47 protein-coding genes and 2 pseudogenes are annotated in these 55,229 nt (G+C 56.0%); 16 read left to right on the top strand and 33 right to left on the bottom strand.

The window, feature by feature from the left end; translation table 11 throughout:
• The 3 genes from ALO80_RS28500 to ALO80_RS28490 form a co-directional block, all read right to left on the bottom strand.
• On the bottom strand, positions 1-627 hold a 627-nt coding region (locus tag ALO80_RS28500), incomplete at its 3' end, for a GIY-YIG nuclease family protein (RefSeq protein ID WP_159420682.1).
• Positions 628-629: 2 nt separating this feature from the next.
• Positions 630-1,274 (bottom strand): response regulator transcription factor GacA, encoded by a 645-nt coding sequence (gene gacA / locus ALO80_RS28495; protein WP_002553344.1) that lies wholly within the window; start codon positions 1,272-1,274, stop codon positions 630-632.
• A 178-nt stretch (positions 1,275-1,452) separates the two neighbouring features.
• The gene (locus ALO80_RS28490) at positions 1,453-1,758 is read right to left on the bottom strand and encodes a helix-turn-helix domain-containing protein (protein WP_055011400.1); all 306 of its coding nucleotides are present in this window, start codon (positions 1,756-1,758) and stop codon (positions 1,453-1,455) included.
• A gap of 129 nt (positions 1,759-1,887) precedes the next feature.
• Between ALO80_RS28490 and ALO80_RS28485 the strand changes: the two genes are divergently transcribed.
• The 7 genes from ALO80_RS28485 to ALO80_RS28455 all read left to right on the top strand — a co-directional run bounded on the left by ALO80_RS28485 (position 1,888) and on the right by ALO80_RS28455 (position 10,096).
• Complete coding sequence (locus ALO80_RS28485; protein WP_055004972.1) at positions 1,888-2,124, top strand: DNA-binding protein; 237 nt, start codon at positions 1,888-1,890, stop codon at positions 2,122-2,124.
• Between the two features lie 768 nt (positions 2,125-2,892).
• A complete protein-coding gene (locus ALO80_RS28480; RefSeq protein WP_055011399.1) occupies positions 2,893-3,975 on the top strand; it encodes a 3-deoxy-7-phosphoheptulonate synthase in 1,083 nt (360 codons plus the stop codon).
• An 81-nt stretch (positions 3,976-4,056) separates the two neighbouring features.
• The gene (locus ALO80_RS28475; protein WP_002553340.1) at positions 4,057-4,338 is read left to right on the top strand and encodes a peptidylprolyl isomerase; all 282 of its coding nucleotides are present in this window, start codon (positions 4,057-4,059) and stop codon (positions 4,336-4,338) included.
• A 223-nt stretch (positions 4,339-4,561) separates the two neighbouring features.
• On the top strand, positions 4,562-6,430 hold the full coding sequence (locus ALO80_RS28470) for an extracellular solute-binding protein (RefSeq protein ID WP_055011398.1): 1,869 nt from the start codon (positions 4,562-4,564) through the stop codon (positions 6,428-6,430).
• Entirely contained in the window at positions 6,431-7,495 is a 1,065-nt protein-coding gene (locus ALO80_RS28465) for a microcin C ABC transporter permease YejB (protein ID WP_054987492.1), read from the top strand.
• The gene (locus ALO80_RS28460; protein WP_055011397.1) at positions 7,495-8,517 is read left to right on the top strand and encodes an ABC transporter permease; all 1,023 of its coding nucleotides are present in this window, start codon (positions 7,495-7,497) and stop codon (positions 8,515-8,517) included. The genes ALO80_RS28465 and ALO80_RS28460 overlap by 1 nt, the downstream gene beginning before the upstream one ends.
• A 1-nt stretch (position 8,518) precedes the next feature.
• Positions 8,519-10,096: an ABC transporter ATP-binding protein gene (locus ALO80_RS28455; protein WP_055011396.1), complete on the top strand. Its 1,578-nt coding sequence runs from the start codon at positions 8,519-8,521 to the stop codon at positions 10,094-10,096.
• Between the two features lie 108 nt (positions 10,097-10,204).
• Here ALO80_RS28455 and ALO80_RS28450 read toward each other — a convergent pair whose 3' ends face one another.
• Complete coding sequence (locus ALO80_RS28450; protein ID WP_055011395.1) at positions 10,205-11,374, bottom strand: PilT/PilU family type 4a pilus ATPase; 1,170 nt, start codon at positions 11,372-11,374, stop codon at positions 10,205-10,207.
• A gap of 145 nt (positions 11,375-11,519) precedes the next feature.
• On the opposite strand from ALO80_RS28450, the gene ALO80_RS28445 reads away from it, so the two are divergent.
• Positions 11,520-11,795 carry a peptidylprolyl isomerase gene (locus ALO80_RS28445; RefSeq protein ID WP_002553334.1) on the top strand — a complete coding sequence of 92 codons (276 nt, stop codon included), beginning with the start codon at positions 11,520-11,522 and terminating at the stop codon, positions 11,793-11,795.
• A gap of 74 nt (positions 11,796-11,869) precedes the next feature.
• Here ALO80_RS28445 and pgm read toward each other — a convergent pair whose 3' ends face one another.
• The 5 genes from pgm to ALO80_RS28420 form a co-directional block, all read right to left on the bottom strand.
• The gene (gene pgm, locus ALO80_RS28440; protein ID WP_055011394.1) at positions 11,870-13,516 is read right to left on the bottom strand and encodes a phosphoglucomutase (alpha-D-glucose-1,6-bisphosphate-dependent); all 1,647 of its coding nucleotides are present in this window, start codon (positions 13,514-13,516) and stop codon (positions 11,870-11,872) included.
• A gap of 114 nt (positions 13,517-13,630) precedes the next feature.
• Positions 13,631-15,958, bottom strand: a complete 2,328-nt coding sequence (locus tag ALO80_RS28435; protein WP_055011393.1) for an ATP-dependent DNA helicase — start codon at positions 15,956-15,958, stop codon at positions 13,631-13,633.
• Between the two features lie 93 nt (positions 15,959-16,051).
• On the bottom strand, positions 16,052-17,467 hold the full coding sequence (locus ALO80_RS28430) for an aminotransferase-like domain-containing protein (RefSeq protein WP_055011392.1): 1,416 nt from the start codon (positions 17,465-17,467) through the stop codon (positions 16,052-16,054).
• 90 nt (positions 17,468-17,557) lie between these two features.
• The gene (locus ALO80_RS28425; protein ID WP_055011391.1) at positions 17,558-19,060 is read right to left on the bottom strand and encodes a hypothetical protein; all 1,503 of its coding nucleotides are present in this window, start codon (positions 19,058-19,060) and stop codon (positions 17,558-17,560) included.
• A gap of 597 nt (positions 19,061-19,657) precedes the next feature.
• Positions 19,658-20,680, bottom strand: coding sequence for a zinc-dependent alcohol dehydrogenase family protein (locus ALO80_RS28420; RefSeq protein WP_055004962.1), 1,023 nt, complete (start codon positions 20,678-20,680; stop codon positions 19,658-19,660).
• A gap of 310 nt (positions 20,681-20,990) precedes the next feature.
• On the opposite strand from ALO80_RS28420, the gene ALO80_RS28415 reads away from it, so the two are divergent.
• Positions 20,991-21,905: a LysR substrate-binding domain-containing protein gene (locus ALO80_RS28415; RefSeq protein ID WP_055011390.1), complete on the top strand. Its 915-nt coding sequence runs from the start codon at positions 20,991-20,993 to the stop codon at positions 21,903-21,905.
• A gap of 147 nt (positions 21,906-22,052) precedes the next feature.
• Here ALO80_RS28415 and ALO80_RS28410 read toward each other — a convergent pair whose 3' ends face one another.
• Both ALO80_RS28410 and ALO80_RS28405 read right to left on the bottom strand, forming a co-directional pair.
• Positions 22,053-23,897, bottom strand: a complete 1,845-nt coding sequence (locus ALO80_RS28410; protein WP_083493448.1) for an AAA family ATPase — start codon at positions 23,895-23,897, stop codon at positions 22,053-22,055.
• The gene (locus ALO80_RS28405) at positions 23,845-24,429 is read right to left on the bottom strand and encodes a nuclease-related domain-containing protein (RefSeq protein ID WP_055011388.1); all 585 of its coding nucleotides are present in this window, start codon (positions 24,427-24,429) and stop codon (positions 23,845-23,847) included. Before ALO80_RS28405 ends, ALO80_RS28410 begins: the two co-directional genes overlap by 53 nt.
• Positions 24,430-24,752: 323 nt before the next feature.
• Between ALO80_RS28405 and ALO80_RS28400 the strand changes: the two genes are divergently transcribed.
• The 4 genes from ALO80_RS28400 (at position 24,753) to ALO80_RS28385 (ending at position 29,907) form a co-directional block, all read left to right on the top strand.
• Positions 24,753-25,514 (top strand): abortive infection family protein, encoded by a 762-nt coding sequence (locus ALO80_RS28400; RefSeq protein WP_055011387.1) that lies wholly within the window; start codon positions 24,753-24,755, stop codon positions 25,512-25,514.
• A 56-nt stretch (positions 25,515-25,570) separates the two neighbouring features.
• Positions 25,571-26,215 carry a DUF2026 family protein gene (locus ALO80_RS28395; protein ID WP_055011386.1) on the top strand — a complete coding sequence of 215 codons (645 nt, stop codon included), beginning with the start codon at positions 25,571-25,573 and terminating at the stop codon, positions 26,213-26,215.
• A gap of 301 nt (positions 26,216-26,516) precedes the next feature.
• Positions 26,517-27,194, top strand: coding sequence for a DUF5710 domain-containing protein (locus ALO80_RS28390; RefSeq protein ID WP_055011385.1), 678 nt, complete (start codon positions 26,517-26,519; stop codon positions 27,192-27,194).
• A gap of 91 nt (positions 27,195-27,285) precedes the next feature.
• On the top strand, positions 27,286-29,907 hold the full coding sequence (locus ALO80_RS28385) for an AAA family ATPase (RefSeq protein ID WP_055011384.1): 2,622 nt from the start codon (positions 27,286-27,288) through the stop codon (positions 29,905-29,907).
• Between the two features lie 368 nt (positions 29,908-30,275).
• Here the strand turns inward: ALO80_RS28385 and ALO80_RS28380 are convergent, their stop codons facing one another.
• The 3 genes from ALO80_RS28380 to ALO80_RS28370 form a co-directional block, all read right to left on the bottom strand.
• The gene (locus ALO80_RS28380) at positions 30,276-31,112 is read right to left on the bottom strand and encodes an alpha/beta fold hydrolase (RefSeq protein ID WP_235812515.1); all 837 of its coding nucleotides are present in this window, start codon (positions 31,110-31,112) and stop codon (positions 30,276-30,278) included.
• A 67-nt stretch (positions 31,113-31,179) separates the two neighbouring features.
• The gene (locus ALO80_RS28375) at positions 31,180-31,923 is read right to left on the bottom strand and encodes an alpha/beta fold hydrolase (protein WP_211372059.1); all 744 of its coding nucleotides are present in this window, start codon (positions 31,921-31,923) and stop codon (positions 31,180-31,182) included.
• A complete protein-coding gene (locus tag ALO80_RS28370; RefSeq protein WP_055011382.1) occupies positions 31,920-32,843 on the bottom strand; it encodes an alpha/beta fold hydrolase in 924 nt (307 codons plus the stop codon). The genes ALO80_RS28375 and ALO80_RS28370 overlap by 4 nt, the downstream gene beginning before the upstream one ends.
• Positions 32,844-32,955: 112 nt before the next feature.
• Between ALO80_RS28370 and ALO80_RS28365 the strand changes: the two genes are divergently transcribed.
• On the top strand, positions 32,956-33,912 hold the full coding sequence (locus ALO80_RS28365) for an AraC family transcriptional regulator (RefSeq protein WP_055011381.1): 957 nt from the start codon (positions 32,956-32,958) through the stop codon (positions 33,910-33,912).
• On the opposite strand, the gene tnpC is transcribed toward ALO80_RS28365, so the two are convergent.
• From tnpC to ALO80_RS28285, 16 genes and pseudogenes are all read right to left on the bottom strand, one after another.
• The gene (gene tnpC, locus ALO80_RS28360; protein WP_055011380.1) at positions 33,902-35,485 is read right to left on the bottom strand and encodes an IS66 family transposase; all 1,584 of its coding nucleotides are present in this window, start codon (positions 35,483-35,485) and stop codon (positions 33,902-33,904) included. The two genes, ALO80_RS28365 and tnpC, sit on opposite strands and share 11 nt — an antisense overlap.
• Before the next feature lie 61 nt (positions 35,486-35,546).
• Complete coding sequence (tnpB, locus tag ALO80_RS32165; protein WP_055011379.1) at positions 35,547-35,882, bottom strand: IS66 family insertion sequence element accessory protein TnpB; 336 nt, start codon at positions 35,880-35,882, stop codon at positions 35,547-35,549.
• A complete protein-coding gene (gene tnpA, locus ALO80_RS28350; RefSeq protein ID WP_055011378.1) occupies positions 35,879-36,202 on the bottom strand; it encodes an IS66-like element accessory protein TnpA in 324 nt (107 codons plus the stop codon). The genes tnpB and tnpA overlap by 4 nt, the downstream gene beginning before the upstream one ends.
• Positions 36,203-36,844: 642 nt before the next feature.
• Positions 36,845-38,167, bottom strand: a complete 1,323-nt coding sequence (locus tag ALO80_RS28340; RefSeq protein WP_055011376.1) for a hypothetical protein — start codon at positions 38,165-38,167, stop codon at positions 36,845-36,847.
• 99 nt (positions 38,168-38,266) lie between these two features.
• Positions 38,267-38,407 carry a DUF4113 domain-containing protein gene (locus ALO80_RS32160; RefSeq protein WP_235664483.1) on the bottom strand — a complete coding sequence of 47 codons (141 nt, stop codon included), beginning with the start codon at positions 38,405-38,407 and terminating at the stop codon, positions 38,267-38,269.
• Between the two features lie 637 nt (positions 38,408-39,044).
• Positions 39,045-39,310 (bottom strand): annotated as a pseudogene (locus ALO80_RS31485) (transposase); the annotation flags it as partial.
• An 87-nt stretch (positions 39,311-39,397) separates the two neighbouring features.
• Complete coding sequence (locus ALO80_RS28330) at positions 39,398-40,411, bottom strand: GlxA family transcriptional regulator (protein WP_055011374.1); 1,014 nt, start codon at positions 40,409-40,411, stop codon at positions 39,398-39,400.
• A gap of 87 nt (positions 40,412-40,498) precedes the next feature.
• The gene (locus tag ALO80_RS28325; protein ID WP_055011373.1) at positions 40,499-41,497 is read right to left on the bottom strand and encodes a 4-hydroxyproline epimerase; all 999 of its coding nucleotides are present in this window, start codon (positions 41,495-41,497) and stop codon (positions 40,499-40,501) included.
• A gap of 11 nt (positions 41,498-41,508) precedes the next feature.
• A complete protein-coding gene (locus ALO80_RS28320) occupies positions 41,509-42,360 on the bottom strand; it encodes an ABC transporter permease (RefSeq protein ID WP_055011372.1) in 852 nt (283 codons plus the stop codon).
• Positions 42,357-43,205, bottom strand: a complete 849-nt coding sequence (locus ALO80_RS28315; protein WP_055011371.1) for an ABC transporter permease — start codon at positions 43,203-43,205, stop codon at positions 42,357-42,359. Before ALO80_RS28315 ends, ALO80_RS28320 begins: the two co-directional genes overlap by 4 nt.
• Positions 43,202-44,320, bottom strand: coding sequence for a quaternary amine ABC transporter ATP-binding protein (locus ALO80_RS28310; RefSeq protein WP_055011370.1), 1,119 nt, complete (start codon positions 44,318-44,320; stop codon positions 43,202-43,204). The genes ALO80_RS28315 and ALO80_RS28310 overlap by 4 nt, the downstream gene beginning before the upstream one ends.
• A 79-nt stretch (positions 44,321-44,399) precedes the next feature.
• Positions 44,400-45,248 (bottom strand): glycine betaine ABC transporter substrate-binding protein, encoded by an 849-nt coding sequence (locus ALO80_RS28305; protein ID WP_055011369.1) that lies wholly within the window; start codon positions 45,246-45,248, stop codon positions 44,400-44,402.
• 67 nt (positions 45,249-45,315) lie between these two features.
• A complete protein-coding gene (locus ALO80_RS28300; RefSeq protein ID WP_055011368.1) occupies positions 45,316-46,662 on the bottom strand; it encodes an NAD(P)/FAD-dependent oxidoreductase in 1,347 nt (448 codons plus the stop codon).
• Positions 46,659-48,176: an aldehyde dehydrogenase gene (locus ALO80_RS28295; RefSeq protein WP_055011367.1), complete on the bottom strand. Its 1,518-nt coding sequence runs from the start codon at positions 48,174-48,176 to the stop codon at positions 46,659-46,661. Before ALO80_RS28295 ends, ALO80_RS28300 begins: the two co-directional genes overlap by 4 nt.
• Positions 48,169-49,080 (bottom strand): dihydrodipicolinate synthase family protein, encoded by a 912-nt coding sequence (locus ALO80_RS28290; RefSeq protein ID WP_055011366.1) that lies wholly within the window; start codon positions 49,078-49,080, stop codon positions 48,169-48,171. The genes ALO80_RS28295 and ALO80_RS28290 overlap by 8 nt, the downstream gene beginning before the upstream one ends.
• Before the next feature lie 687 nt (positions 49,081-49,767).
• Positions 49,768-50,720: pseudogene (locus ALO80_RS28285) on the bottom strand (LysR family transcriptional regulator).
• 252 nt (positions 50,721-50,972) lie between these two features.
• Here ALO80_RS28285 and ALO80_RS28280 point away from each other — a divergent pair.
• Entirely contained in the window at positions 50,973-51,359 is a 387-nt protein-coding gene (locus ALO80_RS28280) for a winged helix-turn-helix transcriptional regulator (RefSeq protein ID WP_055011365.1), read from the top strand.
• A 200-nt stretch (positions 51,360-51,559) separates the two neighbouring features.
• Here the strand turns inward: ALO80_RS28280 and ALO80_RS28275 are convergent, their stop codons facing one another.
• Together ALO80_RS28275 and ALO80_RS28270 are read right to left on the bottom strand one after the other, a co-directional pair.
• Positions 51,560-52,309, bottom strand: a complete 750-nt coding sequence (locus ALO80_RS28275; protein WP_055011364.1) for an SDR family oxidoreductase — start codon at positions 52,307-52,309, stop codon at positions 51,560-51,562.
• 402 nt (positions 52,310-52,711) lie between these two features.
• Positions 52,712-53,305, bottom strand: a complete 594-nt coding sequence (locus ALO80_RS28270; protein WP_055011363.1) for a TetR/AcrR family transcriptional regulator — start codon at positions 53,303-53,305, stop codon at positions 52,712-52,714.
• A gap of 261 nt (positions 53,306-53,566) precedes the next feature.
• Between ALO80_RS28270 and ALO80_RS30280 the strand changes: the two genes are divergently transcribed.
• The gene (locus ALO80_RS30280) at positions 53,567-53,881 is read left to right on the top strand and encodes an ArsR/SmtB family transcription factor (protein ID WP_083493445.1); all 315 of its coding nucleotides are present in this window, start codon (positions 53,567-53,569) and stop codon (positions 53,879-53,881) included.
• 118 nt (positions 53,882-53,999) lie between these two features.
• Here ALO80_RS30280 and ALO80_RS28265 read toward each other — a convergent pair whose 3' ends face one another.
• A complete protein-coding gene (locus tag ALO80_RS28265; protein WP_375232969.1) occupies positions 54,000-55,193 on the bottom strand; it encodes an MFS transporter in 1,194 nt (397 codons plus the stop codon).
• Positions 55,194-55,229: the final 36 nt, after the last annotated feature.

Genomic DNA, 55,229 nt, shown 5'->3' with positions numbered 1-55,229 from the left:
TGTATAAGAGACAGGCGCATTACTGCGCCCTTCGAGAAACATCACCGAGTGACGTACGTCCTCGGCATACACCTCAGGCTCGACCAGCCCGACACACGGCCCTTTGCAGCGTTTGATCTGATACTGCAGGCAAGGACGTGTGCGGTTCTTGAAGTAGCTGTCCTCGCACTGCCGCACCTGGAACGTCTTCTGCAGCAGGCTGAGGCTTTCGCGAATCGCGCCCGCGCTCGGGTAAGGCCCGAAGTATCGGCCCTTGGCCTTCTTGGTGCCGCGATGAATGCTCAGCCGCGGAAAGGCGTTATCGGACAGAAACACATAGGGGTAAGACTTATCGTCACGCAGGAGAATGTTGTACGGAGGCCGCCACTCCTTGATGAGGGTCTGCTCCAGCAACAGTGCTTCGGTTTCGTTGCCCGTGATGGTGGTTTCAATCTGCGCGATGCGCGACACCAGCGCTCCGGTCTTGGGCGCGTGTCCGGTCTTGCGAAAGTAACTGGCAAGACGCTTCTTGAGGTTCTTGGCCTTGCCGACATAAAGCAGAGTGGCTTCGGCGTCGAACATACGATAGACGCCGGGGCGACCGCTACAGGTCGCGAGAAATGCACTTGGATCGAATGTCTGGGTCATGTTCAGGCGCTGGCATCAACCATGCCGTGACGTACAGCAAGCAAAGCCAGTTCAACATCACTGCTGATCGAAAGCTTCTCAAAGATACGGTATCGGTAGGTATTGACGGTTTTCGGTGACAGGCAGAGCTTGTCAGAGATGGTCTGGACTTTCTGGCAGCCCACAATCATCAGGGCAATCTGGATTTCCCGCTCGGACAGCAGATCGAACGGCGAATTGTTCACCTGCGGTTGAAACGACTTCAACGCAAGCTGCTGGGCAATCTGCGGACTGATGTAACGTTGACCGGCGAAAACCAGGCGAATGGCCTGGACCATCTCGGCAAGCCCTGCGCCCTTGGTCATGTAACCGGCTGCACCCGCCTGCAGCAGGCGCGTCGGAAACGGGTCCTCTTCACAGACAGTGACAGCGACTACCTTGATATCCGGATGACTGCGCAACATCTTGCGGGTGGCTTCCAGCCCGCCGATGCCGGGCATCTTGACGTCCATGAGGACAACATCAGGCTTGAGCTCGCGCGCCTTCTTGAGGGATTCCTCGCCGGAATCGGCCTGCCCGACAACCTGCAGACCGTCTATGTCGGCCAGCATGCGTGTGATGCCTGTCCGGACAAGATCATGGTCATCGACAACTAGCACCTTAATCAAGCAGACACCTCGCGCAACGGTCATAACGAATGCCAATCACCATAACAAAAACAATGAGTCAGACCTAGCACTGCGAGCACCGAGGCTCGACAACATCATTGTAAGTGCGTCGATGATGGCACGACCCATCCGGATGTGACAGCACATCAGCATCGATATCTTTCTGCCATCGCCTGCCTTAAGGAAGCTTTTCAGTACGTGAAACCGGCCCTGAAAGCTCGGCGATGGTCGTCGTCAATCGCCGGATCGCATCCTGATCATCCTTGCCCAGTACCCGGTAGTTACACAGAATCTTTTCTTCAAGGACACTGAGATTGTCCACCGGCACCGGCGTACGCGTACCGGTCAACACATAGAGCACATCGACGCCTTTGGCCGCCACCGCAGCCAGGTAATCGGCTTTGGGCGCGCGATCGCCATTTTCATACTTTCCCTGCGCGTTAGCCTCGACCCCCCCTATTTCACCGAAGGTACGCTGAGACATGCTCAGACGTTCTCGTTCTTTTCTAAGTCGGCAACCGATTCCACTCATTTGAACCTATGATCCTGTCGAAACCATCCTAACGAATGTTAGAATCCCGCGGAATTGAATAGATTTGAACGGTTTTGAACTATGCCCGGAATACGCACTGCCGCACAAGCCAAGGCCTGGCTGGAACAACAGGGAAAATCTGTTCAGGAGTTCGCTAGAGAAAACAGTATTGATCCGGCAACTACCTACCAGGTGCTGTCAGGACGCAAGAAAGGCAGGCGCGGTGAAGCGCACAAGGTGGCCGTATTGCTGGGCATGAAGATCGGGACTATCCCGAACACTGAAGCCCTGCCGGAAGAAATAATGGATGGAGAGTAGTTTGTCTCGGTACATCGGTGGCTATAACGCATCCACTCCAGACACGCGCCCTGCCCTCGCCACCAATGTATACAGGCTTGCAGTCAAGATAGCCTGCCCGGTCCATACCTGTCATCAGCCGTTGAGCGGTTCGCTGTCAGTCTCTTTTTAGCTCCGCGAATCATCACCCCGACCGCCGCAGTCATTCATAATGCGTGTGATTGAATTTTCCAATTGAATCCGCGACTGCACCTGAAGTAAGCTCCGGATCATTCAACGGAGACCCACCATGCTGCAATCCACATCACCACTGCTTCGAGCTGCCAACGGCTTTTTTTGCCGTGCGTGCGCTATGGCCGTGCGGGTTGCCTCAGTGAGTGTTCCTGTCCAGCTCAACTCCTATTATGGGTATTGGTTTAGCCACTGGCGCGCCTGATACCTGTCCGGCGCCCACTTCAAGGGGACGCCAACCAGAGAAATTCTCTACCCCCGGTCGGCTTCCCGACCGGGGGTTTTGTTTTTCAGGGCCCGGTATTTCAAGGGTTTCGTAAAAGAAACCCATAAAAATCAGACTGCATCGAATCGAGGATTTACCCATGAACTACGCCACTTATTACCGCAACGATATCGACTTCGCGTGGCGATTTAGCCACCGCCGTTCGGGACAGCCTGCCGCCTCCGTTCGGTCACTGCCAGGTGGCAACCACGCACGCTCAGCCAATACGGCCCTTTGTCGAACACCCCAGTAGGTCTGCGCGGGAGCGTCCCGCCAGCCCAGGAAGCCAGAACATGAATTCGTCCGTTGCCGTAAAATCGCCCGACCTGTCCAGCCATGCCGTTACTCTGGCGGACAATAGCCCCGCCTCGAACCGCCTGCCCGGCACGCTTGAGCTGAAAATGCGTCTGCCACTGAATGTGGCGCTGACCGAACAGGTTGCGGCCCATCGCCGCGCCGTGCGCGCCATCCTTGACGGTGAGGACTCAAGACTGCTGGTCGTTGTCGGCCCCTGCTCGATTCATGACCCGCAATCTGCACGCGAATACGCCGAAAGACTGGCCAGCCTCGCGGCGCAAGTCAGTGACCAGATGCTGCTGGTGATGCGTGCCTACGTAGAAAAACCCCGCACCACAGTGGGCTGGAAAGGTCTGGCTTACGATCCCCGTCTGGACGGCAGTGACGACATGGCAGAGGGCCTGGCCCTGTCACGGCAATTGATGCGCGACATGCTGGGCATGGGCCTGCCGATCGCCACCGAAATCCTTCAGCCCATGGCTGCGGGCTATTTCGACGACCTGCTCAGTTGGGTCGCGATTGGCGCTCGCACTACCGAATCTCAGATCCATCGGGAAATGGCCAGCGGGTTGCCCATGGCGGTCGGCTTCAAGAACGGCACTGATGGCGGCGTGGCCGTGGCCAGCGACGCAATGCGTTCGGCAGCACACCCGCATCGCCACTTCGGCATGGACCGTCACGGCCATCCGGCAATTATCGAGACTCAAGGCAATCCGCATACGCATCTGGTGCTGCGCGGCGGTCACGGCGGCCCCAATTACGATCGCCAGAGCGTCGCCAGTGTGCAGGCCAGCCTGGGCAAAAACAGCGTCAAGTCGCGAATCATGGTCGATTGCAGCCACGCCAACAGCGGCAAGGACCCGTTGCGTCAACCACAGGTATTCGACGACGTGCTCGACCAGCGCCTGTCAGGCAATACCTCGCTGATTGGCATGATGATCGAGAGCCACCTTTTCGATGGCTGCCAGCCGCTGGGCGATACGCTGCAATACGGTGTGTCGGTCACCGATGGCTGCCTGGGATGGGAAGGCACCGAACGACTCCTGCGTCGTGCAGTTGACCGCCTGCGCTACAGATAAACAGGACGAAGGAACTTTGTCGGGAAATACCGCACTGAATCCGGTAGGCTGTTTCTTTTTTTTCACAGGAGATTGTTCCCCATGGCTAAAGCCACTGCCCGCCACATCCTTGTTTCGAGCGAAGAAAAATGCAACGAACTCAAGGCTCAGATCGAAGGCGGCGCTGATTTCGCTGAAATCGCCAAGGCCAATTCCAGCTGCCCATCCAGCCGTCAGGGCGGCGATCTGGGCTCGTTCGGTCCGGGCCAGATGGTCAAGGAATTCGATACCGTCGTATTCAGTGCTCCGGTCAACACCGTTCAGGGCCCGGTAAAGACCCAGTTCGGTTACCACCTGCTGGAAGTGACCAGCCGCCAGGACTGATCCTGCTGCGCTGAGTGCCAGACGGCTCATCTTCGGATGGGCCGTTTTTGTGTGTGGCCATTGTTACCGGCACCGGCTTGTAGTGGCTTGGCGAAGCGGCCATTTGTCTGTAGAAGATACCGCGACGCAGAGCATGAGTTTTGCGGGGATTTTCGCCATACCTCCAGGGCCAGTCGCCTTCAACCCTGACATTCGCTTGCGAACGTCAGTCAGGATTCGAGTCATGCGTTTTGTTTTTCCATCATTACTCGCCTTGACGCTGACATGTGTTGGTGCGTTTCAATCGCTGTCTGCAGCCCCGCAACACGCGCTGACCGTTTACGGCGAGGCGCCGCGCTATCCCGCCGATTTCAAACATTTCGACTATGTAAATCCCGACGCCCCGAAAGGCGGCAGCATGCGCCGCTCGGCGATTGAAATCGGTCAGTTCGATCACCTGATGCCGTTTACCGACAAAGGCATGGGTGTTTCACAGATCAACGGCATGCTGTATGCACCGCTGGCCGTGCGCTCGATGGATGAGCCCTATACCGTCTACGGACTGGTCGCGGAGAAAATGGAACGCGGTGCGGACGGCCTTTCCGTGCGCTTCTACCTGAACCCGAAGGCACGTTTCGCGGACGGCACACCGATCACTGCCAACGACGTGAAATACACCTACGAACTGCTGATGACTCAGGGCAATATGCAATACCGGACCCAGTTTGAGGCGGTCAAAGAGGTGGAAGTCGAATCGCCTGTGCAGGTTCGTTTCGACTTCAAGCATAACGACAGCCGCACCCTGCCCCTTGATCTTGCTTCGCTGCCGGTATTCCCCGAGCACTGGTGGAAATCACGAGACTTCGCCAGCGGTGCAGGGTTTGAAATACCACCGGGTAGCGGACCTTACAGCATCAGCCATGTCGATCCAGGGCGCACCATCACGTTTCAACGCGATCCAGACTGGTGGGGCAAGGACCTGCCGGTCAGCAAAGGCATGTACAACTTCGATACGTTCAGCATCGAGTATTTCGGCGACATCGACGTAGCTCGCACGGTACTCAAGGGCGGTGCGTATGATTACAACCGCGAGTTTTCGGCGACCGGCTATTCAATCCGCTATGACGGTCCGGCCCTCAGTGACGGGCGCTTGCAGAAGGCTCAACTGGCCAAAGGTGCGGTGCAAAGCTCGCAGGGGTTCGTATTCAATCTGAGCAGGCCGATGTTTCAGGACCGTCGCGTACGCCAGGCCCTGTCGCTGCTCTGGGACTTCGAATGGACCAACCGGCAGATGATGCGCAACATGTACATTCGTCAGGACAGCTTTTTCTCGAACTCGGAGCTTGCCGCCAGCGAACTGCCCACCCCCGCCGAGCTGAAAATCCTTGAGCCGCTGCGAGGTAAAGTCCCCGATCAGGTGTTCGACAGCGTGTTCAAGACGCCAAAAACCGATGGCACAGGCTTTATTCGCGATAAACAACTGCAGGCTCTGGCGCTTATGAAAGAAGCAGGCTGGACACCCCGGGGCGACGAGCTGGTGAATGCTCAGGGCGAACCGTTCAGTTTCACGTTTCTCAATGCACAGAACGGTTTCGAGCGGATGCTGCTGCCCTATAAACGTACGCTGGCGCAAATCGGCATCCATTTCGACATTCGCCGCATCGATTCTGCGCAATACCTCAACCGCGTGATGGCCCGCGATTACGACATGATTGTCACTGGCTACCCGGTGTCTACATCGCCCGGAGCCGAGCTGTACAACAGCTTCGGTGCCAAAGTGGCAATGGACCCAGGGTCAAGCAATTACATGGCGCTTCAGGATCCCGCTGTCGACACCCTCATTGCGGGCCTGCTGAAGGCCGACAACAAGCAGACCATGACCGACTATGCACACTGCCTGGATCGCGTCCTGCAATGGAATTACTACTGGATTCCCAACTATTACCCGCCAGGTTCTTCAACTGTCTGGTGGAACCGTTTCGGCATCCCGAGAATCCAGGCCAGCAACAATGAAGCCATCGAAACGTGGTGGGAAATCAGCCCGACACCGTTGACCAACGAGCAGTTTGCTGAAAAACGCGGTGCATCAGCCACCGTGTCGGAGATGCACTGAATGGCTGGATATATCTTGCGTCGGCTGCTGCTGATCATTCCGACCCTGCTGTGCATTCTGCTGGTCAATTTCTTCATCGTGCAGGCCGCACCGGGCGGGCCTGTCGAACAGGCCATCGCACGCCTGCAGGGGATCGGCGGTGCGACCGTGGGCGCAAGTGCCAGCGAATCGGCCGGTGCCGGACACTCCCGAGCGTCCCGAGGACTGGACCCGGTATTGATCAAGCAGATCGAACGGCAATACGGTTTCGACAAACCGCTGCATGAACGTCTGTGGCTGATGCTGAAGAGTTATGCACGCCTGGATTTCGGCAGCAGTTTCTTTCGCGGCGCGACGGTCACCGACCTCATTCTGCAAAAGATGCCGGTATCCATATCCCTGGGGCTATGGGCGACACTATTGACCTACCTTGTGTCCATCCCGCTGGGTATCCGCAAGGCAGTCAGGCATGGCAGCCAGTTCGATATCTGGAGCAGCACTGCGATTATCATCGGTTACGCCACCCCGGCATTCCTGTTCGCCATGCTGCTGGTGGTCGTGTTCTGCGGTGGCACATCACTGAACTGGTTTCCAGTGCGAGGGCTGGTCTCGGACAACTTCGAGCAACTGACTGCACTTGGCAAGATCGCCGATTATTTCTGGCACCTGGTGCTGCCTGTCTCGGCGCTGGTGATTGGCGGTTTTGCCACACTGACCCTGCTGACCAAACATTCCTTTCTCAACGAAATAACCCGCCAGTACGTGACCACCGCCCGCGCCAAGGGCATGAGCGAACGTCGCGTGCTCTATGGGCACGTGTTTCGCAATGCCATGCTGCTGGTCGTATCGGGCATTCCGCAGGCGTTCATCAGCGTGTTCTTTGCTGGTTCGCTGCTGATCGAAGTGATTTTCTCGCTGGATGGTCTGGGCCGCATGAGCTATGAAGCAGCGGTTTCACGGGATTATCCGGTGGTGTTCGGTTCACTGTTCATCTTCACGGTATTCGGACTGCTGATAAAGCTGATTGGTGACATCTGCTATACGCTGGTGGACCCCAGAATCGACTTCAGCGCGAGGAATGCCTGATGCGTAATCTCTCGCCGCTGGCACGTCGCCGTCTGGAGCGCTTTCGCAGCAATCGCCGGGGCTGGTGGTCGCTGTGGCTGTTGTGCGGACTGTTTGCCCTGACACTGGGTGGCGAATTGATTGCCAATGACAAACCGCTGCTGGTCAGCTATCAGCAGTCGCTCTACTTTCCGGTGTTCAAGCGCTACACCGAGCAGCAGTTTGGTGGCGAGCTGCCTTTCCAGCCGGATTACCGCAGCGATTACGTGCGCAAACTGATTGCCAAAGGCGACGGCTGGATGCTGTTTCCGCCCATTCCGTTCAGTGACGATACACCCAACTATGAATTGATCACCCCCGCACCCAGCCCGCCTTCTGCCACCAACTGGCTTGGCACTGACGATCAGGCTCGCGACGTCATGGCGCGGGTCATTTTCGGTGCGCGGGTGTCGATCCTGTTTGCATTGGTCCTGACCGCCATCAGTGCGTTGATAGGCATCACCGCTGGTGCCCTGCAGGGCTATTACGGCGGTTGGGTAGACTTGTTTGGCCAACGCCTGCTGGAGGTCTGGTCCGGCTTGCCGGTGCTCTACCTGCTGATCATCCTGTCAGGCTTCGTCGAGCCCGACTTCTGGTGGCTGCTGGGCATTATGGCGTTGTTTTCCTGGCTTACGCTGGTCGACGTCGTGCGCGCCGAGTTCCTGCGTGGCCGTAATCTGGAGTACGTCAAAGCTGCCCGTGCGCTGGGCCTGGGGGATCGCAAGGTCATCATGCGCCATATACTGCCCAACGCGATGAATGCGACATTGAGCTATTTGCCTTTCATCCTCACCGGTGCCATCTCTACCCTGACTGCGCTGGACTTTCTGGGCTTCGGCATGCCTGCTGGCAGCGCATCGCTGGGCGAGCTGATCGCTCAGGGCAAGCAGAACCTGCAAGCGCCCTGGCTGGGTCTGACGGCATTCTTTGCGCTCGCGTTGATCCTGACACTGCTGGTGTTCATAGGCGAGGCATTGCGTGATGCCTTCGACCCGAGGTCCTGACATGCCGGAAAATCTTATCGAAATCCGCGACCTGAGCGTTGCCTTCAACGGCCAGAGAGTGGTCAGCAACCTGAGCCTGGATGTGCGCCGCGGCGAATGCCTCGCACTGGTCGGCGAATCCGGCTCAGGCAAGTCCGTCACGGCCCATTCGATCCTGCAACTTCTGCCCTGCAATGGCACCCTGACCACTGGCAGCATCACCTACCGGGGGCAACAACTGGTGGGTGCCGACCAACGCGTTCTTCGCGAGCTGCGCGGCAACCGGATTGCCATGATTTTTCAAGAACCGATGACCTCGCTGAATCCGCTGCACAGCGTGGCCCGGCAAATTGGCGAAACATTGTTGCTGCACCGCGGCATCAGTGGCCGTGCAGCACACACGCGTATCGTCGAGCTGCTGGAGCTGGTAGGCATTCAGCATCCGGAAAAGCGCTTGAAAGCCTATCCGCACGAATTGTCCGGAGGCCAGCGCCAGCGGGTGATGATTGCCATGGCACTGGCCTGCGAGCCTGAACTGCTGATTGCCGATGAGCCGACCACGGCGCTGGACGTCACTGTGCAACGCAAGATTCTCGTACTGCTCAAGGAACTGCAACAGCGCCTGAACATGTCGCTTTTGCTGATCAGTCACGATCTGAATCTGGTCCACAGCGTGGCGCAGCGCGTCTGCGTAATGCGTGCCGGCGAGATCGTCGAGCAATCCGACTGCAAGTTGCTGTTCAAATCACCGCAACATCCCTACAGCCGGCTGTTGCTGGACGCCGAACCGGCCGGCGAGCCGTTGCCCCGCGACACGCGAGAAACGGTTCTGCAGGTCGACAACCTGAAGGTCTGGTTCTCTCTCACCGGCGGCATCCTGAGGCGGCACAAGGAATACCTCAAAGCGGTGGATGACATCAGCCTGAGCATCGAACGCGGCAAGACCCTGGGCATCGTCGGCGAATCGGGTTCCGGCAAATCGACACTGGGGCAGGCGATTCTGCGTCTGCTGGAGTCAAGCGGCAGCATCCGTTTTCGCGGACAGGCTCTGGACGGCCTGAGCCAGAAACAGATGCGGCCGTGGCGTAAAGAAATGCAAGTGGTCTTTCAGGACCCTTACGGCAGCCTCAGCCCACGCATGTCAGTGGCGCAGATCATCAGTGAAGGGTTGGAGGTGCACAGCCAGTTCAATCCTGCGCAATGCGACGAAGAGGTCATTCGGGCGCTGGAAGAAGTCGGCATCGACCCGCAGAGTCGCCATCGCTATCCCCATGAATTTTCAGGCGGTCAACGCCAGCGCATCGCTATCGCGCGGGCGCTGGTACTGAAACCCGCATTGATTCTGCTCGATGAGCCGACATCGGCGCTCGACCGCACCGTGCAGAAACAGGTCGTCGCGCTGCTGCGTGAACTTCAGCAAAAGCATGGCCTGACGTACCTGTTCATCAGCCATGACCTGGCGGTGGTCAAAGCCCTGGCCCATGACGTAATCGTGGTAAAGGACGGCAAGGTTGTCGAGCGTGGTGCCAGCCACGATGTGTTCGATGCGCCGCAGCACCCGTACACACAGGAATTGCTGGCAGCTGCACACCCTCAATAACAAGGTGCCGAAAAGGCTGAGCATGCTGGTGCTCCGCGCTGGCATGCGGTTACGGACGCTCGACGTCCGGTATGGGCGACTGCCAGCCTTACGTAGAGTGCGCCGGCGTCAAGCCTGTGGGCCAGGCTCGTCGTCATCGACCAAACCCCACTCGACGGTGCTCGCCGTACTGCTGCCGGTGGGCGCCGGCGGCGGTGTCGTCAGGCTGGCCACTCCCTCTTCGCTGTGCAGTTTGAGGCGCAGGCGCACGTTATTCTGCGAATCGGCGTTTTTCAGAGCTTCCTCTTCACTGATGGCACCTTCGACGGCCAGATTGAACAACGCCGTGTCGAACGTCTGCATACCAAGGCTGCCGGACTTCTCCATGATGCCCTTGAGCTCGGTCAGTTCGTTGCGCTGAATCAGGTCGCGGATGGTCGGCGTGCCCATCATCACTTCCACCGCCGCACGACGTTTGCCGTCCGGGGTTCTGACCAGCCGCTGAGAGACGAACGCCTTGAGGTTGTTGCCCAGGTCATGCAGCAACTGCGCACGACGTTCCTCCGGGAAGAAGTTGATGATCCGGTCCAGCGCCTGGTTGGCGTTGTTTGCATGCAGGGTCGAAATCGCCAGATGACCGGTGTCGGCAAACGCCAGGGCGTGCTCCATGGTTTCGCGATCACGGATCTCGCCGATCAGAATGACATCTGGAGCCTGACGCAAGGTGTTCTTCAGTGCAGCGCGGAAGCTGCGGGTATCGACGCCCACCTCACGCTGGTTGACGATGGACTTCTTGTGGCGATGGATGAACTCCACCGGATCCTCGATGGTAATGATATGACCACTGGCGTTGCGGTTGCGATAGTCGATCAGCGCCGCCAGTGAAGTCGATTTGCCTGAGCCGGTGGCACCGACGAACAGCACCAGACCGTGTTTTTCCATAATCACGTCGAGCAGTACGGGCGGCAGGAACAAGTCCTCGAAACGCGGGATGTCCAGCTTGATATTCCGGGCGACGATGGAGACTTCGTTGCGCTGCATGAAGATATTGATCCGGAACCGGCCGATGCCTGCCAGCGAAACGGCAAGATTCATCTCCAGCTCACGCAGGAACTCAAGCTTCTGCTCTCCGTCCATCAGTCCCTGGGCAATCACCGCCACCTCGCCGGGCTTGAGGGTTTCACTGCCCAGCGGCTTCAGCACCCCATTGAACTTGGCGCACGGTGGCGCTCCGGTGGAAAGATACAGGTCCGATCCGTCCTGACTGGCCAGAATCTTCAACAGCGCCGGAAAATCCATAATCAATACCGTACAAAATGAAGTAAAAAGACGACGGCCGTCATGACGGCACACGCATACAGGACAGGCAGCTTACGGCCCGCACGGGCGTCGTTCAGCAAGTGCAGGCATAATGGCAGCCTTTTGCAGCAGGTGATATTGCGACATGAAAGCCCAAGCTCGCCATATTCTGGTGAAAACCGCCGAAGAGGCCGAACAGCTCAAGCTGCGCATCGCCAAGGGCGAGGCGTTTGACGTACTGGCTAAAAAACATTCTAGCTGCCCGTCCGGCAAACGCGGCGGTGATCTGGGCGAAGTCCGACCGGGACAAATGGTCGGTGCCATCGATCAGGTGATCTTCAAAAAGCCCCTACGCGTGGTGCATGGGCCGATCAAAAGCAAATTCGGCTATCACCTCGTGCAGGTCTTCTATCGCGACTGACCCACATGTCAAAAGCTGAAAAACCCCGAGCCGGTTGAGGTTCGAGGTTTTTCCGGCAGTGGCGAAAGCGGTGACTACTTCGGCGAAATCGCCCCATCCACCAATACTTGAGCCTCTGCCACCAGGCGCTTGAGGTGATCTTCGCTGACAAAACTCTCGGCGTAGATCTTGTAGATGTCCTCGGTACCTGAAGGGCGCGCCGCGAACCAGCCGTTTTCGGTCATGACTTTCACCCCGCCGAACGCCTGATCGTTGCCCGGTGCATGGCTGAGCACCTTTTGAATCGGCTCTCCCGCCAGTTCGGTGGAGGTCACCTGTTCCGGCGACAGCTTGCTCAGCAGGGCCTTCTGTTGCGGGTTGGCCTTGGCGTCGACGCGGGTCGAGAACGGCTGGCCAAGCTCTTCCGTCATGGTGGCGTAGATCTCGCTCGGATCACGTCCCGTACGGGCAGTCATTTCCGCAGCCAGCAAAGCCGGAATCAGACCGTCCTTGTCAGTGGTCCAGACCGTACCGTCACGGCGCAGGAACGACGCACCGGCGCTTTCTTCACCGCCGAAGCCCAGTGAACCCTCGAACAGGCCCTCTGCAAAATACTTGAAACCGACCGGCACTTCGTACAGACGCCGACCCAGGCGTGCAGCCACACGGTCTATCATGCCGCTGCTGACCACGGTCTTGCCGACTGCAGCGTCGGCACGCCACTCAGGACGATTGCGGAACAGATAGTCAATAGACACCGCAAGGTAGCTGTTGGGCGTCATCAACCCGCCGGTAGGGGTCACGATGCCATGACGGTCATGGTCCGGGTCGCAGGCGAATGCCACCTGATAGCGGTCTTTGAGGCCGATCAGGCTCTGCATGGCGTGGCTGGATGAAGGGTCCATACGAATCTGACCGTCCCAGTCGACCGTCATGAAACGGAACGTGGAATCGACAAACTTGTTGACCACATCCAGATTCAACCCGTAATGCTCGCCAATCGCTGACCAGTAGTTCACCCCGGCCCCGCCCAGCGGATCTACGCCCAGACGCAGGCCCGAGTCGCGAATGGCGTCCAGGTCAATCACATTCTTCAAGTCAGCCACGTAGGTGTTGAGGTAGTCATGGCGGTGAGTGGTATCGGCGCGCAGCGCTTTTTCGTGGCTGATGCGAGAAACGCCCGCAACGCTCTCGGCCAGCAATTCGTTGGCCTTGTTCTCGATCCACTTGGTCACGTCACTGTCGGCCGGGCCGCCATTGGGCGGGTTGTATTTGAAGCCGCCGCTTTGTGGCGGGTTGTGCGAAGGCGTGATGACAATGCCGTCAGCCAGACCTGAGGTTCGGCCACGGTTGTAGCAGATGATGGCGTGAGACACGGCAGGGGTCGGCGTGTACTCGTCACCCTGAGAAATCATCACCTGCACGCCATTGGCAGCCAGCACTTCAAGAGCCGTGGCGGCGGCCGGCGTGGACAGTGCGTGGGTATCGGCTCCCAGAAACAACGGACCGTCAATGCCATTGGCCTTGCGATACAGGTAGATCGCCTGGCTGATAGCCAGCACGTGCCATTCGTTGAAGCCCAGGTCAAACGAAGTACCGCGGTGTCCGGAAGTGCCAAACGCAACGCGTTGAGTGGGCACCGATGCATCTGGCTGTCCCGTGTAGTAAGCCGTGACCAGTCTCGGAATATCGACCAGTAACTGCGCAGGTGCCAGCTTGCCGGCGAAAGGACTGAGACTCATACAACCTCCACGAAGAAATGAAATACGGAGAAAAAAGAAAGACTTGCCGAGGTGAAATCGCAATTGCTGCGGCAGTTTACTGGCAGTTCGACAGCGCTGCTTGAGTATCGATCCCTACACCGTAGACGTTTCAGGCCGCCACCACGCTGGAAACAACTGTTTAACCTTATGCTCGGCAAAACGATCATCGATCAGCATTACCACGCCGCGATCGCTCTGACTGCGGATCACCCTTCCCGCTGCCTGCACCACCTTCTGCACACCCGGATAAAGATAGGTGTAGTCATAGCCGGCACCGAACAATGCCGCCATGCGTTGCTTGAACTGCTCGTTGACCGGGTTGAGCTGCGGCAACCCGAGCGTGGCAACGAATGCACCGATCAAACGTGCACCTGGCAAATCGATGCCCTCACCGAAGGCTCCTCCCAGTACGGCAAAACCAATGCCCTGGCTGCTCAGGGTAAAGCGCTCGAGAAACGCGTGACGATCACTCTCGCCCATTCCCCGTGCCTGCTGCCAGAGGGTGATGTGCGGATGTCTCTGCGCCATCCGTTCAGCCACCTGTTGCAGATAATCGAAACTGCTGAAGAACGCCAGGTAGTTACCCGGTCGCGCTTCGAACTGTTCGGCCATCAGCTCGACAATCGGGGCCAGCGAAGCCTGACGGTGAGTGAACCGGGTGGAAATGCTGCTGACAATCCGCACGTCGAGCTGGTCGTGATGAAACGGTGACTCCACATCGATCCACGCCGTGTTGACCGGCAGCCCCAGCAGGTCCGCGTAGTAATGCCGAGGGTTGAGTGTGGCGGAAAACAGCACAGTGCTGCGTGCAGCGGTCAGGCGCGGACGAATAAAGCGTGCCGGTACAACGTTACGCAGGCTGAGGCGCGACAGAATGCGCTTGCTGCCTGCCTCGCGCCGGGTGATGTCGAAAATGAAATGCTCATCGAACAGCTCGGCGACGCGCGCGAAGCCGATGGCTTCCAGATAGAACCCCTGCAACGTGACGTCCACCGCCTGCGGGTGCTCATTGAAATGATCGCCGATGGTCGAGACGCACAGATTCAGGCTGCCGAGGAATTTTTCCGGCGCTGCCGCGTACGCCTGATAGGCACCGGGCTGCATCTTGTGCAGCGCGTTCCACTGCCGATCCAGGCGCTGCAAGGCTTTTTTCACGGGCTCGGGCGACGTCCGGATCAAGGCTTTCAACTGGCTCTGATCAAGACTGGCGCTGTACATCTGGCGCGCCCGCTCGACCATGTTGTGCGCTTCGTCGACCAGCACCGCCACGCGCCACTGGTTGAGCTGAGAGAGGCCGAACAGCAGCGCGCTCAGGTCGAAATAGTAGTTGTAGTCGGCAATCACCACGTCAGCCCAGCGAGCCAGTTCCTGACTGAGATAATACGGGCAGACCTGATGCCGCAAAGCTGCTTCGCGCACACCGGCCTGATTCAGCCAGGGTGACGTCAGCGCAGCCGAGCGCGCCGCAGGCAGACGATCATAGAAACCGCGGGCCAGCGGGCAGGAGTCGCCGTTGCAGGCCTTGTCCGGATGCTCGCAAGCCTTGTCCCGCGCCACCAGTTCCAGTACCCGCAGCTTGAGCTCGGGCGCACTGCGATTGATGACCTCCAGCGCATCCAGCGCCAGTCGGCGTCCCGGTGTCTTGGCGGTGAGAAAGAAAATCTTGTCGAGCTTCTGACCGGGCGCGGCCTTGAGCAAAGGGAACAGCGTGCCCACGGTCTTGCCGATGCCGGTCGGTGCCTGAGCCATCAGGCAAAAGCCGGTGCTTACCGCCTTGTAGACCGACTCGGCCAGCACCCGTTGCCCGGTACGAAAGGACGCATGAGGAAAAGTCAGGCTGCCGAGTGCCTTGTACAGCGCCTGCGTATGCGCCAGTTGCTGCTGCGCCCAACCGAGAAATATCTCGCATTGCCGCACGAAGAACTGTTGCAGTGCAGCCGCATCGAACTGCTCGCGAATCAGGGTTTCCTGTTCGCTGACAATGTTGAAGTACACCAGTGCCAGTGTCACGTTATCCAGCTGCAGACGCTGACAAAGCAACCACCCGTAGACTTTAACCTGCGCCCAGTGCAATTGACGGTGATTGGCAGGCATTGCATCCAGCTCACCGCGATAGGTCTTCACTTCTTCCAGTTGATTGCGCCCGGCATCGTATCCGTCCGCCCTGCCCCTTACGGTCAACTCGCGATAGTCCCCACTCAACGACAGCTCGGCCTGATAATCGGCACCGCGACGCGTGGCTACCGTACGATGCCCGGCAATTCCTTCCTGAGCCGTTGGCGATGGCGTAAAGCGCAGGTCGAGATCGCCGACCTTGGCGGTGAACTCGCACAATGCGCGCACAGCCACGACATAACGCGCAGGCGAGTCGCTGACAAGGGCTGGATCGGGTACGGGATTTACAGAAGCGTTCGGGGTCACTGCGCTGGAGGGCCGTTAGTTGTGAGTACTGGACAGGCGTCCAGTTAACAGCCTTGAATCAGGTCTGGCAAACACAAATGGATCGACGGCCTTTCAGGTCAGCGTCTGTGGTAAACGGGACTTTCTTAAAGCCTCCCCCAGTGCGCCCAGGCGCTCGGCCGGAGCCTGGCTCCAGTCGATGGCATAACTGATCCACAAATACTGGCCGTAACGATTCTGCAGGCTGAACAGCTCGCCAGGAGTAATGACAATGCGTTGCGCCAGCAGCACGTCGAAGACCTGGCGCATGTTCACGGGACAAACGCTCCTGGCCCAGATGCCGCAGCCACCCTCAGGCATCTGATAACGCAATGTCCCGCCGGTCTGCTCATCCAATTGCTGCGCCATTGAGTACATGCGTCTTGCCAGCGTCTCTCGCAAGGCCATCAGTTGCCTGTCCAGACGCCCGTTGCTGCACAACCTGGCAATAGCCCGCTGACGTATTGGCGGCAGTTCGAATGCTCGCAGCCAGAAATACTGCTGCCACTGCGCATCAAGGGTTTTGCACAGCAAATAGCCATAAGGCGCTTCAGGGCCGAGGCTCTTGTCGAATGCGCCGATAATCACCAGCCGCTGTGGGTCAATCCACTGGCGCAGAGGGACCAGCTCAAAGGTAAATTGCAATCCGCAATGGGTGTCATTTTCCAGTACCCAGACCTGATGACGATTGAGCACGTCGGCGACAGCTTCGTTATTACCCTGCGGGCGCACGCTACCTCGCACCGAATTCAGCGACGAGGGCAACACGGCAAGCGCGATATCGTTGTCCCGCAACAGGTGATCGAGTCGGCCAGGGTCCAGACTGCCGGTTTCGCTCAGGGGAAACTCGATCACGCGAATGTCGAACGATTGCAGCAGGCGCAGCAACGCCCAGGGACAGGGCGACTCCACCAGTACCGCGCGGCCGCGCAGCCCCAGCGTCTCGAGAACGGCCTTGAACGCGCCATGCAGGTCCGGAGCGACATAGACATTTTCAGCGTGCCAACAGTGCTCGGTATCACGGGTGTAGCGGGCCGCCAACGCAGTGCGAAGCTCAGGCTCGCCGAACGGCTGAAAACCGGGCCCCAGACGCGGATAATGCCGAGCCAGCTCGCGCTCCATCGCTGGAAGCGGGCCTTCCTGTGCGTACAGAAGTGTCGGCTCATCGCAGCCTAACAGCGACATGCCGGGACGGCGGGAGTGATCGTACAGCGCGTGCAAAAGATCGCCGTCGCTGCCAGGCCATGCCAGCCCTTCCCTGGCTCCGCTGCTCGGTGCCGAGTAATAACCCGACTTGGGCAGCGAGTAGACGCGCCCCTCCTTCTCCAGTAGCGAATAGGCACTTTGCACCGTGGATATCGATACATTGAGTCGCTGCGCAAGCTGTCGCAGTGACGGCATCTTCAGCGCCAGCCCGCCCTGCTGCTGGTCGACCAGCCGCACCAGATAGCGGTAAACCGCCTGATAGGCGAAATCCATGCTGTTTTTCATACAGGTATCCGCCGCTCAGCCACGACAGGCTTCAGAAAATCGCGACATGACGGGTGCCGTTTGCGACAGCAGCCATCATTCGAAACCGGCTCAGCGTCCGGAGAGTATCTCGACCACGGCCTGCCCGGTCGCCGGATCAACGGTCATGATTCGCCGCTTGTCAGGATCGGCAGCGCGAATTCTGGCAATGATCGAATGCGGGTCATCGAAGTTCACCCGTCGCTTGCCGTAGAGGTTTTGCAATGACTTGAGGCTCAAACCGCTGATGTCCACCAGCCACTGCATCACTTGATCCGGAGGCGTCGAGCCCGACAGCGCCTTATGCAGGTCCGGCAGCGCCACCAGCATGCCTGGATGGCAGCGGCGCAGAAACAATTCGAGCCCACTGCCATGATTGACGAATGGCGAAAACAGCATGCAGACCAGTTGAGTCTCGTTCAAACCGAACCCCTCCTGGGCGAAGCTTGAGGCCAGCTCGCGGCGGGCCTCGATACGTGCTCGACCGGCATAGGCGCTGAGCGTCTGATCGATCAATCGCGGCGGCATTTGCTTTCTGCGCATCAGTGACGTTGCCAGTTCAAGGTATTCGGCTATCCCGTCGGCGTAGTTGCGCTCTTGCAAGTACTGCGCAGTCAGGCCACGCATGTGTGCCATCAACAACGGATTGGCGCAATCGGACTCACTGAAGCTGAACGACAGGTCATCAAAACGAAAATCCAGGAATTCGGTAAGCAGGTTCCAGTGCTCGTCTGCCTTGCAACTGACCAGGTCGGCAATGGTGATGAAAGCGGGTGCTTTGGTTCTTTCAGAGACGGCTATGGATGGGCCTGCGCGCGGGCTGTCTTCACCCTCCCCATAAAGCTCGTGGTAATACGCCTGACCAATCGTATCGATGACTTTGAGCACGCCGGTCAGTGTCTGGCTGCCCCAACTGCCCGTGTACTGTCCGGTACGCTGGGCCAGACGCATGATCCACGTTGCATACTGACGCTGCTCCCTGCGTGAATCGCCACTTACCACCGCATCGACACCATTACCCCAACTCAGAGCGCGCCCCAGAAACTCCGCCAGCCCGAGATAGCATGTATTGCAAAACGTTGTGCGGGCGTCTCCTGCAGACAGGTGGCCACCCAGCAGCATGTCCAGGCGGTTCTGCTCACGTCCTGCGCCGGAAAAAGGCAGATCCGGTTCGAAGGCCTGGGTGTACTGGTTGTCGATGACCAGCATTTCGACACGCGGGTCGTCATACAGGAACAACGCTGAATAAGTACGGTTGATGTTATCCATTACCGCAGGCGTCATGCCCGCGTGGCGTCGGTTGGCAACCCGCAGGGTGAATGTCCCGGGCGACCGGCAGGCAATACTCAACTGAGCGGCGCGCAAAAAGGCCAGCGTGTAGGCACTGTCTTTGCCACCGCCAAAGGCGACCAGCACCTTGAAGCCGGAAATACGCTCAATCCCGCCCGCCGCAACAATCAATCGCTGAATCAACAACTGCAACGCCGTGCGCTCCGCACGGGTGAAATACCCCAGCAAACGTTGCAATACTTGCTGATAGACGTAATTCATTGCCTGTTCGTGGATAGAACTCATTGTGTGTCACCTGCCTGTCGCTCACGGCACGACACGGTGCAGGCAGAACATTGAACATCAAGCTGACAACCCAATTTATAGTCGAGCATGACTCATTCCCTGAGTAATAATTACCGACGCATTATCAATATCTCGAAGCCAATTACAAGGCACAGTTTTCATTCAAAAACAGTGCAGTCTAACGGCAGTTTTCGCCCCGTTTAAACTTGCCGTTTAATAAGTCGATCACGTTCACAGAGCGCGAGCCAATCGTCCCTACGCCAGGCCGCCCGCCTTGAGGCTGGCGCTTCAAGACCTTGCAGAGGCTGCCACTCTTTCCAGCCAGCCACGTTGTCGTCGAGACTCGTAGGAAAGGCCATCTACAGACAACGCGGGCTGACAGAACTTATAAACCCGAATAAACAGTTGCCCCTGAACTCACGCGCCCTGCAGCGGTTATCTTTTTAATATCCGTGTCACTATTATCCATTCTGTAGACGCCCGAGCGCTGCGTGATTGAGAACTGTTTAATAAGGGGCCGTTTTTTAAACCAGAATGCAAAAAGCCTTCCGTTCGGAAGGCTTTTTGCTGAAGGGCTCTGACTTGAAAATCGACGAATCAGAGCGCCTCGACTTCCAGCACCGCACGCCCGCCAATCGGGCAGACATCCATGTAACGGTGCGCCTGCACCACCTGCTCGAACGGGAAGCTGCGCGTCTGCAACGGCATCAGTACCTTGTCGGCGGTCATTTGATTGATCTGCTGCAAGGCGCGTTGCAGTGCGGCTTCATCCTGGGTAATGCCCAACTCGGGCTTGCCGGTGAAATTGCCCAGGCAGTGCACGTAGAACTGAATGTTCTTCTGGAACGCGGCACATGCCGGAAACGGCGTCTGATTGCCGCCCTGCAGGCCGTACAGCACCAGGCTGCCGCGAGGCGCAAGCACATCGCCCATGATCGACATTTGTGGACCGCCGAGGCCGTCAAAAACGGCGTCGACACCACGATTTTCGGTGTATTTGTTGATCGCCATCAACAAGTCCTGCTCTTCCGTCACCACGACCTTGTCTGCGCCAAGCGACAACAGATACTCACGTGCGTCTTCGGTCTTGGTTGCGGCAATCACCCGGACACCCAGCGCCTTGCCCAACTGTACGAACGAAGGGCCGGAACAGTGGCTGGCATCGGTCACCAGTACGGTCTGCCCGGCCTTGATACGCGCCAGATCCACATAGGCAAAGTACGCCACCAGATACGGTGTGTAATGTACGCTGGCCTCGACCGGCGAAAGCACATCCGGATAGCGCGTCAGTGCACGCCGCGGCAGTACGATGGTTTCGCCGTAGACCGGGTGCTGGTTGGCATCGGCTGCCGGGAAGCTGGCGACCTTGTCGCCCACTTGCAGATCATCGACCCCATCGCCCAGCGCTGTGACCACGCCAGCCATCTCATAACCCAGACCGGCAGGCAGCCGGGCCTGAGTAGACGCGAGATTTTGTCGCCAGAGAACGTCGTACCAGCTGACACCGATGGCCTGGACGCGCACCTGCACCTCGCCGGTGACAGGCGACGCGACAGGATGCTCTTCGAGCTTGAGCACCTCGGCCGGGCCAAACTGGTGAAAACGGATCGTGCGGGACATTTAGAACCTCGCCTGGTAAACCTTGATGCCACAAACTTTATCCGGGCATTGCCGGGAACACTATCGGTGGCTATTGATAGTCGACATGCCTGTCATCGATTGTGTCCTGTGAGCTGCATGTCGCAGCCAGACAGCGTCTGGACGCCAGTATGCGTAATGGCCGCCATTGTTCGCATGTCGACGAGACATTGCAAGCCATGTGGACATTCCGTGCCCTTGCCATTAATTTTCCCTGCGCCCGACCCGCATTTGCTCGTACTATCGCACCCTGCTCACGTCCTCAACCGACAAATGGCCCGAGATATTCCGCATGAATCGTAACGACCTGCGTCGCGTCGACCTCAATCTGCTCATCGTTTTCGAGACCCTGATGCATGAGCGCAGCGTTACACGTGCAGCGGAAAAGCTGTTTTTGGGTCAGCCGGCAATCAGCGCCGCGCTGTCGCGACTGCGCGGCCTGTTCGATGACCCGCTGTTCGTGCGTACCGGTCGCAGCATGGAGCCCACGGCCCGGGCCACGGAAATCTTCGCCCTGCTCTCCCCGGCACTCGACTCCATCTCGACAGCGGTCAGCCGTGCTTCAGAGTTCGACCCGGCCACCAGCACCTCGGTGTTTCGCATCGGCCTTTCGGACGACGTCGAGTTTGCCTTGCTGCCGACCCTGCTCAAACGGTTACGATCCGAAGCACCGGGGATTGTGCTAGTGGTGAGACGGGTCAATTACATCCTCATGCCACCATTACTGGCCTCGGGTGAGATTTCGGTGGGTGTCAGCTACACTCAGGACCTGCCCGCGAACGCCAAGCGCAAGATACTACGCAGGAGCAAGCCGCAACTGTTGCGGGCCGACTCGATACCCGGCCCGCTCAGCCTGGACGACTTCTGTGCACGCCCGCACGCGCTGGTTTCCTTCGCCGGCGACCTGAGCGGGTTCATTGACGAACACCTGGAAAAACTGGACCGCAAACGCCACGTCGTCCTCGCCGTGCCACAGTTCAACGGCCTGGCCACGCTGCTGACCGGCACCGACATCATCGCCACCGTGCCTGACTATGCTGCGCAGGTACTGACGGCAGCCGGAGGCGTTCGCTCTGAAGACCTGCCGATTGAAACCCGCACGTTCGAGCTGCACATGGCCTGGCGCGGGGCTCAGGACAATGACCCGGGGGAGCGTTGGTTGAGGTCGCGGATCCAGATGTTTTTTGGGGATCCTGAGAGTCTTTAGGTTTCGCTGGGCGGGCTGTTTATCTGATCATTTTTGGCTTTTCATAGGCCATGGAGATCCATTCACTTCCAGTGGATTGCTACATTGGGGGCATATTTGAGGGCATGCTTTGGATGGTTTGAAAAGGATGCCACCACCTTTACGAGGCTATTGAGAATCGGTAAGCCGGTACTTTCCGGCCTCAATCTTCACCATGAGCTTCTGCCCACAGAGACTGCCTATCGCGCGGCCCGCAGGGCTCTCGATGGAGTCATCTAGGTCACTGGTTACCAACCCATCCCGCAACCATTGCACTACCTCGGATTTGGTGGCAACGGTCGCATCATTGCGCATCCGAAACTCGACGATCGTAGTGGCGAGGAATAGGACAGGGACTTCGCTGATCCCATGCACTGGGTCATTAGAGCGCGGAAATTGAAAATTGCCGACCAGCGCGGCCACCTTGATTAAAGACTGCCCGCGCCTCATTGATCGCGCAGTACCCAATTCAACCGCCTGCTGGGCGACCTCAAAAACCTTGGCCTCGTCCAATGGCTCCGCGAGGCAAGTCAGACATGCGCCGTACATGTTATGCGGTGTCATCGTATTGCATTCGGTGCAGGGCTTGAGATAGCCCTCTGTCAGTTCATTACGCACAACGTCGATTCCAGCTATGGGAAGACCTGTCGATAGCGATATCCACCAGCCCCAAAGCTGAACTCCGCGATTGCTCCACCTGGAGCCGCCTTCATATACCCACCGCCTCCATCGGCTTGCGTAAACAAATCCTTCGCCGAAGATTTCGTGTCTTCCGTACAAGTCGGCGTATTTTCGCATTCTGTTTACGATAAATCGTGGGGCCGGAGCAAGGGCATCCTGATCGAGCACTGATTTACGATCAATATTCTCCAAGCCTTTGCGCAGGAAATCTGATTTTACGCTGCTCTGACCCACAAGCAGTTCGATAGGTACGATGATATAGGCACGAGTGGTAGCTCGCCCGAGAGCGCAAGCCAACGTGATGTCATCCATTTCGAAGCCTGCTACGACGATGACGACTGGCGCCTCCATACCGCGATACGCCGAGATCGTGGAGCGTGGAACTTTGATCTCCTCAAGCGACGAGAAGAACTGACTTAGCACGATCAAGTCCTCGTTCATCACACCTGATTTAGCAAGGCTCGCCATCATGGTCTGGATTGTCTTAGAGACATCCCAGCTAATGCTTCTGGACAAGTCCTCCACGGAGATCGGCCGAGGGCAATTCACCTCATGTCGTGGCGGTAGCATCTCCATCATCGTCTGAGTGATGCCTCCGGGATTCCGGTAGACCGTTGCCAAATAGAAGAATCGCTCGCCATAGGTATCCTCCAGAAATCGATAGGAGCTGCCTTTTTCGATCCCGGGTAGGACCTGGAGCTCATCAGCAAAAACGAACTTGCGTGCGTTGGCGAAATGGTCGCGCAGCGCCAAGTGATCGGCCTCATTGAGCGCCTGGGCCTCATCGACGATCAACGCCGCATACTGTTGATCTACCGATCCATGCAGGGCTAGGTGATGCTCGTCATAGTTGGGCTCGCCGGAGCTGTTTTCCCTGTTTCGCTTGCCCTGGGACTCGCAGTAGGAATGAAAGGTTTGAACAGTCACCGCCCGGCCAAACTGGCTCAATTGAGCGGCCACCTTATGCGTAATCTGGCGGTTCTTCAGAAGGAACAGTACCTTGAGGTCCCGAGCGACAAACTGCTCAGCAAGAGAACGCGCTATCAACGTCTTGCCGCTGCCCGAAAACCCCGCGATCAACCTTTGATCAGAGTCGACGCACAATGCCACCTGATTCGCCTGCTTTTTGTCTAATTGAAGCCACAACTCGCTGTCCGCAACGATTTTCCGGCCAAGAGCCCCTTCCCGTAATTCCCGCGGCCAGACGGAGTCGAGAAATTGTTTGATTTCATGGCTGAAATTATCCTTGATGTCGTAGTTCAGTGCGGACTTCCAGTGCGCCATCAATTGCATGATGCGAAGGCATTTCCTGACGGTGCTTTTGGAGGATTAGAATACCGTCGGGCAACTGCCGGTCGAGCGGCACGTATGCACTGGCGATTTGCGAGCTTTCCAGATCGAAGTCTGGAAAATGCACTGCATAACCGACTGGGCACTTCATCTGCCACGATTGCAACATATCGACGAGGACGAAAGCGTTGTCCTTGACCTGATTCAGAGGATCCATTTCATAACCGTCACGTTCGTGAATGAATCGAACGCCCGACGGCTGATACAAACCTGACTTCGTCTCTATGCAAAGCATACCCAGCTCCGCATGTAAGATTACGAAGTCCACCTCGCCAGACAAGTGCCTTCTCTCTAAGGAAACTCGCAGGTAGTCCTGCAGATCCTGCGAGTACACCCGCTTTGTCCGGCCGCGTAGCCAAGGTAGCGAATGGATGACGACAAACCCATCGTCAAGTGCCGCTAGTTCCTGAAAAAGCGTAAATTCGCCTTTGCTGCGGAATTCCGCATGATCGAGTGCTGGAAAGAATTTGGCCATTTATGGAAGAAACGCTATGTCAGTTGGGGCATAGTAAGGCACTGGGTGCACCCGTGTCCTCTCATCCACCAACCTATCAATGGTACCGCTCCGATCAGACCAGACCGGGCGGAAATAACGGAATCGATAGTCACGTTGTACCCTACCCACCTTGGAGTTCATCGTTCGGGAACTGGATTCGCTACCGAGCACGTTGGCGACTGCTTGCAAATCGATGAGTCACTATCAAGGCTGGAACAGGTGGAGAAATCGAGCCTGCACCAATCGCAGGCTTTCGGTCAGTGGCCCCACAGCACTGCGGACATAGTGAAAAGGATTTTCGTATGAATGAGTATTTGCTCCATGACCCATCTTGGAATGGCCCCCTGATCGTCGCCGTACAGCGAGCGATCACCGAGACGTTCTCCAAATCCGATTGGAATGAGGTTGGGTACCTCACAGGCCTGCACGCCTACATCACCGGCCACAAGCGGCTTTTGCGGAGCCTCGACTGGGGAGACCCGGATTACACTGACTGCGTGTTTGAAGTGATCACCCGTTTACAGCATCACAACGGCCAGGCACTGGCGCTACTGATTGAGCATCCGAAGGTACTGCCCCTTTTAGAAATATCCGTGCCGAGCCATCTCCATCAATTAGGAATCAGCGTCGGTCACGTCCGAGCAGTTGCGCCCTCGTTAAGAGCTTCTGAGGTTGTACGGCGGGCGCTTACGGACGCTGATCAACTCATCGAGACGAATGGTGCACAGAGCGCCGTGGATCGCCTCCATACCGCAATGCACGGCTACCTGAAGGCCGAATGTGCAGCGGCCAGCATTGCAATTCCCCCCGATGCAACCCTGACCCAGGCTTTCAAAGCACTCCGCACTAATCACCCGGCATTGACTAATTTGGGTGCTTATACGACAGATGTTGCCAAAGTACTTCAGTCATTCGCCTCTGTTCTGGATGCACTGAACACCGTCCGCAACCACGGAAGCGTCGCTCATCCAAACGAACACCTCATTGAGGCGCCAGAAGCCTTCCTGTTCGTCAATGCGGTCAGAACGCTTTTTCATTACCTGAACAACAAGCTTGGACACTGATTCTGTGCACCGGTGGAAGCCGGAGGACCGGGCCACCCTCATTGAAAAGGACAACCATGAGCAAGAAATCGCCTGAGCTAATAACGCTCCTCGACTATTTGCGGATTCATCGTGTCATCCGCAGCGTGCTGGACTCGTGTCAGGCCGACACTGCTCACGCCTGCTGGTACTTCAGCATGGCGGGCGCTGCAATTCTCCGTCAGCACTATAGGAGGGAGGCTCACCCCCTCGCGGGCGCAATGTGTCTGATGACAGATGTCGAAGACTCGAAGGTCATGTGCTTCGCAACAATTGAAGATGGCGAAGCCCATAGCAGCCCCAGCGCCTTCCACGCGATGGTTGCGTGCGACGGCTGTCTAATCGACTTTATGAGCCCGATTTTTCCTGAGACGGCTAAATCTTCTCACCACGCATTCACCCCACCAGCCAAGTCCTTTCAGCGAAAATTCGACACCATGAATCCATTCCCCATGCAGCTCGAACAGGCTGGTGATTTTTTCTTTGATCCGAATCCAGTGCTGACCGACAACCTTGGGCGGAAAGTTCTGGAAAGCCGATTTCTCGGCGACGTGATAAAGGGATGCTGTGACTGGTACAGGCGCCCCCCGAAAACAATCCCCCTGACCATCACGGTGGGTGATGAAAAAGGCCAGATGACCACCGTGAAGCTCAAGGATGTGTCAGTAGTCGGTTCTTGGTAAGCAAAACAGGGTTGGGGCCATTCGCAAGGTGGTCTGCCCCTGAGAGGACCCCACTCCTCCCACACTGGCCTGGCGACTTTCCGCGTAGCGGGCTACGCGTACAGCCTGATTGAAGACCTAACCATCGAGCGCAGTTATGGATCAGCCTCTGACCAAGACATACCAGAGGGCTATTGCAGCACATCCCTCCATCAGCCTGCTTTGTCGCTCGTTTTCTAGAATTCTGGGGTCCCCAACAAGGCCAGAAGGCTCTAGCATGGGATCCTGCGCTTACTGATGACCAATACGTACGGATACAGAAATGGCAAGGATTGATCTGAAAGTCCCCTTCGCAGAGAAAGATGAAGCAAAATCACTCGGTGCCAAGTGGGACCCGAGCCTGAAGACTTGTTACATCCCCGAGGGTGTCGGCATCGGCCCCTTGGCTCAATGGCTGCCGGCAACAGAGCACGCGGACCTGGAGCATGGACCAGAATTTTGCGTGAGAGCGCCTTACTACTACGTCATGGAGTCGGTGTCCGACTGCTGGGGCTGCTCCAATTTGACCCGCGTGTTCTCATTCAAGCTGCCCGAGCAACACGAAGAATTCGAATACTACGAGGATGAGGACGAAGATTTTGCGCTCACAAGCAACCTCGGCGAATGGAAGTGCCATGGGTATCGCGGAACGGTCTCCAACGTCGACAGCCTTTCCCCCTTGGTCACGAAGCAGATCCATCACTTCACCAACAAGTTCAAGCAGGCCTACAGCAAAACGGCAGACAGCCGTTACCTGATGAATCACTGCGAAAACTGCGGAGCGAAGCTCGGCGATTTCTTCATGCACAGCGAACCTGGTGGAGCTTTCTTCCCGACCTCACCACAAGAAGCTAAGCGGATGACTCTCATCAGAATCAACGAGCAGTTCGACGCCAACTGCAGCGTCGGCTTTGCATCCGAAGATTTTTTCGACTGGATGCAGGTTCGCGAGCAACCCTAATTACCCTATCCAATCCCGGACTGCCCGAGGACCTCACGCGCCTCAGGCCCACCTGCGGTATTGAGTAAAATCAGTAGAAGGCGCTGCATCGATGGCAAGGATGATTCCTGAACGCAGACCTTGCGACACTAACAGCAAGGGTGAACGAGATCTCTACACCAGCTTCAAGACGGAGCTACCGGACGACTACGTTGTCATCCATAGCCTTCCTTGGCTCTGCTCCGCAGTGAACAAGGTTGACCCTCAAGCAAAGCCGACCGGAGAGATCGATTTTTTGATCGTCCATCCGGAAAAAGGGCTGCTCGTGCTTGAAGTGAAGAGCGGCGAATACGGCGTTAGGAACAACCGGTTTGTCCACCTCCACAAGCATTACACCATCGACCCCATCGGCCAGACCCGCAACAACGCCCACGGAATCGCCAGGTGGTTGGGGGCCGATCCATCACTTCGGTTCCGGATCGGCTACGGATTTATTTTTCCCGAATCCGATTTTGCAGGGAAGGCGACCACGCCAGGAATGTACGACACGACTTCCACTCCCCCACAGCCGCTCTACATCGACTATCGAGAGATGCCGAACGTTACGCAACGTGTCGTCAAATTGATGGACTACTGGAAAACCACCTTGGGAAATTTCGACTTAGGCGAAGCCCGCGTCGCTCGCGTCGTTGAATTTCTCACCCCAGAAATCGACGGCAGGCGTGGCTGGGCCAGTCGCATCTTCTTCGACAACAAGCTCTGGCTCCAACTGACAGCGGAACAGAACACGATAGTCACGAGGGTACTAAAGAACAAGACCTCGCTTGTGACCGGATGGCCAGGAACCGGCAAAACGCTGATCGTGATCGAAACCGCTAGGAGACTGGCCGCTCAGAAAAAGAAAGTGCTGGTGGTCTCGTTCAACAACAAGCTCACGGAGTACGTCCGCACCCAGCTCGCTGACTCGAAAAACTGCGAAGTGGTGACCTGGCACGGCCTATGTGGGCAGGCGCGCAACGCCCTGGGCCGCGCAAGTGAAGCAGGAAAGGAGGATGAGTGGTACAGGCAACAATGCGCACTCGATCTGAAAGACGCCATTGATCAAGGGCGCATAGCCGATTACAGCGCCTTGCTTGTCGACGAGTCCCAAGCGCTCACCCCCTCTTGGTGCGAAACTCTAATCAGCTGGTTCCATAACAAGCCCAAAGCGTTCTTCTGCGACGAAACGCAGGTATTCCCGTACGAACGCGGGAATATCTCCCTTAAGGGCCTTACCGAGCTGCTTGGCGTAGATCCATTTCCACTAACCATCATCCTGCGAATGCCAAAGGCCGTCACAAGCATACTCGAAGAGGTCATGCCCCCTAAACTTCAACATTCGACCCCAAGGACATTGGAGTATGAGACAGCCGTAGAAATAATTAGCGCAAATCCATGCAAGGAAGCTTCTGATATTAGACAAAAACTCATTGACAGCGGAGTTTTACCTGAAGATATCGTAATTTTGATCGCCAGATTTATATCAAGACAATACATCGACTACTTGATAAAAGAGTGTCCACGTTGCGAAACGATTGCGAAATTTCGGGGATTGGAGGCACCTGTCATTTTGATCCTTGGCGCGGAGCTGCTCGATACCGCTGAGCTATTTAGCGCGTACTCTCGGGCAACTTCAAAATGTATAGCTATTTACAATGCTGCTAGTCGTACCTGGTCAGGAAAGGAAGCATTTAGGTCCAGACTTAAGAGCCTCCCCAACCACCAAGCGACCTTGCAGGATGAAAAAAACAAGCTGCGTATCGATAACATAGTAGCTCGCTCCACAAAAAGAACACCGCTAAATCTCGCTAGCCTTAACATTTCCTCGGCCGAATCTTGGCGAGCCTGGCTGATAGAAGCAGACGAAGATCAGTCACTGGTGAAAATGTGGATCGCTTATCTGGCGCACAAGCTACCTCAGCCCATATTTTTTTGGCCGAAAAACTCAACTTATAGTTTCCATTTGGCCAAGATCAATCCGTCATCGCCAGATTCTGCTGACTCCCCGGACTCGTACTCTTCGCAGAGATTAATATTCTATGCATGCAAAAAGTGTAGCGACCTAACACCACACACTGAGACCGTCAAAACTATATGTAAGCTGTGTGAAACAGAGGCAGACAGAACGCCCTATCCAGACAAATCCATCATAGATGAAGTCCTCTTGATGGATGGAGTGGTGTCCGGTGAGCTGTCTAAAGATCGTATTCGTGAGCTGCAACCGAACCTGTCATTGAACATTGCCGCAGCCGCCTCGCTATTCCGTGCGGAACAAAACAAGATGCGCTCAAATGTACTCAAAGTCCAACTACCCGAAGGGCGAAGATTCTATTTGATTGCGTTTATTTTCGCTCAGGTAAGAATTGCCACTTTCAAACCCAAAGCGGTCATGGACGTGAATGCACTCGCGGATGAAATCCATGGTCGGTTCAACAGACTGACATTCATTTCTTCAGTCGAGTGGAGAAAGATTTTCGCTAACGCGATGGGTACTTTCTACTCGAAAGGCTACACGAAAAAGATCAGCAAAGGCTTCTATTCCCCTGTAGAAGACGACCAGGCGCCTGTGCCAAAAAGGTTTAGGTTCGACGGGAACGACGAGGCGAGTGAGAATGGCGAGATCAATGAAGAAAGCCAAGGCAGTGAAAGTAATCACCTCGAAGCAGCGCCAGAGAGCGTTGTAGAACAACGCTAGGCCCGCCAAGAGTAAGCGTCGGCCCAACTCACCTTGCGTAAGTCAGGCCGGCATCCACTGATGCGGTAGCAGCTGCCCTATCCCCGCAGATGCATGCAGTCACGTGAAATCTGAGTTTTAAGTTTCTGCGCCTAACAAAAATTCAATCTCTTGCGCGTACTTTTTTGCAGTGAAAACCGAAGCCGACCTTTTCAATTGAATCACCCCAAGCTGTCGGTGGGGACGAGCAAAAGTCGGCTAGAAGCAGACTCTCAACGTATGCGGACGGTTAACACACCTTGCATATTTAGCGGTTTATCTATTAAGCACGGCCTCGGAGCGCGTGTGGCAGTCTGTAGGTAGCACCGAGACCCCTATGCTGGGCAGAATTAGATTTCATTCCGGGCAAGGAATGGCTTTAGTGCCGCCAAAACTTCCGCTGGAGTGTCTTCTGGCTGCAAATGCCCACCGCAGGTGGAGGTACCACTGACGTCGGTTGCCCAGCGTCGCCAGATATCGGCGGGCGTAGCTCGGCCAATCGTGTGTTCTGCGTCGGGCCACAGTACCAGCACTGGACACTGCATTTTCCTACCTGCCGCAAAGTCTGCGGCATCTTGCGCCAGGTCTTCATCCATCGCTGCTCGATAGTCTTCAAGTATGGCGTGACGAACTGAGGATTTTCGGAATGCTGCTCTATAGGCATCCATTACCGTCACCTCAATGAAATCTCGCCCCTCTGTCATTTTCTCCAAAGCAGAATTAACGAAGGCGTCCGGGTCAACTGCAAGTAAGCGTTCCGGCAGATCGGCCTTTTGGGCAAATAAAAACCAGTGGAAAGCCTTGGTCGCAGAGCGGAAGTCTATGGATGCCATTGCGTCCAAAGTGGGTACAACCGTGAGGGAAGCGAAGGCAGTAGCTAACTCAGGGTGGTCTAGCGCCAAGCGATACCCAGCCCGAGCCCCCCGATCATGGCCAACCACTGCGAGTCGCCTGTAGCCCAGCACTTCCATAAGTGCTACCAGCGCATCACCAACACGTCGTTTTGTCCATCTAGGTGTCGACTCTAGAGGCTGACTTGAGCCATACCCCGGAAGATCCGGGATAATCACGGTGTGATTCTTCGCCAACTCAGGTGCAATCCGCCTCCAAGCGATATGAGTCTGCGGATATCCATGAAGCAGCAGAACTGGTGGGCCTTCACCACCAATCGCTCCAGCAAACTCCACGCCACCGGCATTTATATGGAGGGGCCGGAACCCAGGAAAGAACGGTGCAGATGTTTTGCTCGTTAGATTAGGCACCCGTCACCTCACTATAACGGCCATCTTTCGCGGCAAGCTCAAGAACATCGGCGGTCTCCTGAGGCATATCCACCATTACGTCATGCCCACAAGCAAGTGAGTAGGTTCGCCAACCGCTGTCTTCACGAAGCCGGTCATAAATAGGCCTGAAAGGCCCATTCCATCCCGCTGCAAATACATACAGGCGATTCGTTATCTCCAGATGGCGACCGGTCAAATGCAACCGTTCTGCCCAGGTCGCCAGTGATCCAGGCGTGCATCGTGAGTCGACCCAAGCCTGATCGTCCTGGTTAACCCCAAACACCACTGATGGTAGCGGCGGCACCGCATGTCCACCGTTTGACTGGGCCATTTCTATATAAGCAGCGGTAGCAGCTGGCGAATCCATGTCGAACATGGATTGATTGTCTTCGCCGATAAACGCATCCAGGTAGACAAGTGACCTGATTTTTTCAGGCAGAGCATCAGCTACTGCTGTAATGATCATGCCGCCGTAGGAATGGCCTACCAGAACGATATCGTCCAACCCTTCGAAGTCGATCACATTGAGAATGTCACGCACATGGGTGGAAGCGTTCACAGTTGCCGATGCGAGGTGAGATCGCTCCCCTAGGCCAGTGAGCGTAGGTGTGAACACTTCGTAACCCTTGGTGCGCAGTATCCGAGCGACTCGGGAATAGCACCAGCCACCATGCCAGGCGCCGTGAACCAGTAAGAAGGTCGGCATGCTGATCATTTACGCTTATTTGCCGCAGTGGTAGCCGACTCCATGAACTTCGCCAGGTCGTGATTGAAGCGCGCAGCTTCTTCCAGGAATGGGGCATGACCTGAGTTCTCATATATCGTCGTTTGGATATGAGCATTCAGCTGTTTGGCGCGGGCTATGCTGGGCTGCACCTGGACAAGCTCATCCTTTGCGCCATAAAGCATCAAGACAGGCACGCGCGCCTTCGGCAACCCCTCAGCGACAGAGACAGTCATTGAGGGTGTGGCGCGGGTCATCGTCCAAGAAGCCATGGAGGCGTTCGATAACAGCAGGTCGGATGTCGCTACGTCTGGTTGGGTATGGAAGCAGAGCGCAAGGAAAGTACGTACAGCTCCCAGATGGGTCTTCAGATCGTCAGACGCCAGGCCGGCATACACACTGGGGTGGGAAGTAATCAGCGCAGCGTTAAGTTCGATTACACCGTCGACATACATGACGCCACCGATACCAGCGTCACCATAAGCGGCAAGGTAATTGGACATCACCGCGCCCCCCAATGACCAGCCGACCAATACCGGATGGTTGCTGCCCGTTGCCTTGATCACCGCATTCAAATCATCGGCATACCGGCGCCCGTCGGTGTATGCATCCACATTTGTGGGCATATCGGAGAGGCCATGGCCGCGCAGGTCATAGGTAACCATCCGGAAGCGTTGAAGCTCGGGACTGCTCGTCTGCCTTTCCCAATTTAGCCGACTACCGAGCAAGCCATGAATGAAGATAACAGTGGGGCCGTTGGGGTTTCCTGATTCCTGCACCGCGAGTTTGACCCCATCCGGTGCCGTCACTGTGTAGTTCTTGTCTGCCGCCATCGTAATTGACGAGAGGCCTGCTAACAACGCGACAAGCCAAGCGCGACGTAACAGCCGGGTAAGAGGATAGAGATTCATGATTGCTTCCAGACTCAAGGGTTGATACGAGAAGTCTAGATAGGTGGTGCAGGACGGTCTATGATCCAAGAGGTTAATCTAATGATCATTCGTCCAGCAGCCGTGGTTTTCTATGCAAACTTCCTCCAACGAGCTGATCAGCGAATTGCTAATTGGCATGCGTCTCTACGGTGTTCAATTTCGCAGAATAGAAATCCCTGATGCTTTAGGGGTTGGGTTCAGCAACGAAATAGGACGAGCACAGTTTCATTTCGTCGCACGTGGGCCAGTCTGGCTACGCGGCCCGAGCGCGTATCTGCATCGGCTAGATACGGGGGATGCGGTTCTCATCCCCCGTGGAGGGCCCCATGTGATGGTGTCCGCTGAAGACACGCTTAGTTCAGATGTAAAGCCGCTTGTCTTGGACGCTGCGATTGAGGAAAAACGCCGCGAACAAGTCTCCGTCGATGAGAAGAGTTCACAGCAAGATGTAGTTATTTTCAGCTGCTGCATGGAGCTGGAGCTTGGCGGGATGCAGCCTCTCGTCGCTGCGATGCCGGAGGTTTTGCTGGTGAGCACGCTTCTTGAAAGATCACCCGAGATCCGCCCCTTGCTTGACGCAATGGAGCGGGAATCGCTGACACTTCAACCTGGGCACATCGGCATTTTGGCGCGCCTCGCCGAAGTGGTTGCCGCGCTCATCGTACGAAGCTGGGTGGCAGACGGATGCGGTAGCGCCACGGGTTGGTTGAGCGCGCTACAAGATCCCCAACTGGGCAGGGCGATTCTCATGATGCATCAGCATCCCGGTAAAAATTGGACAGTGGCAACGCTTGCGAACGAAGCTAATCAATCGCGCTCCGTTTTTGCGCAGCGTTTTCTTCTGGCGACAGGCGTTTCTCCACTTCGATATCTGACAGACTTGAGAATGCGTTTGGCTTTTCTTAGTTTGAGCCGAGAGAATCAACCTGTTGAAACCGTCGCCAGCCAACTGGGGTACGGCTCATTGGCCGCCTTTAGCCGTGCTTTCAAACGGTCGGTGGGTTTGTCTCCAGGTGTTGTCCGCGCGACGAACACCGTTACTGATTAACAAAAGGCAGAATATGTTGATTATCCTGACCCCACCTATGCGGCAACAACTGTTCGATTTCACTTGCCCGTTGCGTAGGTAGGCGCGTGAGAACGTCTTTCAGATAAGCGTACGGATCATGCCCATTCAGTCGCGCAGATTGGATCAAGCTCATGATCGCCGCAGCTCGTTTTCCGCTGCGTAGCGACCCGGCGAATAGCCAGTTCTTACGCCCAAGAGCCCACGGTCGGATCCGGTTCTCGGCCCAGTTGTTGTCAATGGGAACGGCGCCGTCATCAAGGTAGCGCGACAGCGCTGCCCAGCGTTTCAAGCTGTAATCCAGTGCCCTGCTGATAGCCGAACCTTCGGGCACAGCATCACGCTGGGCGATCATCCAAGCATGCAGTTTATCCATCACCGGTACGGCTTTTTCTTGCCGTATTCGGCGCCGTGAATCCGGTTCCAGGTCGCGGACTTCGCTCTCGATTTCGTACAGCAACTGGATGTAACGCAAAGCCTGCTCGGCGAGCTGGCTCTTGTTGGTGACATGCAATTCAAAGAACTTGCGCCGGGCATGGGCCATGCAGCCGATTTCGGTCACGCCGAGTTCGAAACTAGCTTTGTAACCGCCAAAATCGTCGCAGACCAGCTTGCCTTTCCACCCGTGCAGGAAGTTACGAGCATGCTCACCAGCGCGACTTGGGCTGAAGTCGTAGACAACCGCAGCTGTTTCGCAGAACTGGCTGGTGGCGTACGCCCAAACATAAGAACGGTGGGTTTTCTTCGAGCCCGGAGCGAGCATTTGTACCGGTGTTTCGTCCGCATGCACGACCTGTTGCCCGATCACCACGTCACGCAGGGCATCGACCAGGGGCTGCAACTGCACTCCTGTCATGCCAACCCACTGGGCCAATGTCGAACGCGGAATCGCGAAGCCTGCTCGACCGAAAATTGATTCCTGCCGGTAAAGCGGAAGATGATCAGCAAACTTCGCGATCATGACGTGGGCAAGTAACCCGGCAGTCGGGATGCCCTTATCGATAACGTGCGCAGGTACCGGCGCCTGGATCAGCGTCTCGCAGTCATCGCACACCCACTTGCCACGAATATGGCGCTCGACGGTAAACACGCCCGGTGTGTAGTCCAACTTCTCGCTGACATCCTCACCGATGCGCTTGAGGGCGCAACCGCATGGGCAGTGGGCATTGTCCGGTTCATGATGAATCAACGTGCGGGGAAACTCTGTCGGCAAGGCCGTACGCTTGGGCTTTTGCTTTTGCTTTTGCTCGATCGCAACTGGCGCTATTTGTAACGCTTGAAGCTCGGCCTCAATCGCTGCGATATCGGTATCGATCAGGTCATCGAGCAGGCTCGCCTGCTCAGGATTCATTTGCTCGCTGCGCTTGGCAAACTTCAAACGCTTAAGCTGTGCGATCTCGTGGGTCAGCTTTTCGATCAGTGTTTGATCGCGGCTGATCTTCTTGCTCATCGCTTCGACCGTCTGGCTCATGGTCTCGACTTGCGACAGCAATTGCGCAGCGAATGCACGCAGTTGATCGGGGGGCATTTGAGCGAGATCGGGCGAGGAAGTCATGGCGTGGATTTTACCAAAGCACGCCATCCACTACAGCAAGCCAAGGTATTAATTACGGGTTTTAAAGCAACGTAATTGCAGCGCTACCGCCAACACGTTGCCAAGGCAGACCGAGTCCCAAGGCCTGGAGCTGCTCGGTATCCAGCTGCACTTCGCGGCCTTGTCGAACGCCTGCCCAGTGGAATTTTCCTTGGTTCAATCGACGTGCCGCCAACCAGACTCCAATCCCATCGTGTACCAGCACTTTCATCCGAGTCGCGCGGCGATTGGCAAACAGATAAGCGCAGTGAGGCTTCGCCGCACCGAACACTGCGACCACCCTGGCCAGCGCCGTTTCAGTCCCAGCACGCATATCCATAGGCTCGGTGGCGAGCCAGATGGCATCAATGCGGATCATCGCAACAAGTCTTTAAGGAATGCGGCGCAGGCAGCAGCGCTATCAGCCGGCCAGTTCACTTTGACGGTGCCGCGCGGGTGCAGAATCTCAACACTGATATTTGCTGAGGATACTGGCGCCGTTTTTTGTATAGGCAGCGGGATGAAGGCGGGTTGAAGCTCCGTACTTTTCTGCGCTTGCACCCGAATCCATTTGTGGACTAGGTTTGCATTGAGGCTGTGGCTGAGGGCCACGCTGGCGATTGAAGCTCCGGGCTGGACACACTCATGAATGACGTGGGCTTTGAAGGAGTTGGAATACGAACGGCGTTTTGGCTGCATGAAATACCCGCTTAAAAGGCTCGAACTGGTGTCCACTTAAATTTAAGTGCACACCATGTACTAGCTTCTCGGGGTTGGGTAGACGACTTAGCCGGACGCATACCTCTCAACGCCAAAACTGTCTAATAAACTAGTGGCGATTCAAACTTCGAGTTAACGCAGGAGAAATCGCCAGCAAACTGGGCACTTCGAAGCGAACGCTTCATCGAATATTTGCTCAGAACGGACTTTCAAGCGGGCGCTATATTTTGGATAGACGTTCAAATAGCTGCAGGTCCCTCTCACCGAATTATCCTTGATGAAAGCTTTGAGGCCGTCATCTTCACCGCAGCGTAAGCACACAAACGTGTCCTCAACTCGCGAGAAACCTCGCTCCATGTCCTCTTCCATCATTCTCTTGACTCCGCCCATAGCACCGCCTCAAATGCATGCTCAAACATCTCAAAAGTACTGGATTGCGAACGGAGAAAGCCTGCCCCATCTCCACGACTGACGAGTGAGACACGCACCTCCAACTCACCGAAGATGATCTTCCAGCGCCACGGTGCTCGTGCGGCGGGCGCTCGAGGAGCCTACGAAGGCAATACCGTGCGTGACCGCCTGCAAGAGATCGAGAAAACCAAAGCGCAATGAGGGCGAGGTTCAATCGTTACGATCAAGCCTGGCTTTGAGCGACTCGAGCATGCGCGCTCTTTTTTCTGAATCTTCCAGCAGACGCCGGCGTGCAGCGGGCAAGGTACGCAGAAACTCCTTACCACGCGCCTTGATCTGCGAAGCGACATCATCATCGCCAAACAAAACCGAATGATATTCGAGCTTGCTCACAAAGCGCTGGGTTTCCTTGGACTCGACATCCGTTTGTGTGAGTTGCTTATCCAGTTGGCTCCAGAACTCATCCGTGTTGATCCACTGGCCCAACGCCCTGCATTCGGACTCGAGCCGGGCGTGATGCTGTTCGATTCCCATGATGAAGATCTTTTTGACCTTCTTTATTGTCGGCTGCCGCAACACATCCAGAAGACCATTCAGCGGAAGATCACTTCGCTTGGCAAGCACCAGAAGCAGGTCAAGATCAAGCATGAAGCTCACTGCGACCTCCCGATAGCTGGCGTACAGATCCCGACCATGGGCAATGCGATTGCGACGAATTGGCATGATGAAGAGGAGGTACTCCATGCCGATTAGATCGGTGTGCTTCTGAATCGTCTTGAGCAGTTGATTGAGAGCAGCTCTCTCACTCATCGACTCCTTCAAGCCAAGCGTCTGGCAGATGCCGTGAATGGTCCCCTCGATGAACGGCGGCAGGATGAACGACAACGAAATGTAATCACGTTCCTTGAAGCGCTCGACGATGTGCTCTACGAGATCGCCCTTGCCAGCAACATGAATGTCGTTACGGCCAGCCTCCAAGAACCTCGGAATGATGCTGTCCTCGATGTACCAATCGGCTACCTGGTAGTAGTCACCGCTCACCTCCCGGTCCTTGTAGTACGCCCGGATTTGGTCGATGTTTTCGTAGTACGCAGGTACAGGTAGCGACAGGAAGCGAAAATCCATTTCCTCCAGGAGATCGGGATCGAAGTTTCGGGTTTTCCGATTACGGAACCGATAGCTATAGGTGAGGGCATCATCGAGACTCGGCGGCCTCAAGCCCATGAGTGACCCGAGGCCAAACATCTTCTCTCCCTCAGGTCTCCATTGAATCGCAAGACAGAGCGAAGCGTTCTCGAGTTGAACCTTGATGTACTCGTCAATTTCGGCCGCCGCAGCCTCGTTCTTCTGGAGAAAGTACTCCAACGCACGTTTGCGATATCGCTGCTCTTGAGTACGACTATCGTCGTCCTCAGGAACAGCCGGAGCGTCGAGCTCGGCCTTTATCCGTCCAATCTGCTCGTTGATAGAGCTACGATCCTTCTCTATTTCTACGAGCAGTTTTGCTTTTACTTCGGCGGCTTCCTCGTGCACTTCAATGTCCTTGTGTAACGCCTTTTGAACGGTCGCCCACGAGTCGCCATGGCAGCCTTGGGGCTGAGTAGTATAAGGAAGTCCGAGACGCCGTCACCTTCAATTGACGCTCCACAGTTGATCCAGGTGCAAGGTGAAGTTCCTGCTCATCAACTCACGGCGCATTCCACGACCAGGCTCGGCAGGTACGATTCCAGAGCGCACCGTGCCTCTCCCACAGCGTGCGTTGATGGCATCCATCGTCCGTATCGCGTTACCGTTACGTCCGGGCTGAGTCTGAGCGAATAGGTCTCCTGTGAACTCGCCGGGCTGCTGCCGACGCATTGCAGCATAAAAATACTGCAACGCAACGCCGAAGCAGCATGAGGACTGTCACAAGAACATTAAATACTGACTTCAGGGCGTACACTGAAAGCTAGCCAAAGCCACACTGGTGTTTATCAGGAATCGCCATTCACGATCGCTAGCACAGCCGATGCAAGTGGGGGGCACAACTCTTTTTTTCGACCTGAAATAACCGTCCTAGAGCCATGTCAAAATAATTTTTGGCGATCCTGAGAGCCTGTAAAGAAACTCCAGCGAATTCCAAAATACCCGTTATACACGCGCTCTTATGACGAATATTCATCCAATTCCACTGGACCCCGGAGCTGCGTGTCCGGTCGAGCAAGCGATATTCCCGTGCCTCTTCATTCTATTGGCTATTGGAAATCACTGATCGAGAGGCTGTGGTTCTTGCGCTCGATGTTGCCCCAAACCGGCACAGGTGGTTTGATGTCTTTATTCGTCAATTATCCAGGCCAGCATCGCTACGGTTTCATAAGCGGTGCGGCCAATGAACCGATTCGGGTTGAATGTCGAACTGTCATTCAACCCGCTTGATCATGGCGTGACGATTCTTGGACAACGTGGAGTTATCGGGAACTTCGTCTTCAAGACTCAGACGGCAGAGCCAGAGATACGCCAGACTCAAATAAGCCTCTTCGCACAACCGTCGTTCGGAGCGAATGCCGAAGCAGCCCACGGCCAACAGGCGAATCATCCGTTCGCGATCAGTCCATGAAAATCGGCGAGGTCATGGCGCAGATCGCCTGGATCGGGGCATCGATCAGTGTTGCGCAGTACATGATCGGCTGGGAGGTGGAGTCGGTCAGAAGCAGGCGGAAAAGGCGATACTGCAACACCTGATTGGGCCCTCTCGCCACTTCTTCAATTCCTGTTGTTTATACCTCATCTGGCCAAGCGTACTTCTTTGGAAGGCCGGTATCCAAAATATGAGCTGTAGCATTTGCTGAAGTGGCTGGGCGATACAAATCCGCACGCCACCAGCACCTCCACTTGGGACATCTCTGTGTATTGCAGCAATCGTCGCGCTTCGGTAATCCGCAGCTCTAGATAGTAGCGCTGCGGAGTGGTACCTAATTGCTCTTTGAAAAGGCGTTCGACCTGGCGCCGGGAACGCCCCGCATAGACCGCCAGCTGCTCCATCTCCAGAGGCTCTTCCAGATTGGCGTCCATGAGTTTGACGACCTCGCGCAGAGGCGCACTTACTGAGATATGCGGCGATGCTTTAACGCGCCGATAACGCGACTCTTCGAAAGACAGAATGTCTTCTATGCCTTCAACGAGCGCCTTGTCGTGCAATGTTTTGATCCATTCCAGCGCCATATGGTAGGCACCTGCCGGGCTGGAAGCGGTGAGTCGATCCCGATCCACGACATAGGGCTCGCTGGTGACATGAGACAATTTGCAGGCCTCAGCCATCGACGGTCGATGCTCTGGATGAATGGCGCAGCGATAGCCGTCCAGCAAGCCGCTGACTCCCAAAAACCATGCGCCATTCCAGAGCCCGGCCAGCGTAAGACCTCGCTCGGCGGCGGTCCTCAGCAAGCCGATCAGTTCGGGGCTGGCTTTAAGAGGCGTACGGTACCCCCCGCAGATGACTAGCAAATCCAGCGTCTGGAGGTTTTCTGTGTCGAGGCGAACGTCGGGGCGGATGATCAACCCCAGATCACTGATCACCTCCTCGTGGTGCAGCGCAAAGGTTCGGGAAGCAAACAGTCCCGGACGCAGGAGATTCGCCGTGACGATGGTGTCCAGTGCCTGAGTGAAGGCTGGCAGCGAAAAATGCTCAAGCAGCAGAAACCCAGCCTTGGTCTGGGAGGAGTTGTAGCGGCGCTCACCCGCCACATAACGCAGGTTTTTGCCTTTCATACCGCCGCTGAATTGCCGTCTTTCACTCATGCTCGACTCGTTATTACTCGCATACTCGCTTCGCTCTTCATTCCCGCGCCCTGGCGTCGCTCACTGAGTGCGAAGTGCGCAGGAACCTCAAGCGAGCTGAAAACCATGAGCAAGCGGATCTTTGTCGTCCACGAATATAGTGTTGTGGCCGATGATTTCTGCCCAGCCAGTGACACTTGGCTTGATGCCCTCAAAAGTGCCAACGTTGACGGCGGCTTCGACTTTACCTTCGAAGATTGTGCCAATGAGGCTCTCATTACGGAAAGTTTCACCCACTTGCAAGCGTCCCTTTCCGTAGAGCTGCGCCATCCGCGCAGAGGTCCCCGTCCCGCCTGGTGAACGGTCAATGGCTTTATCACCATAAAAGACAGCGCATCGACCGTGAGCGGTTGCGTTCTGTGGTTTGTCACACCAGATTATGTGATGCACCCCGCTGATCCGACTGTTTTCAGGATGTACCGGGTTACAAATGATGCCGAGAGCATCGCGAAGCTGGCGGCTCAGCTCCACGATACTTGACGCATTCAGCCCTTCAAAACCTGCCCAGTTCTCTTGCGGCTCAACGATTGCGTAAAAATTGCCGCCATACGCGATGTCCACATTGAGCGGTCCGACGCCTGGCACATCCACCTGCAAATCTGCACTATGCAGATAACTCGCAACGTTGAACAGCCGGATGGAGTCGACCGATTCGCCCTCCAGGGAGTAATCCACATCCACACGACCCGCAGGCGTTTCAATTGCCAGCCTACCGGGCTCGCGGGGTACGATCAGGCCTTCTTCGATTACTACGGTCGACAGCCCGATGGTGCCGGCACCACACATCGGCAGGCAACCACTGACCTCGATGAACAGCGCGCCGAAGTCGCAATCTTCACGGACCGAAGGATAGATAATGACCCCGGACATGATGTCGTGCCCCCGCGGTTCAAACATTAGTGCGGTGCGGACCCAATCGTGTTTGCGTACGAAAATTTCGCGTCTTTCAGCCATGGAAGCTGAAGGAAGCAGCGGCCCGCCCCCCGCCACTACCCGGACCGGATTACCGCAAGCGTGTGAGTCGATACAGAAGAAACTGCGTCTCATGCTAAACCTTCCTAACCCAGTCTCGCCGGCGAATGGCGCTGCAAGGCGCCGCGAGACAGTCGATCCATCAACAAGGCAACGGCGACGATGGCCAGGCCAGCGCGAAGCCCCAGTCCCATCTCCATGCGCGATAAACCCCGCGTCACCTCAGCACCCAGACCGCCCGCACCTACCAGGCCGGCGAGAACAACCATGGCCAGCGACATAAGGATGCACTGATTCAGCCCTACCATCAGTGTCGGGGCAGCAGTTGGCAGCTCTATCTTGAACAGGATGTCCCTTGGCGAAGCGCCAGAAGCCTGGCCCAACTCGAGCAGGTCCTTGGGCAGCTGTTTGAACGCCAGGGTCGTCAGCCTGAGCATTGGCGGGATGCCATAGACAATGGTGGCAATGATTGCCGGTACGCGGCCCAAGCTGAACAGCATCACTGCCGGGATCAGGTAAACCCAGGGTGGCACTGTCTGCATGATGTTCAGGATCGGCAAAAAGATGTCGTCGACCTTCTTTATCCGAGCCGCCAGTACCCCTAAAGGGAACGCAATCGACACAGATATCAGCACCGCAACGGATACCAGTGCAATTGTTTGCATGGAGGCGACCCACAGGCCAGACACCAGGCAAAAAGTCAGCATCAACCCCACGAACACCGCGACCCGCTTATTAGCGAGGAGCATCGCTGCGATCATGACAATGGCGATCGACAAGTAAGGGTGCGGTGCAAGCAATGCACGCTCGACCAGACCCAATACCGCTTCGACCACTTGGCTGACGCCAACAAACAAGCCGTGCAGGTTGGCATTCAACCAATCCACCCCCGGCACCAGGTAGTCTCCGGGCGAGAAGCGAATGTCAGGCGTGCTCATTGGCTATCTCCCGCGCGTGCGCGGGCAGCTGCCTGCGCGAGTCGATCCAGAATCATTGTCAGAATCACGATAGCGATTGCTGCGTTGATCGACTTGGCGATATCCAGCGTGCGTACTGCACCATAGATTGCCTGGCCCAATCCGCCAGAACCGACGATGCCGGCAATGACTACCATCCCGAACGCCATCATCAGGCTCTGGTTGACACCTGCCATGATGCTGGGCATGGCGAACGGCAGGCGAATCTTGAAGAACATCTGTAACCCGGTGACGCCACTGGCATTGCCCAGCTCGATGAACTCATTCGGAGTCATGCGGATACCCAGAGAAGTAAGGCGCATTGCCGGAGGCAGCGCCACGATGAATGTTGCCAGCAGCGCCGTGGCAGGCCCATAGCCCAGGACCGCGATTGCCGGCAAAAGATAGATGTAGGGTGGCATGGTCTGCACAAGGTCCAGGCACGGGTCCACGACCCGATCAAACGCTGGAGCAAGACCAGCAAGCACCCCCAGAGGAATACCGACCACCAATGCCAGCACCGTAGCTGTGAGCACAAGAGCGAGGGTACTCACGGTCTCCGGCCACAAGCCGATCAAGGCGCAGAACATCAGCGCCAGTGCCGCCAGGACTGCAAAGCGTACGCCGATCACGCGCCAGCCGATTACTGCGATGATCAACGCAATCACGTAGTAAGAGGGATAGGCAATGCACCATAAGACACCGTTGTAGAGACGGTTGAGCACAGCGTTGGCAGCACCAAACAGCAACTCGCCATGATCCGACAGCCACTCCAGAGCGGAGTCAATGAGCGAATCAAACTGCTCGGAATAATCAGGCGTGTTCATGTCGACGCCTCCAGGGTGATGGCCGCTGGCGACACAGCGAACTCTTTCGGAATACCCTGTACGCCGCGCAGCAGATCACGAGGGGTAATGATGCCCACCACCACACCGTTGTCGACTACCGCGAGGGCATCACGCTTCGACTTCATGGTCAGGCCGATCAGTTCATTGATGTCCGCGCCCGGGACAGTCCTGAGTAGCCTGGAAATATCACAGGCAGGGTTTGCCGCCTTGAATGGCTCGACAGGAGTCATCACCGAATGGGCTTTGACCAGATGCAGCCGGGAAATCCCGGCGACAAACTCTGCCACGTAGTCGTCGGCAGGGTTGAGCACGATTTCTTCGGCCGTTCCCACCTGGATGATGACTCCGTCTTTCATGATTGCAATCCGATCACCGATGCGTATCGCTTCGTCCAGATCGTGAGTAATGAACACCGCAGACTTGCCAAGCTCCTTGGTCAACTGTCGAAACTCATCCTGAAGTTGCCGGCGAATCAGCGGATCCAGAGCGCTGAACGGTTCATCCATCAGGATCACTTCCGGATCTGCAGTGATCACCCTGGCCAGACCGACCCGCTGTTGCATTCCGCCCGACAATTCATTCGGATAGCGGGAAGACCACTCACTCAAACCCACCTTGGCCAGCGCACTTTCGGCCACCTTGTAACGCGCAGCTCTCCCAACGCCCTGAACTTCCAGGCCGAATGCCGTGTTTTCCAGTACCGTTCGGTTGGGCAACAGGGCGACGCTCTGAAAAACCATGCCGATGTGCCGGGCTCGCACCTCGCGCAATTGCGCGGCTGACAGAGCGGACAGGTCCTTGCCTTTGACAAACACCTTTCCGGCGCTCGGTGTGATGAGTTTGTTGAGAAGCCTGATCAGCGTGGATTTCCCACTGCCAGACAAGCCCATGATGCAGAAAATCTCCCCACGTCTAACCTGGAGACTGACATCCGAGACGCCGACTACGCAGCTGTATTCTTGCAGTATCTGGGTCTTGGTCAGCCCACGCTGAGCGACAGCATCCATCGCCGCAGGTGCACTTTTACCGAAGATTTTCCAAACCGACTGGCAATCAACCAGCACTTCGTTAGGGTCTATTTTGGCCGTTGTCATTTTGTAACCCGTCGAGCCGGTTTGTACCGGCTTCTCTAATTAATCAAAGGGCGGCAGTGGCACATATAAAAAGAAATACTCAGTTCTTGACGTTTCCCCAACGCTTTAACAGATCGCTATGGCTATCAGTCCAGCCCTGAACTGCCTGGTCCATAGTCTTGCCATCCTTGACCTCGGCGTTCATCGAAGTGATGTCGGCGATTGGCACGTAAACACTTGCCATCAGTTCGCGAGCGCGTGGATTGGCTTCAGCAAAGCCTTTATGACCAATCCAGTAGTAGCCCTGCAGCGGCGGTAAGATCCCTTTTGGATCCTTGAGGAATTTAAGGTCGAATTTTTTGGTCATCCAGGATGGATCCCAGACGGTCACGGCGACCCACTCCTTGCGATCAACGGCTGATTTCAACGCTGCCGTCATCGCCGAGGTGCTGCCCTCAATCAACTTGAGTGTGAGGTCATATGCCTTGACCACGTCAGCGGCATCGCTCATCAAGCCTGAACCTGGCTCAATGCCGATGATCTTGCCGCCGAGCTGTTCAGAATGGGCATTGAGTTGTTCGATAGAGTCGATGTCGACATAACGGGGGACCGCAAGCCCTTGATAAAGACCGAACGACACTGGGGACAATTTCTCGAGCTTATTCTTATTCTTGTTCCAGTAATCAGACGCGGCATAGTCCGTCTGTGAAGCCAGAACCTGAACATCGCCCTTGGTCAGGGCCGCGTAGGCAATCCCCCACTCGGAAAACTCAATCACTTTGACTGTGTAGCCAGCGTTTTCGAGTACTTTTTTGGTGACGCCGGTGATGGGCGTCAAGTCTTCCCAGTTCATGGTGCCCATGGTGATGGTTTTTTCTTCTGCCTGAGCCTGCAGACTCATCAAGCCGACAATAACAACCGCACAGACTGTCTTCCAGATCGTGTTCATAGAGTATCCCCGCTTTACGTTATGGAACTAACTCAGGCTTTGAAAAAGCCAATGATTTAAATCAATTTCATCCTTCTTTTCCCGCTTTGAATTCTTGCCAGCGAATGACCGAATTGACGCCCAATCTGGTCAGAAGTCTGGGCGGTAGCCTGCTAGGCCCAGGGCTATGACTGAAACTTTCAAGGATTTTCGAATGGGTGCCCGTCGCCAACTCGGCAGCCATGACGCCTGCCAACGTACTTTTGACGGTACCCAAGCCATTTTCACAGCAGGCCGAATACAGATTCTGTTCAATTTCGCCAAACGCTGGCGCGCTGTTGCGGCTCAGGCAGAGTCGCCCTGCCCAACTGAATTCGAGCGGTGTGTGCTTCAGTTCGGGAAAACGCAAATCCAGGGAGTGCCGCTGTTCTTCAGCCACGGCGGCAACGCGCCGTGGCGTCACCTGGATGCTCGGATCATAGGTAAACCGAGTTCTGATAACGATGCGTGACAGGCCGTTAGCGCTGATCTTGCGCAGCGTGGCCCCCATCGGGTCGGCGGGTAACAACGCCCACCTTGCCTTGCCGGGTACGACCTTGTTGAACTGATCATCCCGGTACCCGGCCGTCATCGACGCATAAGTGAAGACATGTAACAGACGGCCCTGAAAATGCCCGAAATCCTCAATGTGACCATTGACTGCAAGAATCACTTTCGGCGCATTGACCACGCCACGGTGAGACCGGGCAATCCAGCCACTGCCCGCCGGGGACAACTCGATAACCGGGGAGCGCTCAAACAGAGTCACCTTCCCCTCCAGCCCGGCTGCCAGGTCTCTGATGTACTGCGCAGGCTGGATCATGACTGCGCCAGGGGTGTACAGACCGCCCTGGTAATAGGTCGAGCCAGTGATTTCGCGCATTTGTACCGCATCGAACAGCTCGTATTGCTCTCCAATGCTGTTCAGCGAACTGGCGTAGTTGATATTGAGCTTCAGCCCACGCTCAGTGGCGGCTGCATTTATCTTTCCTGACGGATCGAACGTCTCAGCGCTCATGCCGTAATCCAGCGCGGTCTGAGCGGCGAACCTGATTGCAAACCGGTTCTGGGCAATTTCCAGAGCGGTCGCTGATTCCCCGGCTACTGAATACTCTCCCGAAGAAAGACTGTGCGGCACGTCAATCATGAAACCCGAGTTTCTACCGGCGGGCCCCTTGGCCACTTCATGAGCATCCATGACCACTATCCTGTCATCGGGGCGCAGCTGAGACAGCCTGCGTGCCGCCGAGAGCCCCGCGAAACCAGCACCGATAATCAGCCAGTCCGCGGTCACCGGCCCATCAAGCATACGCACAGGCGCTGAGCGTGTGGAAATTGCCTCCCAGCCTGAAACGCCGGTGTCTACGGGTAGACGCTTGATGGTGTGAGTGCTCATTTTACGGTCTCGTCAACCGACCGATCAGAGACGTCGATCCAGATGGTTTTGATTTCGGTGTATTGATCATGGGCTAAAACCGACTTGTCACGCCCGCCGAAACCCGATTCCCTATAGCCACCAAACGGTGTCGAAGCATCACCCTCGCCGAAGCAATTTACGGTGACGATACCGGCGCGAATCTCGCGGGACAGCTTGATCGCTCTGCGCAGGCTGCCTGTGTAGACCGACGCCGCCAAGCCGTAGACCGTGTCATTGGCCAGCGCAATGGCTTCTGAGATCGACGTAAACGCTGTGACTGACAATATCGGGCCGAAGATCTCTTCCTGGAACAGAGGGCTGTCTCGCTTCACACCATCGATGACCGTCGGCTGGACAAAGACCCCATCCTGAGTATCGCCGCCGTACACTACGTCAAGCTCGCCTGCGTTCGCATAATCGAGGTACGACTTGACCTTCTCGAAGTGGTCAGTACTCACTAAAGCGCCCACCCGATTGTGCGGATCCAGCGGGTCGCCCATTTTCCAGTCGTTGAGATAGGCCCCCATGCGTTTGAGCAACTCATCCTTGACCGATGCGTGCACCAGCAGACGCGAGGTTGCCGAACAGTTTTCACCCATATTCCAGAACGCACCGTTGACCACCTGCTCAGCTACCAGATCCAGGTCTTCGGCATCGTCCATCACCACTGCCGGGTTCTTGCCACCGCACTCCAGCACCACGCGCTTGAGGTTCGAGTCGGCGGCATAATGCAGAAAACGACGGCCAGTGGCGGTAGAGCCTGTAAAGCTGACCATATCGACGTCTCTGTGCAGGCCGATAGGCTCGCCGACGTCCTTGCCGGTACCGGTCACGATGTTCAAAATACCGGCCGGAACGCCAGCCTCGAAAGCCAGCTCGGCAACCCGCAGCGTAGTGAGGGTGGTCTGCTCGGCTGGCTTGACGATGACCGAGCATCCAGCGGCCAGCGCCGGACCGATTTTCCATGCCAGCATCAGCAACGGGAAATTCCACGGCAGTACGCAGCCGACGACGCCAATAGGCTCGCGCACGATCATAGTCAGTGCATCGTTGCCCACCGGGGCGGTCTGATCGTAAAGCTTGTCGATGACTTCTGCGTGCCAGCGCAGGGTATGAATGGTGTCTGGCACGTCCACCAATTGACACTCGCGTACGGGTTTGCCGCTATCCAGACTTTCCATCACGGCCAGCTCGTGGCGATTGTCCTCCAGCAGCCTGGCGAACTTCAGCAAAACCGCTTTACGTTCGCCAGGGGGCAACAGCCTCCAGCGGCCATCCTCGAAAGCTGCCCTGGCCTTGCTGACTGCGTAATCCACGTCCTGTGAGGAACATGCCGCAATATCAACCAGGAACCTACCCGTTGCCGGGTTGTGAGTGGCAAATGTAGCTCCGGAAATGGCTGGCTTAAAAACACCGTCAATAAATGCGCTGGACGGAAACGAGAGGGATTGGGCGATGGCGGTGTATTCATCCGCAGTCAGAAGATCACGCATGGTTGGCTCCCGAAGTGACATAGGCAACGGTGCGTTTTACGTTGGCAATGACGGCGTGCAGGCTCCGCTTGTCTTGCGCATTGAGTGGACGCAGTGGCGCACGGACGTCGCCCACCTTCAATCCATTCAACTCGCAACCAAACTTGATCGACTGGACAAACTTACCGCCGTCCAATGCGTTCATCAGCGGCATCATCGCCGACATGATCCGACGCCCTTTTTCGAAGTTGTTTTCGATGACACAGGCTTCATAGAGCGCGACATGTTCTTTGGGTAGAAAGTTGGAGCCAGCGCAGACCCAGCTGCGTGCACCCCAAGCAAAAAACTCAAGTGCCTGATCGTCCCAACCGCACGACAGGGCAATATGCGGAAATTCGCGAGCCAGCAAGTGCACACGGCCCATATCGCCGGAACTTTCCTTGATGGCAATGACATTTTTTGATTTGCCCACGCGCGCGAGATAATCCTCGTTCATCTGCACGCCCATGCGCCCTGGGTAGTTATAAAGCATGATCGGCATGTCAGCGGCACGATCAATAGTCAATGCGTGGACAGCGTTTTCCTGGTCCGTTGGCAGTGCGTAGGGCGGCGTGGTGACGAGGATAGCGTCAGCTTTGATGGCTTTGGCATCCGCAGCGAACATCACAGCGTCTTCAGTGCGTATGGCGCCGGTGCCGATGATCAGTTGCACACGCGAACCGATGACGTCCTTGGCATGAGCAGCGAGCTTGAGGCGTTCTTCAGCGGTCTGCGCATAATACTCGCCGGTCGAGCCGCCAATAATAATGCCGTGCACGTTCGCCTCGATCAGCGACTCCAGAACGTCGGAAAACACGTTCCAGTCGATCTCGCCGTCAGGCGTATACGGCGTCACCGCCGGTGTATATATACCTTCGAATCTCAAGTCAGTTTCTCCGATTTAAATGGCCCGACGTATCAACTAACACAGCCGGATTTCGGGGCGTACGGTACAAACCCGCATCAAGAGATACCGTGCCTATCGATTAATAGTAACGTTCACAGTTACACCCCTGTCTCAGCTGGACGAACCAGAATAAGTATCAAGCATTGTCCAGGCAGGGCGATACGCACTGCCTTCGAACAGCAGAACTGAACGGCAATCATTGGCTTACTGTGTCAACTGCATCTTCCAGTTGCATTCAGAACTTCATCACCTTCCCACCCCAGGTACAGGAGCAGAAACAGAAGCCTCAACTGAAACAATGTCTAATCATCTGGCAGGCACCAGGCGACGTACAAGGATCTTATTTTTTACGGCTTGACTTCGTTCACTGCATTCGCGGTTTCACGATGGCGGAGACAAACCGGGCATTAAACACTGGACCCGGCGTTACCACTGATTAAACACGCTTATCTGTTTTGCCTTTTCCAAGTGCCGTACGCCTTTAAAGGCTCAGGTGGAGAATACGTCCCGTCATTGCGACCGGACAAGAAACCTTTTCTTAGAGCAATTCATAACCTGATGTTATCGATAGGCGCTTTTGAAGGGGTTGAATCGTTAGACACAGGAGGGAAATGGTGCACTTCACACGCCGTTGCCACGTTTAAGGGCCCCCTGCACCTGCCCGACTCAGGCAAGCTGAGAAAGCATCCAGTCTCTGAGCCGACAGCAAGCGTCATCGTTCTGCCGGTCTTGCCGGAAGGTCAGGTAATGCAGACTTTCCCTGAGCACCAACTCATCGCTGACCGGGCGCACCAGCGTGCCATCGTCGACTAGCTTTTTCACCAGATGATTCCAGCCAAGTGCTACGCCCTGATGCGTCAGGACCATGGTGATGATCAGGTTATAGTCATTGGCGTTAAGCATGTGCGGACTTTCAAAAGGACGCTCGCTGATATCAATGCCATTGAAGGCCAGCCAGACGTTCCAATCTACATGCTCAGCGACCTGGGAGCGCCCATACGGGCTCAGATTCAACAGAACACCGTCACGCAACCCTTCCAGACTCGAGAGTTCGGGATGATTTGCTTTGTATTGCGGGGTACATACCGGATAGATGACGTCATGAAAAAGCGGGTAACACTGGTAGCCGTCCTGAATCTTGGCCATTTTGGTAATGAAAATGTCCGGGCGTATGCCAGGTTCCATTGACAGAAAATTCTGAGTCGTAATGAGGTTCAGATCAATGTCAGGGTTTTGACTGAAAAACGTCGGCAATCTTTCAGATAGCCACAGGGCTGAAAAGGCAGGGGAACAGCACAGTGTCAGCACTCGCTTGCCGGCATTATGGGTACGGATCCGCTCTGCTGCCTGGGAAATATTGACGAAGGACATCTGTGCCGCATCGAAAAAATCGCACCGGCCTCAGTTAACTGGACAGCACGCCCCACCCTCTTGAACAGCTCGACTTCAAGATAGGCCTCAAGCTCGCGAATTTGCCGGCTGATCGCGGCCTGGGTGACGCACAGTGCCTCTGCAGCGCGAGTAAAACTTTGATACTTTGCCGCGGCCACAAATGATTTGACCGCTTTGAGCGAGGGCATCTTCAACAAGGTAAGGTCGGGATCGATATGTTTAACCATACGTACGCTCTGATCTCCTTCATTAACGTTACCAGAAACCTGCGAACAGGATCCGGTTCAAGCTCTCAGCGTACCCGAGATTAGCGACCGACAAACCAGAGTTACATCCCGGATCAACGCTCAAAGGCAGGACGAGGCGAAACCTCTTAGTGGGTGGACTTTATTTGCTTTTGCACGCCACACAAGTATATTTTGTAGACCTGACGTCAATCAGGCACTTGGAGTAGCCTCATTACACCCGGAGAAAATTTGATGCTGGAATTAGAGCCGCAATGTTTTTCATCGGACTGCCCGAGCCGGGCGCTTTTCGATCAGATCGCGGACAAGTGGTCGATGATGGTTCTGGCCGTGCTTGATGACGGGCCGCATCGCTTCAATGCCATCAAACGTCGCCTGGAGGGTGTCACCCAGAAAGCTCTGACACAGTCCCTGCGGCGGCTGGAACGCAATGGTCTCGTCTCGCGCCAGGTCATTTCGTTTTCGCCCGTGGCAGTTCAGTATGAAATCACGCCGCTTGGCCAGACACTGCAGCAGCCATTTCGCGAGTTGCATAAATGGACGCTCGACAAACTGCCTGACGTTGAAGCTGCACGGTTGAAATTTGACGCGGTCGCAGACGTAAAGCTCACGACAGGATGATTTAACACCTCCCGCCAACGCGTTCCGGTGATGCACTGTCTGATAGACCTTCTGCCAGCATACGGTCACGATACGGTATGGAAATCGTTGGAATGCTTCCACGCAACTGGCAAAGGCCAATGAGTTTCCAGCCGGGCGAAGCTCGAAAGCTCAACTCGCGAGGGTCAAGCTTTGGAGCTGATACGCGTATAGCCTGCGGGTCAAACCTGATTGGTTGGCATGACGTAGAGCTCGGCAATATTAACGTGCTCAGGTGCGGACACCGCATACAGAACAGTGTCCGCAATGTCGGCAGGCAATAGGAACTCTACCTGGCTTGAAAAACCAGCCATGACCTGCAAAAACTCTTCGCTGGTTGTGTGATTGAACAGTTCAGTCGCCGTCGCACCTGGCTGAATGCTGGTGACACGAATGTTATGTTTCTGCCCTACTTCCATGCGCAGCCCTTCGGTGAAGGCACTGACCGCGAATTTCGTCGCAGCGTACACAGCAAAGCCCTGGCCCAACACTTTGCGCCCCGCCACCGATGAAGTATTTATAATGTGCCCGGCACGGTGCTTTATAAAATGAGGGAGCACGGCGGCCGACAGATTCAAGACCCCTTTGATATTGACGTCCACCATCTTGTCCCATTCATCGGTTTTGAATTCGTCAATATTGGACAGGGGCATCAGACCCGCGTTATTGACTGCAATATCAATTCCCCCATAGGTGTCTACCAGCTTTTTCACCCCTGCCTCGACCGACGCTTTGTCTGCCACGTCCATCTCCAAAACCAGCGCTTGCCCACCAAGACGCTCGATGTCGGCTTTTAATGCGTCAAGACGATCGGCTCGGCGCGCTGCGATACCCACTTTCACACCCACACTGGCGAGCTTCCTGGCCGTCGCTTCGCCTATGCCGCTCGATGCGCCCGTTATCAGTGCGATTTTTTCACTAAGTGCTTTCATGATCCATCCTGCGTAGGGAGTGTCGAAAAAGTTAACTCAATAACTTAACGCGTGATCATGATATACATTTTATACCTGGGTTCAATTAGGCACCGCGAGCATACCAAGTATATCCAACGATACTGCCACCTCAGGGCACATCAAAATAACCGCGACCAAGGGTGCCCAGGTACTGGCATAAGCCCCTGTACACCAGCATAAATTCCTAATGGTTCAGCATTGGGTTAGTTTGATAACGGGCTCATATACTGCATAAGCCCGGCGCAGTTCCTCGCGAACAAGAGCTACCGGCGGCTTATCGATTACAATGTATCTGGGTGCAAGGTGGGCTAACTAACAAAGGCCCCCTTGCGTTGCCAGAATATGTCGGGATTGCGCGTTGAGCCGCTGGACGCAACAGGGCTACTTTTCAATACGGCTTTGAGGCCACGTCAACAGCGCAAAGTCAATAAGGCGGGTAAGTGTCTGGCGAGTAGCTCCGGTCGAAGGCAGATTTACAATGGCCTGTAATATTCCAAAGTAATACCACGCCAGTAGATCCAGATCGGCGTGCTCGGCAATCTCACCTTGCAACTGGCCATCATTCAAAATATCCAGAAAAATCTGCCGCTGCTGACAAGCCGCAGCGTGTGCGGTTCTCTTTCCTGCGGCAGTGAGGTCTTCATGCTCAGCGTTACTACGAGAGATCAGGCAGCCAAGAGGACGCTTTACGTCAGACTCCGGTGGAAGAAACTCACGTAACAACGCTTCCATGCTCGCTTTGGAACCCTGAACTCTGGTCGATTTCATTCGAGCCAGCACACGGTCGGTATACAGCTGAAGAGACTCGTTGAAGAGCCCATCCTTGCCATGGAACCGCTGATACAAGCTTGATCGAGACAACCCCGTTGCCTCCGTCAGGTCGCTGATAGACGAATTCGCGTACCCATGACGCCAGAAAACACCTGTCGCCGCGTTCAGGACCGTGCCTTCATCGTATTGCGGTTTGCCGCTCATGGATTCTCCGTTGACAACCTGGAACGATCGGACCAAGATATATGGACCGATCGTTCCATGATACAGGCAGATTCTATGGCGCTCAAAAACCCGAATAACCCGGCGCAAGTGTCGAGAAACTGTTCACTGCTCACGACAGCTCACCACAGCAAGTCGCCAACGAGATCGCCCTCATCGACGCTGTCATGGAACCGCGCGGGCAGCACATCGTTTCACCACGCAGCCACTTGACGTGTACGCCTGCGCCACAGGTCATTTTTCATGAGAGCATTCAATCATCCGGAGCCCAGGGAGTTCGCTCTTGAGCGTGTTCTCTATGCGTTAAGCGACCCTGTGCGCATGGAGATCATTCGCCATCTTGCCGACGTGAACGAGGCTACCTGTGGTGAGTTAGATGGCGGCCGACCTAAATCAAGCGCGTCTCATCACTTTCGGGTACTACGTGACTCGGGGTTGATGCGCACGCGTATCGTTGGTACGACGCACATGAACGCTCTTCGCAAGGATGAGATTGAAGCACGCTTTCCAGGGCTGCTTGACTCCATACTTGGTCACTTTCCATCACCTCCCCTTTAGCGGCCTGTAGCAAGCCATCGCGAGCATCAGGCTGATCCCGATACCCGCCTTGGTCGCGTGGCGCATACGCCAGACTGGCCCGCACCTGCCCCATTGCCAAGCCAGCGAGGCTACCCTTTCAGACCGCTCCCCCGTTAAATCGGTGACCTGTTGCGAAACCATGAACATGCGCTCGCGCTGCAATGAGCAGACTCAGCACCGACAACACGAACAAGACCCAGGGAAAAGATCCCACTCCCCATTCACTCAACAGAACACCCCCCAATAACCCGCCTCCTGCGATAGCGCTGTTCCAGACCACGACATTCATGGAAAGCGCGACATCAGCGCCCTCGCCTGCCGAATCGGCGAGCGCGGTTTGCAAGAGCGTGGCAGCACCACCAAACGTCAGGCCCCAGATAAAAACCCCGAGGTAAATAGCCAAAGCGGAGCCGGAAAACAAGCCTAAGAACACCGAAACACCTGCGAAGGTTGCAAGGCTGGCCAAGACCGCTTTTCGCAGATGGCGATCAACCAGCCGTCCCGTTACCCAGATGCCCGCCAGCGCGGCGATGCCAAATGCCAGCAACACCGCATCAATGTTATTTGCCAATCCAGCCTTGGAGACAAAGGGCGCGACGTAGGTATAGAGAATGTTGTGAGCCAGCATCCAGGTAAAGACCACGCCCAGCACCGGGCGTACGCCAGGCGTAAAAAAGACCTGACCCAACGCCATGCGCTGTGAGGAGGTTTGGCCAGGGTAATCCGGCACTTTGATCAGTACCCAGGCGATCAGCACGAGGGTCATCCCGGACATCAAGCCGAATGCCAAACGCCAGCCCATGAACCCGCCCAGCCAGGTTCCCAAAGGCACGCCAAGCGACAGGGCGATGGGCGTACCCACCATGGCGATCGCCAGCGCGCGGCCCTGCAATTTCGGGACAACCATGCGGCGTGCGTAACCTGCGATGAGGCTCCAGGCCAGGCCCGCAGAGACGCCAGCGAAAAACCTCGCAATCAGGGTCAGCCAGTAACTGGAAGACAGCGCTGTGACCGAATTGAAAATCAAAAAGCCGACGATCGTCAGCAGCAAGACAGTCCTGCGACGCCAGCTTTGCGTAGCGATGGTCAGCGGAATGGCTGCCAGCAGAGAACCCAGCGCATAAAACGTCACCATCTGCCCTGCATACGAAGCCGAGACCCCCAGCCCGCTACTGATCTCGGGCAGCAAACCCGCAGGCAGCGTCTCAGTCACGATGCAAATGAACCCCGTCATCGCCAGCGCCAGCAACGCGCCGATCGGAAGTTTTTCGTCCTGATTCTTTTTCGTCATCACCCGAATCCACCTACTAATATACTGATCGGTATA

Source organism: Pseudomonas caricapapayae, from assembly GCF_001400735.1.
GTDB lineage: Bacteria > Pseudomonadota > Gammaproteobacteria > Pseudomonadales > Pseudomonadaceae > Aquipseudomonas > Aquipseudomonas caricapapayae.
This window is presented reverse-complemented; position numbering and strand designations above follow the sequence as displayed.

Excerpts from the sequence above, each read along its gene's own strand:
- ALO80_RS28300 (WP_055011368.1), bottom strand. The coding sequence starts at position 46,662 with ATGAGCACTCACACCATCAAGCGTCTACCCGTAGACACCGGCGTTTCA.
- tnpB (WP_055011379.1), bottom strand. The coding sequence starts at position 35,882 with ATGATCCGCATTGATGCCATCTGGCTCGCCACCGAGCCTATGGATATG.
- ALO80_RS32160 (WP_235664483.1), bottom strand. The coding sequence starts at position 38,407 with ATGGATGCCATCAACGCACGCTGTGGGAGAGGCACGGTGCGCTCTGGA.
- tnpC (WP_055011380.1), bottom strand. The coding sequence starts at position 35,485 with ATGACTTCCTCGCCCGATCTCGCTCAAATGCCCCCCGATCAACTGCGT.
- ALO80_RS28305 (WP_055011369.1), bottom strand. The coding sequence starts at position 45,248 with ATGAACACGATCTGGAAGACAGTCTGTGCGGTTGTTATTGTCGGCTTG.
- ALO80_RS28475 (WP_002553340.1), top strand. The coding sequence starts at position 4,057 with ATGGCTAAAGCCACTGCCCGCCACATCCTTGTTTCGAGCGAAGAAAAA.
- ALO80_RS28480 (WP_055011399.1), top strand. The coding sequence starts at position 2,893 with ATGAATTCGTCCGTTGCCGTAAAATCGCCCGACCTGTCCAGCCATGCC.
- ALO80_RS28295 (WP_055011367.1), bottom strand. The coding sequence starts at position 48,176 with ATGCGTGATCTTCTGACTGCGGATGAATACACCGCCATCGCCCAATCC.
- ALO80_RS28320 (WP_055011372.1), bottom strand. The coding sequence starts at position 42,360 with ATGAGCACGCCTGACATTCGCTTCTCGCCCGGAGACTACCTGGTGCCG.
- ALO80_RS28410 (WP_083493448.1), bottom strand. The coding sequence starts at position 23,897 with ATGCAATTGATGGCGCACTGGAAGTCCGCACTGAACTACGACATCAAG.
- ALO80_RS28330 (WP_055011374.1), bottom strand. The coding sequence starts at position 40,411 with ATGAGTGAAAGACGGCAATTCAGCGGCGGTATGAAAGGCAAAAACCTG.
- ALO80_RS28420 (WP_055004962.1), bottom strand. The coding sequence starts at position 20,680 with ATGTCCCGCACGATCCGTTTTCACCAGTTTGGCCCGGCCGAGGTGCTC.
- ALO80_RS28325 (WP_055011373.1), bottom strand. The coding sequence starts at position 41,497 with ATGAGACGCAGTTTCTTCTGTATCGACTCACACGCTTGCGGTAATCCG.
- ALO80_RS28485 (WP_055004972.1), top strand. The coding sequence starts at position 1,888 with ATGCCCGGAATACGCACTGCCGCACAAGCCAAGGCCTGGCTGGAACAA.
- ALO80_RS28385 (WP_055011384.1), top strand. The coding sequence starts at position 27,286 with ATGGCAAGGATGATTCCTGAACGCAGACCTTGCGACACTAACAGCAAG.
- ALO80_RS28445 (WP_002553334.1), top strand. The coding sequence starts at position 11,520 with ATGAAAGCCCAAGCTCGCCATATTCTGGTGAAAACCGCCGAAGAGGCC.
- ALO80_RS28375 (WP_211372059.1), bottom strand. The coding sequence starts at position 31,923 with ATGATCAGCATGCCGACCTTCTTACTGGTTCACGGCGCCTGGCATGGT.
- ALO80_RS28390 (WP_055011385.1), top strand. The coding sequence starts at position 26,517 with ATGGCAAGGATTGATCTGAAAGTCCCCTTCGCAGAGAAAGATGAAGCA.
- ALO80_RS28455 (WP_055011396.1), top strand. The coding sequence starts at position 8,519 with ATGCCGGAAAATCTTATCGAAATCCGCGACCTGAGCGTTGCCTTCAAC.
- ALO80_RS28470 (WP_055011398.1), top strand. The coding sequence starts at position 4,562 with ATGCGTTTTGTTTTTCCATCATTACTCGCCTTGACGCTGACATGTGTT.
- ALO80_RS28365 (WP_055011381.1), top strand. The coding sequence starts at position 32,956 with ATGCAAACTTCCTCCAACGAGCTGATCAGCGAATTGCTAATTGGCATG.
- ALO80_RS28405 (WP_055011388.1), bottom strand. The coding sequence starts at position 24,429 with ATGGCCAAATTCTTTCCAGCACTCGATCATGCGGAATTCCGCAGCAAA.
- ALO80_RS28460 (WP_055011397.1), top strand. The coding sequence starts at position 7,495 with ATGCGTAATCTCTCGCCGCTGGCACGTCGCCGTCTGGAGCGCTTTCGC.
- pgm (WP_055011394.1), bottom strand. The coding sequence starts at position 13,516 with ATGAGTCTCAGTCCTTTCGCCGGCAAGCTGGCACCTGCGCAGTTACTG.
- ALO80_RS28275 (WP_055011364.1), bottom strand. The coding sequence starts at position 52,309 with ATGAAAGCACTTAGTGAAAAAATCGCACTGATAACGGGCGCATCGAGC.
- ALO80_RS28425 (WP_055011391.1), bottom strand. The coding sequence starts at position 19,060 with ATGAGTTCTATCCACGAACAGGCAATGAATTACGTCTATCAGCAAGTA.
- ALO80_RS28465 (WP_054987492.1), top strand. The coding sequence starts at position 6,431 with ATGGCTGGATATATCTTGCGTCGGCTGCTGCTGATCATTCCGACCCTG.
- ALO80_RS28370 (WP_055011382.1), bottom strand. The coding sequence starts at position 32,843 with ATGAATCTCTATCCTCTTACCCGGCTGTTACGTCGCGCTTGGCTTGTC.
- ALO80_RS28490 (WP_055011400.1), bottom strand. The coding sequence starts at position 1,758 with ATGTCTCAGCGTACCTTCGGTGAAATAGGGGGGGTCGAGGCTAACGCG.
- ALO80_RS28400 (WP_055011387.1), top strand. The coding sequence starts at position 24,753 with ATGAATGAGTATTTGCTCCATGACCCATCTTGGAATGGCCCCCTGATC.
- ALO80_RS28310 (WP_055011370.1), bottom strand. The coding sequence starts at position 44,320 with ATGACAACGGCCAAAATAGACCCTAACGAAGTGCTGGTTGATTGCCAG.
- ALO80_RS28280 (WP_055011365.1), top strand. The coding sequence starts at position 50,973 with ATGCTGGAATTAGAGCCGCAATGTTTTTCATCGGACTGCCCGAGCCGG.
- ALO80_RS28450 (WP_055011395.1), bottom strand. The coding sequence starts at position 11,374 with ATGGATTTTCCGGCGCTGTTGAAGATTCTGGCCAGTCAGGACGGATCG.
- ALO80_RS28270 (WP_055011363.1), bottom strand. The coding sequence starts at position 53,305 with ATGAGCGGCAAACCGCAATACGATGAAGGCACGGTCCTGAACGCGGCG.
- ALO80_RS28265 (WP_375232969.1), bottom strand. The coding sequence starts at position 55,193 with ATGACGAAAAAGAATCAGGACGAAAAACTTCCGATCGGCGCGTTGCTG.
- ALO80_RS28415 (WP_055011390.1), top strand. The coding sequence starts at position 20,991 with ATGAATCGTAACGACCTGCGTCGCGTCGACCTCAATCTGCTCATCGTT.
- ALO80_RS28315 (WP_055011371.1), bottom strand. The coding sequence starts at position 43,205 with ATGAACACGCCTGATTATTCCGAGCAGTTTGATTCGCTCATTGACTCC.
- ALO80_RS28430 (WP_055011392.1), bottom strand. The coding sequence starts at position 17,467 with ATGAAAAACAGCATGGATTTCGCCTATCAGGCGGTTTACCGCTATCTG.
- ALO80_RS28395 (WP_055011386.1), top strand. The coding sequence starts at position 25,571 with ATGAGCAAGAAATCGCCTGAGCTAATAACGCTCCTCGACTATTTGCGG.
- ALO80_RS30280 (WP_083493445.1), top strand. The coding sequence starts at position 53,567 with ATGAGAGCATTCAATCATCCGGAGCCCAGGGAGTTCGCTCTTGAGCGT.
- tnpA (WP_055011378.1), bottom strand. The coding sequence starts at position 36,202 with ATGCAGCCAAAACGCCGTTCGTATTCCAACTCCTTCAAAGCCCACGTC.